The sequence below is a fragment of the Actinomyces sp. HMSC065F12 genome, from assembly GCF_001814535.1.
Taxonomy (GTDB): domain Bacteria; phylum Actinomycetota; class Actinomycetes; order Actinomycetales; family Actinomycetaceae; genus Pauljensenia; species Pauljensenia radingae_A.
This window is the reverse complement of record NZ_KV816967.1, coordinates 38005-95353: the sequence shown is the minus strand read 5'-3', so window position 1 is coordinate 95353 and position 57349 is coordinate 38005. Positions and strand designations below refer to the sequence as shown.

Annotated in this window: 56 protein-coding genes; 49 read left to right on the top strand and 7 right to left on the bottom strand. The window is 59.0% G+C overall.

Going from position 1 to position 57349, the window contains the following annotated elements:
• Positions 1 to 81: 81 nt before the first annotated feature.
• Together hflX and HMPREF2975_RS04065 are read left to right on the top strand one after the other, a co-directional pair.
• Entirely contained in the window at positions 82 to 1620 is a 1539-nt protein-coding gene (hflX, locus tag HMPREF2975_RS04070) for a GTPase HflX (RefSeq protein ID WP_083314386.1), read from the top strand.
• Positions 1613 to 3565, top strand: coding sequence for an ATP-dependent DNA helicase (locus tag HMPREF2975_RS04065; RefSeq protein ID WP_141757285.1), 1953 nt, complete (start codon positions 1613 to 1615; stop codon positions 3563 to 3565). The genes hflX and HMPREF2975_RS04065 overlap by 8 nt, the downstream gene beginning before the upstream one ends.
• 22 nt (positions 3566 to 3587) lie before the next feature.
• Here HMPREF2975_RS04065 and HMPREF2975_RS04060 read toward each other — a convergent pair whose 3' ends face one another.
• Positions 3588 to 4307: a FadR/GntR family transcriptional regulator gene (locus tag HMPREF2975_RS04060; RefSeq protein WP_070725919.1), complete on the bottom strand. Its 720-nt coding sequence runs from the start codon at positions 4305 to 4307 to the stop codon at positions 3588 to 3590.
• Positions 4308 to 4412: 105 nt separating this feature from the next.
• Between HMPREF2975_RS04060 and HMPREF2975_RS04055 the strand changes: the two genes are divergently transcribed.
• The 5 genes from HMPREF2975_RS04055 (at position 4413) to HMPREF2975_RS04035 (ending at position 9820) form a co-directional block, all read left to right on the top strand.
• Positions 4413 to 5603 (top strand): aminotransferase class V-fold PLP-dependent enzyme, encoded by a 1191-nt coding sequence (locus HMPREF2975_RS04055; RefSeq protein ID WP_227469208.1) that lies wholly within the window; start codon positions 4413 to 4415, stop codon positions 5601 to 5603.
• A gap of 28 nt (positions 5604 to 5631) precedes the next feature.
• Complete coding sequence (locus tag HMPREF2975_RS04050; RefSeq protein ID WP_070725918.1) at positions 5632 to 6957, top strand: ABC transporter substrate-binding protein; 1326 nt, start codon at positions 5632 to 5634, stop codon at positions 6955 to 6957.
• Complete coding sequence (locus HMPREF2975_RS04045; RefSeq protein ID WP_227469206.1) at positions 6945 to 7901, top strand: carbohydrate ABC transporter permease; 957 nt, start codon at positions 6945 to 6947, stop codon at positions 7899 to 7901. Before HMPREF2975_RS04050 ends, HMPREF2975_RS04045 begins: the two co-directional genes overlap by 13 nt.
• A complete protein-coding gene (locus tag HMPREF2975_RS04040) occupies positions 7901 to 8737 on the top strand; it encodes a carbohydrate ABC transporter permease (protein WP_070725916.1) in 837 nt (278 codons plus the stop codon). The genes HMPREF2975_RS04045 and HMPREF2975_RS04040 overlap by 1 nt, the downstream gene beginning before the upstream one ends.
• Before the next feature lie 99 nt (positions 8738 to 8836).
• On the top strand, positions 8837 to 9820 hold the full coding sequence (locus tag HMPREF2975_RS04035) for an L-lactate dehydrogenase (RefSeq protein WP_058236451.1): 984 nt from the start codon (positions 8837 to 8839) through the stop codon (positions 9818 to 9820).
• Between the two features lies 1 nt (position 9821).
• Here HMPREF2975_RS04035 and lexA read toward each other — a convergent pair whose 3' ends face one another.
• A complete protein-coding gene (gene lexA, locus HMPREF2975_RS04030) occupies positions 9822 to 10520 on the bottom strand; it encodes a transcriptional repressor LexA (RefSeq protein WP_070725913.1) in 699 nt (232 codons plus the stop codon).
• A gap of 200 nt (positions 10521 to 10720) precedes the next feature.
• Here lexA and HMPREF2975_RS12230 point away from each other — a divergent pair, with 200 nt between their 5' ends.
• Together HMPREF2975_RS12230 and nrdR are read left to right on the top strand one after the other, a co-directional pair.
• On the top strand, positions 10721 to 11203 hold the full coding sequence (locus tag HMPREF2975_RS12230; protein ID WP_070725911.1) for a LysM peptidoglycan-binding domain-containing protein: 483 nt from the start codon (positions 10721 to 10723) through the stop codon (positions 11201 to 11203).
• An 87-nt stretch (positions 11204 to 11290) separates the two neighbouring features.
• A complete protein-coding gene (nrdR, locus tag HMPREF2975_RS04020) occupies positions 11291 to 11914 on the top strand; it encodes a transcriptional regulator NrdR (RefSeq protein WP_083314394.1) in 624 nt (207 codons plus the stop codon).
• Positions 11915 to 11958: 44 nt separating this feature from the next.
• Here nrdR and HMPREF2975_RS04015 read toward each other — a convergent pair whose 3' ends face one another.
• The 3 genes from HMPREF2975_RS04015 to HMPREF2975_RS04005 all read right to left on the bottom strand — a co-directional run bounded on the left by HMPREF2975_RS04015 (position 11959) and on the right by HMPREF2975_RS04005 (position 17375).
• On the bottom strand, positions 11959 to 13770 hold the full coding sequence (locus HMPREF2975_RS04015) for an AMP-binding protein (protein ID WP_070725909.1): 1812 nt from the start codon (positions 13768 to 13770) through the stop codon (positions 11959 to 11961).
• A gap of 81 nt (positions 13771 to 13851) precedes the next feature.
• The gene (gene serA, locus HMPREF2975_RS04010) at positions 13852 to 15057 is read right to left on the bottom strand and encodes a phosphoglycerate dehydrogenase (RefSeq protein ID WP_070725907.1); all 1206 of its coding nucleotides are present in this window, start codon (positions 15055 to 15057) and stop codon (positions 13852 to 13854) included.
• Positions 15058 to 15089: 32 nt separating this feature from the next.
• The gene (locus HMPREF2975_RS04005; protein ID WP_070725906.1) at positions 15090 to 17375 is read right to left on the bottom strand and encodes a HelD family protein; all 2286 of its coding nucleotides are present in this window, start codon (positions 17373 to 17375) and stop codon (positions 15090 to 15092) included.
• 157 nt (positions 17376 to 17532) lie between these two features.
• Between HMPREF2975_RS04005 and HMPREF2975_RS04000 the strand changes: the two genes are divergently transcribed.
• Together HMPREF2975_RS04000 and HMPREF2975_RS03995 are read left to right on the top strand one after the other, a co-directional pair.
• Positions 17533 to 18765 carry a PAC2 family protein gene (locus tag HMPREF2975_RS04000; RefSeq protein WP_070725905.1) on the top strand — a complete coding sequence of 411 codons (1233 nt, stop codon included), beginning with the start codon at positions 17533 to 17535 and terminating at the stop codon, positions 18763 to 18765.
• On the top strand, positions 18758 to 20005 hold the full coding sequence (locus HMPREF2975_RS03995) for an MFS transporter (RefSeq protein WP_070725904.1): 1248 nt from the start codon (positions 18758 to 18760) through the stop codon (positions 20003 to 20005). Before HMPREF2975_RS04000 ends, HMPREF2975_RS03995 begins: the two co-directional genes overlap by 8 nt.
• Here HMPREF2975_RS03995 and HMPREF2975_RS03990 read toward each other — a convergent pair.
• Complete coding sequence (locus HMPREF2975_RS03990; RefSeq protein ID WP_070725902.1) at positions 19980 to 20801, bottom strand: spermidine synthase; 822 nt, start codon at positions 20799 to 20801, stop codon at positions 19980 to 19982. The two genes, HMPREF2975_RS03995 and HMPREF2975_RS03990, sit on opposite strands and share 26 nt — an antisense overlap.
• A gap of 45 nt (positions 20802 to 20846) precedes the next feature.
• On the opposite strand from HMPREF2975_RS03990, the gene dinB reads away from it, so the two are divergent.
• The 38 genes from dinB (at position 20847) to thiL (ending at position 56936) form a co-directional block, all read left to right on the top strand.
• Positions 20847 to 22118, top strand: a complete 1272-nt coding sequence (gene dinB / locus HMPREF2975_RS03985) for a DNA polymerase IV (protein ID WP_070725900.1) — start codon at positions 20847 to 20849, stop codon at positions 22116 to 22118.
• A 46-nt stretch (positions 22119 to 22164) separates the two neighbouring features.
• Positions 22165 to 22599, top strand: a complete 435-nt coding sequence (locus HMPREF2975_RS03980) for a DUF3040 domain-containing protein (protein WP_058236460.1) — start codon at positions 22165 to 22167, stop codon at positions 22597 to 22599.
• 420 nt (positions 22600 to 23019) lie between these two features.
• Positions 23020 to 23451, top strand: a complete 432-nt coding sequence (mraZ, locus tag HMPREF2975_RS03970) for a division/cell wall cluster transcriptional repressor MraZ (RefSeq protein WP_058236461.1) — start codon at positions 23020 to 23022, stop codon at positions 23449 to 23451.
• Between the two features lie 112 nt (positions 23452 to 23563).
• Positions 23564 to 24547, top strand: coding sequence for a 16S rRNA (cytosine(1402)-N(4))-methyltransferase RsmH (gene rsmH / locus HMPREF2975_RS03965; RefSeq protein ID WP_070725897.1), 984 nt, complete (start codon positions 23564 to 23566; stop codon positions 24545 to 24547).
• Entirely contained in the window at positions 24544 to 24942 is a 399-nt protein-coding gene (locus HMPREF2975_RS03960; RefSeq protein WP_070725894.1) for a cell division protein FtsL, read from the top strand. Before rsmH ends, HMPREF2975_RS03960 begins: the two co-directional genes overlap by 4 nt.
• A gap of 24 nt (positions 24943 to 24966) precedes the next feature.
• Positions 24967 to 26709 (top strand): peptidoglycan D,D-transpeptidase FtsI family protein, encoded by a 1743-nt coding sequence (locus tag HMPREF2975_RS03955; RefSeq protein ID WP_070725892.1) that lies wholly within the window; start codon positions 24967 to 24969, stop codon positions 26707 to 26709.
• Between the two features lie 34 nt (positions 26710 to 26743).
• Entirely contained in the window at positions 26744 to 28177 is a 1434-nt protein-coding gene (locus HMPREF2975_RS03950; protein WP_070725890.1) for a UDP-N-acetylmuramoyl-tripeptide--D-alanyl-D-alanine ligase, read from the top strand.
• Entirely contained in the window at positions 28174 to 29259 is a 1086-nt protein-coding gene (mraY, locus tag HMPREF2975_RS03945) for a phospho-N-acetylmuramoyl-pentapeptide-transferase (protein WP_070725888.1), read from the top strand. The genes HMPREF2975_RS03950 and mraY overlap by 4 nt, the downstream gene beginning before the upstream one ends.
• Complete coding sequence (gene murD, locus HMPREF2975_RS03940) at positions 29259 to 30692, top strand: UDP-N-acetylmuramoyl-L-alanine--D-glutamate ligase (protein WP_070725887.1); 1434 nt, start codon at positions 29259 to 29261, stop codon at positions 30690 to 30692. The genes mraY and murD overlap by 1 nt, the downstream gene beginning before the upstream one ends.
• Positions 30693 to 30704: 12 nt before the next feature.
• Positions 30705 to 32030 carry an FtsW/RodA/SpoVE family cell cycle protein gene (locus HMPREF2975_RS03935; RefSeq protein ID WP_227469203.1) on the top strand — a complete coding sequence of 442 codons (1326 nt, stop codon included), beginning with the start codon at positions 30705 to 30707 and terminating at the stop codon, positions 32028 to 32030.
• A complete protein-coding gene (gene murG / locus HMPREF2975_RS03930) occupies positions 32027 to 33142 on the top strand; it encodes an undecaprenyldiphospho-muramoylpentapeptide beta-N-acetylglucosaminyltransferase (protein WP_070725884.1) in 1116 nt (371 codons plus the stop codon). Before HMPREF2975_RS03935 ends, murG begins: the two co-directional genes overlap by 4 nt.
• The gene (gene murC / locus HMPREF2975_RS03925; RefSeq protein ID WP_070725882.1) at positions 33139 to 34536 is read left to right on the top strand and encodes a UDP-N-acetylmuramate--L-alanine ligase; all 1398 of its coding nucleotides are present in this window, start codon (positions 33139 to 33141) and stop codon (positions 34534 to 34536) included. The genes murG and murC overlap by 4 nt, the downstream gene beginning before the upstream one ends.
• Positions 34533 to 35519, top strand: a complete 987-nt coding sequence (locus HMPREF2975_RS03920; protein ID WP_193599979.1) for a cell division protein FtsQ/DivIB — start codon at positions 34533 to 34535, stop codon at positions 35517 to 35519. Before murC ends, HMPREF2975_RS03920 begins: the two co-directional genes overlap by 4 nt.
• Positions 35520 to 35639: 120 nt before the next feature.
• Positions 35640 to 36899: a cell division protein FtsZ gene (ftsZ, locus tag HMPREF2975_RS03915; protein WP_070725879.1), complete on the top strand. Its 1260-nt coding sequence runs from the start codon at positions 35640 to 35642 to the stop codon at positions 36897 to 36899.
• 3 nt (positions 36900 to 36902) lie between these two features.
• Positions 36903 to 37070, top strand: a complete 168-nt coding sequence (locus HMPREF2975_RS12760) for a hypothetical protein (RefSeq protein ID WP_227469202.1) — start codon at positions 36903 to 36905, stop codon at positions 37068 to 37070.
• Positions 37071 to 37625, top strand: a complete 555-nt coding sequence (locus tag HMPREF2975_RS03910; protein WP_227469201.1) for a purine nucleoside phosphorylase YfiH/LACC1 family protein — start codon at positions 37071 to 37073, stop codon at positions 37623 to 37625.
• Positions 37626 to 37683: 58 nt separating this feature from the next.
• Complete coding sequence (locus tag HMPREF2975_RS03905; protein ID WP_058236472.1) at positions 37684 to 38151, top strand: cell division protein SepF; 468 nt, start codon at positions 37684 to 37686, stop codon at positions 38149 to 38151.
• The gene (locus HMPREF2975_RS03900; RefSeq protein ID WP_058236473.1) at positions 38151 to 38459 is read left to right on the top strand and encodes a YggT family protein; all 309 of its coding nucleotides are present in this window, start codon (positions 38151 to 38153) and stop codon (positions 38457 to 38459) included. Before HMPREF2975_RS03905 ends, HMPREF2975_RS03900 begins: the two co-directional genes overlap by 1 nt.
• A 228-nt stretch (positions 38460 to 38687) precedes the next feature.
• Positions 38688 to 39329: a DivIVA domain-containing protein gene (locus HMPREF2975_RS03895; protein WP_058236864.1), complete on the top strand. Its 642-nt coding sequence runs from the start codon at positions 38688 to 38690 to the stop codon at positions 39327 to 39329.
• An 81-nt stretch (positions 39330 to 39410) separates the two neighbouring features.
• Positions 39411 to 39929: a signal peptidase II gene (lspA, locus tag HMPREF2975_RS03890; RefSeq protein WP_227469200.1), complete on the top strand. Its 519-nt coding sequence runs from the start codon at positions 39411 to 39413 to the stop codon at positions 39927 to 39929.
• Positions 39922 to 40848 (top strand): RluA family pseudouridine synthase, encoded by a 927-nt coding sequence (locus tag HMPREF2975_RS03885; protein ID WP_070725878.1) that lies wholly within the window; start codon positions 39922 to 39924, stop codon positions 40846 to 40848. The genes lspA and HMPREF2975_RS03885 overlap by 8 nt, the downstream gene beginning before the upstream one ends.
• Positions 40845 to 41324: a GNAT family N-acetyltransferase gene (locus HMPREF2975_RS03880; RefSeq protein WP_070725877.1), complete on the top strand. Its 480-nt coding sequence runs from the start codon at positions 40845 to 40847 to the stop codon at positions 41322 to 41324. Before HMPREF2975_RS03885 ends, HMPREF2975_RS03880 begins: the two co-directional genes overlap by 4 nt.
• A 5-nt stretch (positions 41325 to 41329) precedes the next feature.
• Complete coding sequence (gene dnaE / locus HMPREF2975_RS03875) at positions 41330 to 44878, top strand: DNA polymerase III subunit alpha (protein ID WP_070725969.1); 3549 nt, start codon at positions 41330 to 41332, stop codon at positions 44876 to 44878.
• A gap of 15 nt (positions 44879 to 44893) precedes the next feature.
• The gene (gene hisD / locus HMPREF2975_RS03870; RefSeq protein ID WP_070725875.1) at positions 44894 to 46219 is read left to right on the top strand and encodes a histidinol dehydrogenase; all 1326 of its coding nucleotides are present in this window, start codon (positions 44894 to 44896) and stop codon (positions 46217 to 46219) included.
• Positions 46212 to 47336 carry a histidinol-phosphate transaminase gene (locus HMPREF2975_RS03865; protein WP_070725874.1) on the top strand — a complete coding sequence of 375 codons (1125 nt, stop codon included), beginning with the start codon at positions 46212 to 46214 and terminating at the stop codon, positions 47334 to 47336. The genes hisD and HMPREF2975_RS03865 overlap by 8 nt, the downstream gene beginning before the upstream one ends.
• Positions 47333 to 47935, top strand: coding sequence for an imidazoleglycerol-phosphate dehydratase HisB (gene hisB, locus HMPREF2975_RS03860; protein ID WP_058236477.1), 603 nt, complete (start codon positions 47333 to 47335; stop codon positions 47933 to 47935). Before HMPREF2975_RS03865 ends, hisB begins: the two co-directional genes overlap by 4 nt.
• Positions 47935 to 48600: a hypothetical protein gene (locus tag HMPREF2975_RS03855; RefSeq protein WP_058236478.1), complete on the top strand. Its 666-nt coding sequence runs from the start codon at positions 47935 to 47937 to the stop codon at positions 48598 to 48600. Before hisB ends, HMPREF2975_RS03855 begins: the two co-directional genes overlap by 1 nt.
• A complete protein-coding gene (gene hisH, locus HMPREF2975_RS03850) occupies positions 48597 to 49253 on the top strand; it encodes an imidazole glycerol phosphate synthase subunit HisH (RefSeq protein ID WP_227469199.1) in 657 nt (218 codons plus the stop codon). The genes HMPREF2975_RS03855 and hisH overlap by 4 nt, the downstream gene beginning before the upstream one ends.
• Positions 49254 to 49284: 31 nt before the next feature.
• On the top strand, positions 49285 to 50022 hold the full coding sequence (gene priA, locus HMPREF2975_RS03845) for a bifunctional 1-(5-phosphoribosyl)-5-((5-phosphoribosylamino)methylideneamino)imidazole-4-carboxamide isomerase/phosphoribosylanthranilate isomerase PriA (protein WP_070725872.1): 738 nt from the start codon (positions 49285 to 49287) through the stop codon (positions 50020 to 50022).
• Positions 50019 to 50741: an SseB family protein gene (locus tag HMPREF2975_RS03840; RefSeq protein ID WP_070725871.1), complete on the top strand. Its 723-nt coding sequence runs from the start codon at positions 50019 to 50021 to the stop codon at positions 50739 to 50741. Before priA ends, HMPREF2975_RS03840 begins: the two co-directional genes overlap by 4 nt.
• A gap of 290 nt (positions 50742 to 51031) precedes the next feature.
• Complete coding sequence (locus HMPREF2975_RS03835) at positions 51032 to 51574, top strand: hypothetical protein (protein ID WP_070725868.1); 543 nt, start codon at positions 51032 to 51034, stop codon at positions 51572 to 51574.
• 127 nt (positions 51575 to 51701) lie between these two features.
• Positions 51702 to 52055, top strand: a complete 354-nt coding sequence (locus tag HMPREF2975_RS03830; RefSeq protein WP_070725866.1) for a hypothetical protein — start codon at positions 51702 to 51704, stop codon at positions 52053 to 52055.
• 159 nt (positions 52056 to 52214) lie between these two features.
• Positions 52215 to 53450: a hypothetical protein gene (locus HMPREF2975_RS03825; protein WP_070725865.1), complete on the top strand. Its 1236-nt coding sequence runs from the start codon at positions 52215 to 52217 to the stop codon at positions 53448 to 53450.
• Between the two features lie 271 nt (positions 53451 to 53721).
• Positions 53722 to 54438: a translation initiation factor IF-3 gene (gene infC / locus HMPREF2975_RS03820; RefSeq protein ID WP_227469198.1), complete on the top strand. Its 717-nt coding sequence runs from the start codon at positions 53722 to 53724 to the stop codon at positions 54436 to 54438.
• Between the two features lie 52 nt (positions 54439 to 54490).
• Entirely contained in the window at positions 54491 to 54691 is a 201-nt protein-coding gene (gene rpmI / locus HMPREF2975_RS03815) for a 50S ribosomal protein L35 (RefSeq protein WP_058236483.1), read from the top strand.
• Between the two features lie 32 nt (positions 54692 to 54723).
• Positions 54724 to 55107, top strand: a complete 384-nt coding sequence (gene rplT, locus HMPREF2975_RS03810) for a 50S ribosomal protein L20 (RefSeq protein WP_058236484.1) — start codon at positions 54724 to 54726, stop codon at positions 55105 to 55107.
• Positions 55108 to 55947: a TrmH family RNA methyltransferase gene (locus HMPREF2975_RS03805; protein WP_227469197.1), complete on the top strand. Its 840-nt coding sequence runs from the start codon at positions 55108 to 55110 to the stop codon at positions 55945 to 55947.
• Positions 55944 to 56936, top strand: a complete 993-nt coding sequence (gene thiL, locus HMPREF2975_RS03800; protein ID WP_070725863.1) for a thiamine-phosphate kinase — start codon at positions 55944 to 55946, stop codon at positions 56934 to 56936. The genes HMPREF2975_RS03805 and thiL overlap by 4 nt, the downstream gene beginning before the upstream one ends.
• A 156-nt stretch (positions 56937 to 57092) precedes the next feature.
• Here thiL and HMPREF2975_RS03795 read toward each other — a convergent pair.
• Positions 57093 to 57349 (bottom strand): hypothetical protein (locus HMPREF2975_RS03795; RefSeq protein WP_227469196.1); only part of this gene is annotated, 257 nt, incomplete at its 5' end.

The window sequence follows — 57349 nt, the reverse complement described above, 5'->3', positions numbered from 1 at the left end:
GTCCAGCCTAGTGGATCACTCAGCTGTCCACACCCATCGCTGTCTCATCTGCGCGGGTGGGTCTGCTCGTGGCACACTAGGATGAACCCGCAACGAAGGAGATCAGTGGCCGACTCACGTGATTCAACCTCAGCGCATGACGACGAATCGTTCAAAGCAGCAGAAGACGTCGTGGCGCGTATCCTCGCCCGCCAGGGCACAGCACTGGCATCCACGCGCTTTCAGGACACGACGCACGATGCTGGCGACCTGGAACGGGAGGCGCGCGCCGGTATGCGCCGCGTCAATGACATTGCGAGCCAGACCGAGCTTGACGAAGTCAGTGAAGTTGAATACCGCCAAGTGCGTCTCGAACGTGTGGTCCTGGTGGGCCTGCGCACAACGCAGAGTCTGGAGGAATCGGAAAATTCGTTGCGTGAACTGGCAGCACTGGCTGATACAGCCGGATCCCACGTCCTCGATGGCGTCATTCAGCGGCGCCCCACCCCAGATCCTGGCACCTACCTCGGCTCCGGTAAGGCGCGTGAACTCGCTGAAATCGTGGCGGATAGCAGGGCAGACACGGTCATTGTGGACGGTGAACTGACCGCTTCTCAGCGCCGCGGCCTGGAAGACGTCGTCAAAGTGAAAGTTGTTGATCGTACGACGTTGATCCTTGATATTTTCGCCCAACATGCCAAATCTCGTGAAGGCAAGGCACAGGTGGAGCTCGCTCAGCTCGAATATCTGTTGCCGCGACTGCGAGGTTGGGGTGAGTCCATGTCGCGTCAGGCCGGTGGCCGTGTGGCCGGCGGTGAAGGTATCGGCTCACGAGGACCCGGTGAAACGAAAATCGAACTGGATCGGCGCCGCATTCGATCACGCATGGCGCGCCTGCGCGCACAGATCCGTGACATGGAACCCGCCCGACGCACTCAACGAGCTGCACGCCGTCGCATGGGTGTGCCCTCTGTGGCGATTGTCGGGTACACGAACGCTGGGAAATCTACCCTGCTCAACCAGCTCACTGATGCCGGCGTGCTTGTGGAGGACGCGCTGTTCGCGACTCTCGACCCAACTGTCCGCCGGACGCAAACTTCTGATGGCCGGGTCTTCACACTGTCTGACACGGTGGGGTTCGTCCGTAATCTGCCGACGCAACTGGTGGAGGCCTTCCGATCCACGCTCGAAGAGGTCGGTGAAGCGGACGTGATCGTCCACGTCGTTGATGCGGCTCACCCTGATCCGGTCGGCCAGGTCGAAACCGTGCGCGGCGTGCTGGACACGATTGACGGCACGGAGACGATTCCCGAAATTCTTGTGCTCAACAAGAGTGACCTGGCCTCGCCTGAACGCCGGGCGCTGAACCGTACGTTGTTTCCCAAAGCTGTTGCGATCAGTGCTCGCACTGGGCAGGGAATCGAGGAGCTGCGCCAGCTCATCGAAGACACGTTGCCGCGTCCGCGCGTCTATGTTGACGTGGTCGTCCCGTACGACCACGGCGACCTCGTCCATGCCGCCCACGAACAGGGCGAGGTCCTCAGTGAAGACTACGAGGCAGCAGGCACGCATATCACTGCTCACGTCGACAGTGCGCTTGCAGACCGACTTCATCATGTGAATGCCGCGCCCCATGGGTGAGGCTGACGAGCAGGAGACTGCCCTTGAACATCGTATTCTGACCCGAGTGCTCACCGCGATGGGAGGCAGTCGGCGCGACGGCCAGGTTCGCATGATTGACGAGGGCGCCGCCGCGCTGAAATCAGGTCACCATGTGATGATTCAGGCGGGAACCGGCACGGGCAAGTCGATTGGTTACCTGATTCCGGTGCTGGCTCGGGCAGCTGAATCAGGCGCACGAACCCTGATCACAACGGCCACGCTGGCACTGCAACGCCAGATTCTGACGAAGGACGCTCCTTTGGTCATTGACGCCGTGGCGGATGAAACGGGTGTGCGTCCGCATGTCGCACTGCTCAAAGGATGGTCGAATTACGTCTGCAAGTTTCGAGCTGACGGTGGGCGCTCCCAGCTGGATACTCTTTTCGACGCTGCCGACGCGCATCAGGGACCAATCAGTGACCTCGGCAAAGAAGTGACGCGGGTGCGAGAATGGGCGCGCACCACGGATTCAGGTGATCGTGATGATCTGATCCCCGGCGTCTCCGACCGGGCGTGGAGACAGGTGAGTGTCTCGAAGCGTGAATGCATGGGGCGCGACTGCCCATTTGTGGAGGAATGCTTTGCTGGCCTCGCGCGCGATGAAGCGCTTGAAGCTGACGTGGTGGTCTCAAACCATTCCCTCTTCGGTATTGACACGATGAGTGCGCTCAACCTGTTTGGAGAGTTGGATCATGTGGTGGTTGATGAATGCCACGAACTTGCTTCCCGCGTTCGCTCTCAAGCCTGTTGTGAAATATCCAAGGCACTGTGTACGCGCGTGGCGCGAGTAGTGCGCACGCTGGTCAAATCCGTTGATATTCAACCGTTCGAGCAGGCAGCGAGCGCATTGATGGATGCCCTCGACGCGCAGCCTGACGGGCTGATGGTGTGCAGGCCAGATGCGGTAGTTGAGGCGATCAGCGTATGTGATTCAACGGTGCGGACCGTGGCCAGTGAAGTTGAGCAGTCCTCGGTGGAGCAGAGTCAGAAACTCATGGCGCAGGCGGCGTGTGATGAGTTCATCGAGGCGATCGACGCATGGAATGTCGATCCAGCTCAGACGATTACGTACATCGAGAGGGACACGGATAGCAGCGCTGTGTCGTTGAAGATTGCGCCTCTGGATGTCGCCGGACCGCTCGGCGCGGTCGGGCTGGGGGAGCGTGCGGCGATCTTGACGTCTGCCACGCTGGCACTGGGCGGGTCTTTTGATTCGGCGGCTCGGGAATGCGGGCTGATGGTCTCCCACGTGCCCTGGCATGGCATTGACGTTGGTTCGCCCTTCGACGTGGCTCGTCAGGGCATCATCTACGTGGCGCGGCATCTGCCAGTTCCGGGTCGCGAGGGCCCGAGCGGGGAAGCGCTTGATGAGCTTGTCGCCCTGACTCAAGCGGCAGGTGGAGGTGTACTCGCCCTGTTTTCAGCATGGCGTGGTCTGAAGGCCGGTGCGCGAGCACTTCGCGAGGGGACATCTCTGGACGTGTACGTGCAGGGAGAGGAAACCACGTCGGCGTTGGTGTCGCGTTTTCGAAACGAACGCGATTCGTGTCTGGTTGGCACACTGTCACTGTGGCAGGGGGTCGACGTTGTGGGCCCGTCCTGTCGGCTTGTTGTCATCGACCGGATTCCGTTTCCTCATCCTGATAACGCGGTGTTCCAGGCGCTGCAAAACGATGCAGCGAAACGGGGAGTGAGCGGTTTCGGCGCGGTGGCACTGCCTCACGCAGCACTGTTGATGGCCCAGGGCGCAGGCCGACTGTTGCGTTCCTCGCAGGATCAGGGAGTTGTGGCAGTGCTGGATCCGCGACTGGTCACAAAGTCGTATGGCAGCTTTATCCGCGCCACCATGCCGCAGATGTGGCCGACGACAGATTCGAATACGGTGATCGAGGCTTTACAGCGATTGTTCGAAAGACTCGGTTAAAGAGTGGGGCGCTGAAAAGCGCCTACTTAGTCTGATTCTTCCCGGCCTCATCTGTAAAAACCGTCGGGTCGGGCTTTATCTTCGATAGCCAACCGTATGTTGTGAAAACGTGCTGCATGGACAGAACACGTGCTGTCTCCGGTTTACGTTCCTGTATAGCTCTCGCAATAAGTATATGCGCATCGTCGCTAACATCTTTCAAAGAAGAAGAATGTTCCTGCTCGTATATTCGGTAATCTAACCCTCGCCGGCGGATGGTCCTCAACAGCTCAGTAATAATAGGATCCCCACACCCCTCGTTGATCGCAGTGTGGAATTGCATGTCAAGGACCTGAGCTTCATCAGAAGGCGGAGTTGCTCTTAATTTGTGTGCCAGTTCCATGAGAGAACTCGCTTGCATCTCAGTGAAGGAAGCTGCAGATTGTGCTGCAGCATATCCTTCGAGAATTGCTCTGAGATTCAAGAACTCGAGAAATTTATCCAGTGGGAGTAGTGGAACTATAGTTGCGAGACCTTGCATTATTTGCGCGGCCGACATGGTCGAAACATTAACCGTACTGCCGTGTTTGGAGGTCAGTACGCCAATGGCGGTGAGCATCCTCTGTGCTTCGCGTAGGGAACTGCGCGAAACTGAGAACCGAGCGCATAGCTCTGCTTCGTTTGGAAGTTGATCGCCTGGCAGTACCTCGCCGGAAGCAATCATATGGCAGATTCCGAGTCGTGCTTGCTCCACCGCAGTCATAGCCTTGACCCCACTATTGTCTGATGAAAGTTTTAAAAGAGTGTCTTTATCTTACATTTGAAAGGTCTGCTAGGGTGCTATTGTCAGACAAGGAGGTGGAATGCGATGGTGCACTCGAAGCGCTCAGATTCTTTGGCTGGGGACGTTGCGTGGGCCTTAAGTTCAGAGATTCGCCAGCTTAACCACGGCTCGTTTGGTGGCGTACCAGAGTATGTTGCAAAGATCCAGAACAATCTTCGTTCGCAGATGCTGGCCGACCCCGTAACGTGGTTCGCCGGTCTCCCCAGTCGCGTGGCAAACGCGCGCGTGAAGATTTCCCGTATTTTAGGTGTAGATGAGGAAGACTTAGTCTTCGTTGCAAATGCGTCAGCAGGAGCTTCCGCAGTTTTCGACTCGTTTCTTGGAAAAGAACCAGTTAATGTCCTTGTGACTAATCATGGCTACGGTGCCGTGAGTATGGGGGCAAGACGGCTCGCAGAACTGACCGGCGGGTCATTTAATGTCGTTAGCATTCCTATTTCGTTCAAACAAGCAGAGATTCAAGAAAGTGTCCTGACAGCTTGCGATCAATATAGTCCAACCATCTTGGTTATTGATCAGATCACCTCTGCGACTGCGGAATATTTCCCCGCAGAGGAAATATGTGTAGAGGCACGAAAACGTGGCATTTTCACATTGGTAGATGGTGCCCATGCTCCCGGAATTCTAGCTAATCCAGTTTGCCGTGAGGCGGACTACTGGATAGGAAACTTCCACAAGTTTGCGTGCGCACCTCCAGGCTGTGCTGTTTTGGTTGCGCGAGCGGGTAAAGAACGCCTTTATCCCGTGATTGATTCGTGGGGCACAGATCTTTCTTTCCCGCAGCGCTTTGATCACACAGGAACAATGGACGTAACTTCGTGGTTAGTTGCTCCGATTGCTTGGGACTATATTTCGAGAGAAATCGGGTGGAGCGAGATTTATCGATATTCCAAGAACATAGCGGATTATGGCGAAAGTAGACTGCGCGAAGTTCTTGATCCTGAGGGTCGCTTTGAGGGAGTGGGAAGTCCGGTGTCGTGTATGAGGATTCTTCCGCTCCCGGAACCTTTAGGCAGAACGAGGATTGAGGCTGACTCTCTGAGGATTCCCTTCATTGAGAAGGTTCAAATTGCACTCTCGTTCACGAGTTTCGATGGCGTTGGTTATCTGAGATTTTCGACACATGCGTATACTTGTAAAGATGACTTTGACCATTTAGTCAGTGCAGGAATACCTGTGTTGCAGCAATGGGCACAAGCGGTTCATGACAATTAGTTACATTTCGAGTTCCAAAGGAGGAGCTATGGGTATGAAATTTGCCAGAATTGGCGCCACTGTTGCTTTAGGAAGCATGGTGCTTAGCGGGTGTGGAGGAGCAGGTGGTGATTCATCTGGCACCTCTGGAGCATCTGGAGATAGTGGAAACACAGTTAACCTCAAGATGGTCGAATCTTTAACGAATCCAGCGAGAACGGCCTTGATTAAGGAATTGCTTGCTGACTTCGAAAAAGAGAATCCAAATATCAAAGTCGAATTGATTTCTCCTCCGACCGAGCAAGCTGATCAGAAAATTCAACAAATGCTGCAGGCTGGTACTGGTGTCGACGTCCTTGAAGTTAGGGACTTGACCGTTGGCCCCTTCTCCAATAATGGTTGGCTGCTGGACATGGCTGACCATATTAAGCAGTGGGATGGATACGAGAAGTTAACTGAGCAGGCTAAGAAATTCACGATCGATTCAGAGGGCCACTCATATTTGGTGCCGTATGGGTTCTACGGTCTGAGCTTGTTCTATAGGACAGATCTTGTAGAAGAGGCGGGATTCGATGGGCCGCCAGAGACTTGGGAAGAGCTCGTCGAACAAGCTGAAGCTATCCAAGACCCAACGCAAAATAGGTACGGTTATGCTTTCCGCGGTGGGTCAAATTCAGCAGGTCAGCTCATGTCTATTTTGGAGGCTTACAACGCGGATCATCTCGACGTTGAAAATGCTTACAAGGTGGATTCTGGTAAGACGATCTTCTCTACGCCGGAGTCTCAGGAGGCACTTGATAAATACATAGAGCTGTTCCACAAAGGCTCTCCTGACTCCTCTGTCTCTTGGGGCTTTTCTGAAATGGTGCAGGGATTCACTAACGGTTCCACCGCTTTCTTGTTACAGGATCCAGAGGTAATTGCGACGGTTCGTGAATCATCATTAACTGAAGATCAATGGGCTGTAGCGCCGAATCCTGTGGGCCCGACCGGCAAGGCTGCTTGGCCTATGGCTACTGCCGGATGGGGTGTGACGTCCTTCTCAGAGCATAGTGAAGAGGCTATGAAGCTGGTGACCTGGCTTGCTGGCGAAGAGCCATCCGTGAAGTTTGCGCAGGAAAATTCGCTTGTCCCTATTCAGACCTCCGCAGCTGAGGATGAATTCTTTAAGACGGGACCATGGGCTGCTTATGTCGAGATGACGAGTGCACCTGAGAAATGGATTTCTGTGACAGAACCTCGCGGCTCATCGTGGTGGACTGAATGGATGCAGCGTTCTGAAGCGGATTTGCAACAGGTCCTCATCGGTGAGATGACCACCGCAGATCTTCTAAAAGGCTGGGATACCTATTGGAGCAGTAAGTGGGCAGGGTAAAGCCGATCCAACAGCGGCAAAAGCGACAGGCTGGCAGTGCGGGAAAGCGCATCAATTCGAACAAGCAACAAATCTCAACTCGCAAAGTTTGGACCATAGCTGCCTTTTTACTGCCAGCCTGCGCTTTCGTCGCGCTCTTCACCTACTATCCACTCCTTCGTGGCGGTCAGATGGCGTTCCATCAGTGGGAGCTGTGGGACTTGACGCAAACGCCGTTTGTGGGACTGGATAACTTTAGGGCTCTCGTTAAGAATCCGCTCTTCTCAAAGACCATGCTCAACTCGCTGGTTTGGGTTGTCGCGTCGCTAGTACCGCAACTCGTAATCGGTTTCTTAATTGCGTTAGGCTTGAAGGAAAAATTCAGATTTCGTGGGCTATATCAGGCCCTCATCTTCTACCCGTGGGCAGTATCCGGCTTCCTTATTGGAATTCTTTTCCGCTGGATGTTTAACTCCGAATTCGGTGTCATCAATGATCTCCTCACGAAGGCCCACATCATTGACTCACCTGTGCCGTGGCTAGCGAATCCTCGATATGCAATGATCGCGGTTATTATCGCGAATATTTGGTACGGCGTTACTTTTTTCGCAATAATGATTCTGGCAGCATTGCAATCTGTTCCTAACGAACTCCTAGAGGCTGCAGCTCTTGACGGCGCGGGGAAATGGCGATCGCTTTTTCAGGTGGTAATTCCCACTATTCGATCAACCCTGTTTCTCACGATCCTATTGCGAGTCATCTGGATATTTAACTTCCCGGACATCATCTACGCCATGACTGGAGGCGGCCCTGCGAATCAGACACACATAGCCACCACGTGGATGATTCAATTTACGCAGCAGGGCAGCTACGGAATGGCGTCTGCTCTAGGTTTCATTATCGTTGCGATACTGACCGTCTTCACGGGAATCTATCTCGCGTTGTTGGGAAGGGGGGAGAAGTAGTGCTGACTCGAGAAACTTTCGCAGGAAAGGCAGTTAAAATCGTTGGCTTGGCTTTATGGCTGATCATCTCGCTATTTCCTCTTTACTGGATTCTCCTGACCTCGCTTAAGCCCGCGTCTCAAATCGGCGAGTATCCGGTACGATACTGGCCTCGAGAATTCTCAGTTGAGAACTACCTCAACCTGTTTAAGAACGTGCAATTTGGTCAGTATATGCTGAACTCCTTAATTGTTGCTTCTATGGCTGCATCCGTGGCGACGATCATTGCGATGCTGAGCGGATACGTCTTGAGCAGGTTTGAGTTTTCAGGAAAAGGCGCAATCCTTCTTGTCTTCCTCGTGACGCAAATGATTCCTGCCTTCATAGCCCTCGGGCCTTTGTATCAAATGCTGTCTGGATGGGGCTTGGTCGATACAAGATTCGGTCTAGTTCTCGTCTATATTGCGATGACTATTCCTTTTTCGTCGGTAATGCTGCGTGGCTTTTTTGACAATATTCCAGATTCTTTGGAAGAAGCGGCAATGGTTGATGGATTGACCAGAGCCGGGGCTCTATGGCGGGTGATTGTTCCTGTTATGCTCCCAGGCATCATAGCGACTTTTATTTTCAACTTCGTAAATACCTGGAACGAGCTCTTCCTGTCAGTTACCCTCATCAATACGGATTCAAAACGCACCATTCCTACTGCATTGAATGGCTTCATCTCGAATGTCAGTATCGAATGGGGGCCGATGTCAGCAGCTGCTGTGTTAACAATTCTTCCGACCATGATCCTTTTCGCTTTCGCTAGCAAGTGGATCATCGCGGGACTGACCCAGGGAGCAACGAAGGGGTGACCTCGGAGGGCTAATGAAGAGAGGTATCCGCTTCCCAAAAATCATCTGATTTGGGATGATGGTGCCGGATCGGAATGAAGGAGGCATCAGGTGCACCACATGACTGCTCAAACCTTGTACCCCTCAGGGACGGAAGGACACCCGTCGAAAATCGCGGTGATCGGGGCTGGAGCGGTTGGCACCGCAGTCGCCTATGCGTGCGCCATGAGGGGCGACGCCCGCACCATCGTCCTCCAGGACATCAACAAGAAGAAGGTCGAGGCTGAAGCGCTCGATATCGCTCACGGCATCCAGTTCACCCCATGCGGTGCCGTTGAAGGATCCGACGATGTGGAAATCGTGCGAGGATCCGACCTGGTGATTGTCACCGCCGGCGCGAAGCAGAAACCGGGACAAACCCGCCTTGAGCTGGCCGGCTCCACCGTCAACCTCATGAAAACCATTGTGCCGAACCTGCAGAACGTCGCACCGCACGCCCGCTTCATGTTCATCACGAACCCCGTTGACATCGTGACCTATGCGGCGCTGAAAATCATGGGTGTTCCACGCAACCAGGTCTTCGGCTCGGGCACCGTGCTGGACACATCGCGCCTGCGCTACTTGGTTTCGCGCGAAACCGGAGTGGCCACACAGAACATCCACGCCTACGTGACAGGCGAACATGGTGATTCAGAGGTGGCACTGTGGTCATCCGCTGAAATTGGAAACGTGCCGATCCGGCACTGGGGGCCCACCCTGAGCGGCAGGCTCTTCGACAGTGATCTGCGCAAGGAAATTGCGGAAGAAGTCACTCAATCGGCCTACAAGATCATCGAAGGTAAAGGCGCCACGAATTACGCGATTGGCCTGTCGGCAGCTAACATTGCCCGCGCGGTGCTGCGAGACGAAAACCGAGTTCTGACGATCTCCTCGCTGCTTGAAGACTGGGAAGGCATCTCAGATGTCTGCATGGCTGCACCCACCATCGTTGGGCGAATGGGTGCAGGACGGGTGCTGAACCCGCCGCTGACGCTGGCTGAGCGCGACGGTCTGACCGAATCAGCCCGACGCTTGCGTGCTGTTGCGCAAGAGCTCGGGTTCTGACCTACAGGCAGCGGATCACGGTGACGACGAGGCCGAGGATCGTTGCCTCGTCACCAGGGATCGGACTGTAGGACTCGTTTTTCGGCAGCAGCCACACATGACCGTCGGCGTGAGACAGAATCTTGACAGTTGCTTCACCATCGATCATCGCGGCAACCGTCTGCCCGTCAACAGCGGTGGGCTGAGAGCGTACCACGACATAGTCACCATCAAGGATCCCCGCATCAATCATTGACTCGCCGTTGACACGCAGCATGAACACGTTGCCTTGCCCCGTCAGTGAGGTGGGAAGCTCGAACGTGTCCTCAACATGCTGTTCTGCCGTGATAGGCGCGCCGGCAGCGATCTGCCCGACGAGGGGGACAGGAACTGTGTCCTGGTCAGCATGGCTGACCGGGATCTCGATTTCATGGACAGTGGCAGGTGCCTGATCCTGAGCATCGTGGGGATCGCGGGAATCTCCAAGACCCTGCTCCGTGAGTTCAATGCACCGCGCCTGGCCAGGAAGACGACGGATAAAACCAGCCTCCTCCAGTGCGTCAATATGATGCTTCACTGTCGAGGGGGAGGCCAGCCCCACGTTCTGTGCAATCTCACGCACCGAGGGAGGGTAACCGCGTTCGCGGATACTCTCACGAATCGTGTCGAGAATCTCACGCCTGCGACGGCTTAACGTCGCCTCATCCGTCTTCTTCGCCATCGATCCTCCCGTTTATGCAGGTCAATCAGTATTTGGAACGCAAATGCACATGGTCGTTGTTTCACTGTGTTTACAGGGTACCGAAGACTTAGGCAAATGTGAAACATTTGTTCGAGCAAGTCTTGTTGCCCTCATGAAATGATGATATCGTACAAGTGTTCGACGAACATTTGTACGACGATTGAAAGTGAGGGATTCTCATGAGCGCTGCGATTCTTGGAGCAGCTCGAACCGAACACTCCACAACGCGTCATGCTGCGAATCTGCATGTGGTGGACACCGGCGAACTCGCGACAGTTCGTGACATCTCCACTGCACCGTCTCTTCAACGCAAGCGTGCTCGCCTGCTGGAAGAAGACCCCGCCATTCGTCGTCATCCTGTTTTCGCGCGACATCGCGAGGCAGCCACGCCGCGGCTCACTCTTCGCTCTGTGGTGTGCACACTGAGCACATTGGCTGCCGCCACGACACTGAGCGTGGGTGCCGGTCTGTATTTCCAGCCAGACGACTACTCGGGGCCGACCGTGGCGCATTCGGTGACGAATGGAGAGTCAGTGTGGAGCCTTGCTCAAGCCGTGGATACTTCCCGCCCGCTCGAGCAGGTTGTTGTCGACATTGAGCGCCTCAATGACATTGACGGTCCCCTTCAGGTGGGGCAGCGTCTGCAAATCCCAGCAGAGTAGGATTGCGAGCCTGTTGTCACTGTGTCTCGTGTTGCAAATGAGGTGTGAAAACTCGTAGCGTTGAGCTAACACTAGATGGAGGCTCGCGTGCACTGCCCCTTTTGCCATAATCCTGACTCACGTGTCGTAGACACCAGGATCGCTGATGACGGAGCGTCAATTCGACGCCGCCGCGAATGCACTGTGTGCAAGAAGCGCTTCACCACGATTGAAACCTCCTCATTCCAGGTCGTCAAAAACTCAGGAGCAGTTGAGCCTTTCTCCCGAAACAAGGTTATCGCCGGCGTGCGTAAAGCATGCCAGGGAAGGCCAGTTACAGATCACGACCTCGCATTGCTCGCTCAACAAGTAGAAGAGCATCTGCGATCCAGTGGCGTCTCGAACGTCTCGTCAGAAGAAGTGGGCAAAGCAATTCTGCCGTTCCTGTCTCAACTCGATGAGATCGCATTCCTGCGGTTCGCATCTGTCTACCGCTCGTATAACTCGCTCGAAGACTTCGAAGATGCGATTGCGCAACTGCGCCTGCAGCGCCAGGAAAATGACGATGCTGACAAGACGGCCGATGACAAGGAAGCAACGGTGTCTACCCTCGGCAACACCCGCGACAGTGCGGCTGGGGTACCGCAGCACACTGGAGTGCACAAGCAGCACGCCCGAAAGCCTCGCAAGAAGCAGATCAGAGAAGAAGAGCCCACACTGCTCGACTCCTAATCGCCAGCGTGGGCTCCTACAACCGACTCCTACAACCGAGCGGCCTACTTGTCGCTGCGGCTCGAATCCTGATCGCGGTGCGAATCTCCCTGCCGTTTATCACGCAGACGCTCCACTGCAGCAGACACGGCAGACTGAGCCTGGTCGACAACCTCCTGGGCCTGCTGCGCAAGGTCAGCGGCACGCGACTGCATCGACAAAATATCCTCACGCACCCTGCGGCGCATCACCTTGCCGATCTGAGAGCGCGGCAACTCATTGAGGACAACGAGCTGGCGTGGCAGCGCATAGTGCGACAGTGACTTTTCAGCCCAGGTGCGAATGTCATCCAACGTGACAGAGGCGCCCGCCTCCAGCACAATCGCTGCAGCAACCGACTCGCCTGACTTCTTGTCAGGCAATCCCACCACGGCAACATCGCGAACACCTGGCATTGAGCGCACCGCATCTTCAACCTGGCTCGGGAACACCTTGAAGCCCGACGAATTGATCATCTCCTTGCGGCGGTCGGCCATCGTGATGAAACCGTCATCAAGGACCACCAGATCGCCCGTGCGCAGCCACCCGTCAATCAGTGTCTGTTCGGTTTCATCCTCACGGTTCCAATACCCGGCAAACACCTGGGGACCTTTGACGATCAATTCACCGACCTGACCGTCGGGAACATCCTCGTCAATGTTGTCAGGATTGACAATTCGCACCTCGGTGGACGGGAAGGGCAGACCCAGCGTGCCGGGGCGGCGCGCGGGGGAAAGCGGCGAACCCAAGATAATCGGGCTTGCTTCCGTCATGCCGTAGCCCTCCACGATCAGGCCCCTGCTGGTTTCTTCCCAGCGGGCCGCAAGCTCACCATCCAGCGGCATCGCGCCCGAGATCGCAAATCGGACTGACGTGAGATCGGAATCAAGTTCTTCTGCCGCATCCAGGATGCGCTCATACATCGGCGGAACGCCGACGAAGAAGGTACACGGCAAACGCTTTTGTGCAGTCAGCAACATCGCGGTGTCGAACTTTGGGAAAAGCGCCAACGTTGCGCCCAGGCGGATACCTGCCATAAACGAAACACCGAAGCCAAAGGCGTGGAAGAGGGGGAGCACGCAGTACACAACCTCAGAGCCCTCGTGCAGATCTGGAACCCAGGCAATATCCTGCGCCACATTCGCCATGATGTTGCGGTGCGTAATCGTCGCAGCTTTCGGAGTGCCTGTCGTGCCGCCTGTATGCAGCAACAGCGCAGCATCGTCGGGGCGAGCAGGACTGTCACCGGACATCGGCTCGGCATGCTCAACCAACTTGTCCCACGAGGGTACATAGGCGGGAACTGGAGCGGAGATCTCCTGACGTTTTTCCCGCGCAGCCTTAACCGGCAAGCTCAGCAGGAAACGCGTCACCTTCGGCATGGCGTGCGTCAAATCCATTGCGAAAACCCTGCCGGTTCCGCGCAGAAAAGCCAGCTTGTCCACCACTTTTTCCCACGCGATAGCGACGCGCGCACCATGACGGTCAAAAGATTCGTGAATTTCGCGCTCAGGTGCCAGCGGATTGTGCTCCACCACAACAGCACCCACGTACAGCGCTGCGTACACCGCCACAATGTGCTGTGGGCAGTTCGGCATCAGAATTGCCACGCGATCGCCTGGCCGCACACCGGCTCTCTTCAGCACCGTCGCACCCTGCCGAGCCTGCTTCACCAACTCCTGATAAGTAGTCGGGCGTGAGAAGAAATCTAGCGCCACGCGGTTCGGATAACGCGAAGCGACATCCTCAAGAACGTCGGTTATGCGGTGGTCCTTGATGTCAACAGAGTAAGGAATGCCAGGGGCGTACCCAGCCTGAAGCTGGTGCATCAGTGTCATTGTTCCTCCTGGATCGTGCCACTAGAATTTACCTACCCTACGGTAGCGTAGGTTGGAAGGCCAGGAGAAACGCGTATCACACTACAAACTGGTCACGGTCAGACGAATCGTATCGTCCATCGACTCAATGGCATGAAGAGCCTCACGCGGCAATTCCGAAGAAATGTCGGTCAGGGCGTAGCCCACAAACCCCTGCGTCGACAGAATCTGGCCGTCAATGTTGGCCCCGGACTCAGCAAATGTCTGGTTGATCAAAGCCAAAACGCCGGGCGTATTGCGGTGAATGAGTGCAATCCGGTAACGCGACTGTGCCGAAGCCGCAAGCTGCAGATTCGGCAGATTCACACTCATATCCGTCGATCCTGTCGTCAGATAATCGCACAGCTTTGTTGACACAAAGTGTCCGATGTCCAGCTGAGCCTCTTCGGTGGAGCCACCCACGTGCGGCGTCAAAATCACGTTATCCATCCCCACCAGCGGCGAGGAGAACGGCTGGCCATTCTTCTTCGGCTCCTGCGGGAACACGTCGATAGCGGCGCCCGCCAGATGACGAGACAACAAGTGTGAGCGCAGCGCGTCAATATCCACCACGAACCCGCGCGACAGGTTGATGAAAACCGCCCCGCTCTTCATCATGTCGAATTCTTTTTCGCCAAACAGATTCCGGTTCTGCGGTGCGCCGTCAACATGGATCGACACAATATCCGCCTCACGCAACACCGATTCCATCGTCGGCATCTGCGTGGCGTTGCCCAGGGCGAGTCGCTCCGCAATGTCGTAAAAAATAACGTTCAGCCCCATCGCCTCGGCCAGCACTGACAACTGCGTGCCGATGTTGCCGTAGCCGATAATGCCGAGGGTGCGTCCGCGCACCTCGTGCGATCCGTCCGAACTCTTCTCCCACACGCCGCGGTGCAGACGCGAGTTCTTGACCGTGACACGACGCGTCAAGTCAATGATCAAACCGATCGCCAGTTCCACAACCGAACGGGTGTTGGAATACGGAGCGTTGAACACGGCGATACCGTGCTTGGTGGCCGTGGAAAGATCAATCTGGTTCGTCCCAATACAGAAAGCACCAATTGCTTGAAGCTGAGGGTTCGCTTCAATGGCACGCTGTGTGACACGGGTCTTGGACCGCACACCCACCATGTCAAAACCGTGAAGCGCCTCAATCAACTCATTTTCGTCCAGGGCACCGCTGACGCGTTCAACCTCGACATTGTGATCTGCGAAGATTTGATCAGCGTCAGCGTGAGGATTTTCAAGCAAGAGAACACGAGTCATAAGCTCATATTCTCACAAAGGTGACCTGAAAGTCAGTTCTGTTCAAGTCCGGACAGAACCTGTCCGCTGGAGACGATATGCAGACGCTGAGTGGATCGCGTCAGCGCCACAAAAAGATCACCCGGCCCGTCGCCCAGAATCTCAGAAGGCTCCACCACGATAACTGAGTCAAACTCCAGCCCCTTCGCAGCCGTCGCACTCAGCACTGCGACCCGCTCACTGAGAGTGGTGTGCCCATCTGTGTCAGCGTTCCACTGGTCGGCGCGCTCCGATCCCATGATGATGGCCAGGCGCCCTCGTCCAATCCCAACCGTGTGGTCAAGTACGGACAATTCTCGCCGAATCGCCTCACGCGTCGGCTCCCACATGTCGTCTGTTTCAGGTGACGAGGGTGGCTGGTGCTCCTGCGCGAGATGCGTGAGCTCATAGGCATCGGTCACATCACGCACAGCCTGAAGCTCACCGGACATGGGTTCGCCTACCGCCGCCATAACGCGCTGAGCACGGTCAATGAGCTGGCGAGGCGTGCGATACGAGATCGTCAGCACATACTCCTCGCTCAAGGCGCGCGCAGCTGGCCCAAGAGCCTCGTGCCACGTGGACGGGCGATCATGTCCGCGACGCTGATCCAGATCACCGACGACAGTAAACGAGCGGGACGGGCAGCGGCGCAACAGAGCGCGCCACGCCATAGGGGAGAGCTCCTGAGCCTCATCCACGACGATATGCCCATATGTCCACGACCGGTCGCGTCGCGCACGCTCAGCCAGTGACGAATGAGATTCCCCTTCACGTGTCGCATCAGCCAGCATCTGAGCCGTAACGATACCGTCGCCCAGGTTTTGGCGCTCAATGGCTTCGCGCGCATATGCCAGACGCTCGGCGCGCTCATTATTCTCACGTTCACGCAGGGCCGAGGATGTCCCCAGCAGCTCCGCACACTCATCAAGCAGAGGAATATCACTGACTGTCAGCGGGGAACCTTTCGGGCGCCGAAGCCCAGCAATCTCATCGAAAGTGAGGCGATTGGGAACCGAAGCGTTGAGCTGTTCCAGATAGCCCGGGCGAGCAAAAATCCTCTCCAGCAACGTGAGTGGAGAAGTCGGCATCCACGCCAGGTTGATGGCGCGACGAGCATCCACCGAATCACGGATCTCCTGACGCCACATCTCCACGTCGTTGCCGTCCACGTCATGCACCCCTTCGCGCGAACGGCGATCACGTTCATCGGCAGCCAGTCGGCGCGCCAGAACATCCATGAGCTCCAGCGCAAAACCGTCACGCGCCTCATTATGGGGCTTGCCCGTGCGGCGGGCGTGAGCATGTGCAGCGCGGATATCCTCTACGGTCAGCGTGACGGTGCGTGACCACACGCGCAGCTCCTGATCAGCGTCAGGTACGCGCTGCAGCCCCTTGACTGCGCGGCGAATAATCGACTGCCACACCGCCTTGCCTTTGATGCGTGCCACGCGCTCGCTGTCGTGGGCCTGTGCATGGAATCCGGGCAGCAGGTCACCCATCGTCACGGACACGACGCCTGTTTCACCTAGAGACGGCAATACCTGCTCGATGTAGCGCAGGAAAACGTGGGAGGGGCCGATCAGGAGGACACCGGAATGCTGGAGCCTGTCACGCTGTGTGTACAGCAGGTAGGCGGCGCGATGCAGCGCAACAGCGGTCTTCCCGGTTCCCGGACCACCCTGAACGATGACCAGGCCGGAATCTTCTGAGCGGATCACGCTGTCCTGCTCGGCCTGAATGGTCGACACAATGTCGGTCATGTGGCCCTGACGGGCTTCGCTCAGTGCGGACATGAGTGCGCCTTCGCCCTGGAGCGTCATATTCCGTTTGTTTGCGGCCTCCTGATCCAGTGCTTCATCTTCGATTGCGGTGACGCGGCGGGCTCGGGTGGTCAGGTGGCGCCGCCGGATTACACCTTGTGGATCAATGGCCGTCGCCTGGTAAAAGGGTCGCGAAGCGGGGGCGCGCCAGTCAATCAGCATGGGTTCGCCCTCGGCAGTTGAGATGCCGATGCGACCCACATAGTGAGTGAGGTCATCTTCCATGTCGATCCGGCCGAACACCAGGCGGTCCTCCACCTGATCGAGGCGCTCACGCAGGTCAGAAAAGTGTGCTGAGAGCACGTCACGTTCTGTGAATCCCTGAGCGTTGCCGACACCATGCTGGCGGTGGGCGCGTTCCTGCGCCAGACGGTACTCATCCTTCAACTGGTCAAGTCGGTGGTACGTCGCATCAACGACAGCCTGCTCATGAGCAATCTCGGGGTCCTGTGAGCCTGCGTCGACGGGTTCGAACATGCATCCTCCTGGCTAACTGACGGCATACTATTGTGCCCTATCTGGAGGACTTCGGCATATACAGCGAGATAGAAATTTCACCTTGTAGCTCAAAGCTCGCCTGAGGGCACGGATTTGGGTACCGTGGTAGTAGCGACACAGCTGAAAGGAGGCAGCGATGGCTGACAATACGCTTGATCAGTTCCTGGACGACCAGGAAGCGTACGACGACGGCCCCGCCAAAGGCGCGCGTGCCCCCATTTTGCTGACACACTTTGACGGTGCGATGGATGCGGGAACCGCCGGCCACCTCGCAATCGAGCAACTGTTGCACACGCTGGACACCCAACGCGTGGCCACGTTTGAGTCGGACATGTTCATCGACTACCGCTCACACCGCCCTGTGATGAATATTGACGACTGGGTGACAACCTCTCTTGAAGTGCCTGAAATTGCACTTGACCTGGTCTACGACGATGCGGGAGTGCCGCTGCTGGTTCTCCACGGGCCTGAACCCGACGCGAAGTGGGAAACGTTCGTCCGAGCCGTGTCCCACCTTGCCGAGCAGGCAGGCGTGGAGATCTCGTTCTCGCTGCACGGCATCCCTTCCGGTGTGCCGCATACCCGGCCCACACCTGTTCATATGCACGCCACAGACGGCTCCTTGTTGCCTGAGCAGCCACAGATGTCGGGAACGATGCGCTTTCCGGCACCCATGACGTCATTCCTGCAGTCCCACCTGGCCAGTCAGGGCATTGACGGTGTCACCATGCTGGCGGCAGTGCCGTATTACATGTCTGACACGCAGTACCCGCGTGCCGCTTCAGCGCTGTTGACCTCGCTGTCGGACTACGCTGACCTGTCTCTTCCGGTTGGCGACCTGGAGCGCGGTGCCAGCGAGGAGATTGACCAGGTAACTCAGCTCATTGAGGCCAACGAGGAAGTCTCGCGTACCATCGCCGCCCTCGAAAAGCACTATGACGCGCTGGCGACCGCGTCGAACAGCACGGAAACCTTCCGGCTGCCTGACTCGGAAAGCTCCGCAATGTCGGCGGAGGACATTACCGAGACCATCGAGGAGTTCCTGCGTACCCGCTCACAGCGTTCAGCCGAGGCTGACGCGACCAGCGCGAACACCGACGAGGCAACGCAGGGTGACGAGGAGGATCAGGTCACCATTGATGATGTCCTCGACCGCCTCGAAGAAGGTTCCTTCCACGCGCGTCCTGCTCGTGGCGCCGAAAGCGAATCATCGGCGCGCCCATCACAGGGCCAGCGCGAAACTGTCGAGGATGTTCTGCGACGCCTGCGTGACCGCGGCAATGACAGTGAGGCAACCGAACGTAACCAGACCCTGCGCCACCGTGCCGATCCGACATGGGGACCCCCTCAGCAGCCATCCGATGACTAGGCGGGCACTTCTCGTCTGGACGAGCGCCATGTTCGCCTACGTGCTGGCCGTTGCTGCACGTACATCCCTGGGCGTTGCCGGTATTGAAGCGATGGATCGTTTCGCCATGCCCGCATCCGTGTTGGCTGCGTTCTCCTCCGTGCAGCTGTTCGTCTACGCTGCGATGCAGATCCCATCGGGACTTGCGCTGGATCGGTGGGGGCCGCGACGCGTTCTCATGGTCGGCGCAGCCCTCGTGTCCATCGCCCACATTGCCATGGCGTGCGCGACGAACCTGCCGCTGGCATTTGCTGCCCGCATTCTGCTGGGAGTGGGTGACGCGACGGCCTTTATTTCTGTGCTGCGCCTGGTACCGAGCTGGTTCACCCCATTTCGCGTACCGCTGATGACTCAGCTCACCGCAATTGTCGGACTGCTCGGCCAGGTGGTGTCAGCCGTTCCCTTCCTGTGGGCGCTGCGCGCCTTCGGCTGGACTCCAGCCTTTTGCATCCTGGCGGGTCTTGGATTTTCGGCAACCCTCCTCATCGGATTGGCTGTTGCGGACAAACCCGGAGCGAAACGTGAGCGTTCAGATCAGCAGGGGGAGCACGCACTGACTACCATTAAGTTCGTCATGCGTGACCCGTCGACATGGCTCGGGTTCTTTGCCCACTGGACAGGCGGAATGCCCGGCATGACGTTCACACTCTTGTGGGGCGTTCCGTTCATGACTCTCGGCATGGGACTGAGCCCCGCTGTCGCCTCAGCGGTGCTCGTAGCATTCACCTGCGTCAATATTGCGATCGGTCCAGTTGTCGGTCAGCTGACCGCGTTACGACCCGGTGGCAGAGTTCTGGGCGTGTTGGCCGCGGCCGCTGCCTCCACCTTCGCATGGGTCATCGTGCTGGCTCGCGTGCAGCCTGTCGGTGCCTGGGCAGCATTCTTGCTGGGAATCGTGCTTCCCGTCAGCGGCGTCGCTTCAACAATTGCATTCGACTTTGTGCGCCGCTCTTCACCCGAACACCGCCTGGGTACGGCAACCGGAACGGTCAATATGGGCGGCTTCGTTGCCACGATCGTGACAGTGCAGGTCATCGGCGTCGTCCTTGACCTGTTGAACCCGACACGCGAATACGGGTGGAGCGAGTTCCGCGTGGCGATGTCCATCCAGGCCATCACACTGCTCATCGGGGTGATCGGTGTGATCGTGAATGCGCGGCGTGCTCACGTACGCATCATTCGCCCTGTGGATCTTCCATAGGCCGAGCCCCCGCAATCCACTGGTTTAACGACTTACCTGCCATGATGCGCGCTGGAAGTGCGAGCTTGCGCAGCAGCCGGTCCAACTGGGCAACATCCAGCGGCGCAAAGTGAGGCGACTGGTCGCGGACCGTCTTCCGTCCGGCCACCATGACATTGCCCCACCTGCCTGAACGCGCCACCTTCGGGTCCGCAACGGCGACAACTTCGCCGAACGCCTCGCTGATTGCAGCAACGTCAGGGCGCCCGTTTGCCTTCCCACCGTGCGGCACGTTGGCCACGTACAGTCCACCCGGTACGAGGGCATCCCATGCTGATCGAGCCGCCTGAAGCGTCATCAACTGGCGGGGCACGCTCTGATCGGAAAAAGCGTCACGTACGATGACGTCCCACCGCTCAGGGCGTGTCGAATCGAGGACCTGGCGCCCTTCGCCCACACGTATCTTGAGTTGAGGCGAGCGCGGCAGATCAAACAGGTCACGCACGGTGTGCGCCAGATCTTCATCGATTTCAACGACGCAATGGCGCGACTGTGGACGCTTGATGCTCCATGCCCATGCCAGAGCGCAGCCGGCTCCGCCGATATGGAGGACACGCACCGGCTCAGGTGATGGTGCAAGCGCTTCGAGGGCGGCATCCATATGCTGCATGTATTCAAATTCGAGCACCTCAGGATGGTCGACATCGACACTGGAGGACTCCGCACCGTTGACGAACACTGTCGCATGGGAACCATCCCACGTCACCCGTGCCGAGCCAGTGGAGATCGCAAATTCGTGAGCGTCGCGTGAAGACATACCCGTTACTGTAACGCCCCTAAGATAGTGATGAGGGGAGGAGCCATGTCGAACGCGCCGCGCGACAAGCGCGCCAAACGCAACTGGGGCGATGACGATTCAGCCACCCCGATCATCCACGTGGATATGGACTCCTTCTTTGCTTCGGTTGAACTGCTGGAAAATCCGCAGCTGCGTGGCAGACCGCTGATCGTCGGCGGATCAGGAATGCGGGGCGTGGTCACATCCGCAACCTACGAAGCACGTGAATTCGGAGTGCGTGCCGGTATGCCGATGGCGCGGGCGCGCGCACTGTGCCCCAGTGCGCAGGTGGTCTCCGGACGCCGGGAAATATACAGCGCATACTCGACGCGCGTGATGGCGATCCTCGCTCAGATCACGCCACTGGTTGAGCAGGTCAGTATTGACGAGGCCTTCCTGGACGTCGCCGGCGCCAGGCGCCGGCTCGGGTCACCCACCACGATCGGACATCTCATCCGCAGGCGAATCCGGGAGGAGGTCGGCCTGCCGGCCTCAGTCGGGATCGCCTCCACGAAATCCGTTGCAAAGATCGCGTCATCACACGCCAAGCCGGACGGACTGCTGCTGATACCTGAGGATCAGACGGTGGCATTTCTGCACAGTTTGCCAGTGGGCGTGTTGTGGGGCGTGGGAGGTCGAACGCTGGATGTGCTGCAGCAGGAAGGCGTTGAACGTGTCGCCCAGTTGGCGCAGATGCCGATGACACGGTTGACGAAGCTGTTGGGAGTGGCCAGTGCGCACCACTTGCACGACCTGGCGTGGGGCATCGACCGCAGGCGCGTGCATGTGGAACGCGAAGAAAAATCGGTCGGAACCGAAACAACCTTTGAGACGAACGTGACCAGTCGGCGTGACCTTGAGCAGTTCATCGTGCGAGCCGCCCACAAGTGCGCTCGTCGACTGCGAGCAGGCGGACAGGTGGCGTGGACGGTTACGATGAAGATGCGCGATGCCTCATTCCGCACGATCACACGATCCGCCACACTGGTGGCGCCTACCGATGAAGGCCGCGTCATTGCCCGCGCTGCCCACGACCTGTTTGCAGCCGAAGTGATGCCGAGCGGGGGAGTCAGACTCATGGGCGTGCGAGCCGAAAATCTGCAGCTGCGCCGGGACGGCGTGGCGATCCTGATGGACAATGACGGGCGCTCGCGGGCTGTGGAGGAAGCGATGGATCACGCCAGTGAGCGTTTCGGTGACGGAGCATTGCGACCAGCTTCTTTGCTGGGCACTAGCGTCAAAAAAGACGATGTGTCGCCTGCAGATCGTGGCCCGAATGGTCTTAGGGAACCTTAGACCGTTACACTGGATCCGTAACGTCCACAGCCGAAGGAGGTGCGCGATGGCCCTGTCCGACTATGAAAAAGAAATACTCGAACAAATGGAGAGCCAGCTGCGTGAGGACGATCCGGAACTCGCCTCGACCATGTCGGCTCGCACCTCGCGATCCTCACGTGCACGTTCCTCGTACGACACTTCCGCTGATTCCCCTCGGCGCTCCAAACTCTCCCCGCGCAACATGATCCTCGGCGCTTTCTTCGCTGTCATCGGCATGTGTGTGGTGCTCGGTGGTGTGACGCTCGGTTACGGCATATGGTCGATCCTTCTGGGAGTGCTCGGATTCTGCATCATGGTCGCCGGTATTCTCTTCGCGTTGCATACGCGCCCGGTGGATCCCGCCTCGTCGAAGAAGTCTGGCACGAAGCCGTCCAGTGGACGTTGGACGGATTTCGTTGCGAATCAAAATCGCCGCTGGGACGAACGCGGCCGCGACTAGTCACTGCACACTCGCCGTTCCTTCGTTCTCCATTCTTGCCGCCGCTCATTCTTTTGTGCCCTCATCGACGAGGGTGACTGACGTGAGTTGGCGCTGGCTGCCCACTGATATCACCGCGCCGCGAATGTCGTGGACGTCCACCACTGTGCACCACTGCGTGTGCTGACCCCTCATCGATGAGGGAATACCCCTGCGAAATCTGCAGCCTCGACCCTGATATGCCTCGATGTGGCACATATTCATGCCCGTCACCACCCGGCGTTGAGAATTTTCCCTCCACCTTCCTCCACCCTGATTTTTACGCGATTTTCCAACGTTTATTTTCAAAATAAACCGAAACATGGGCGCAAAATGTTCCCATAGTGGTTGAAAGTGGGTTAAAGTGGAGCTGCGTGTCACGGAGGGGAAGGGAGGTGTGGCATGTTCCTGGGAACGTACGAGCCGAAGCTCGACGACAAAGGGCGTGTCATTCTGCCTGCTCGTTTCCGTGACGACATGGAAGGTGGAATCGTCCTCACCCGTGGTCAGGAACACTGCATCTACGCATTCCCTGCCCATGAGTTTGAGTCCATGGCACAAGAACTGATGCGCGCGCCCTTGTCATCGAAACAGGCGCGCGACTGGGTTCGCGTCATGCTCTCAGGTGCCTACAAGGAAATTCCAGACAAACAAGGACGCGTTGTCGTTCCAGCTGACCTGCGAGCATACGCCGGACTTGACCGGGAACTCACAGTCATCGGAGCTGGCGCACGTGCTGAAATCTGGGACACCACAGCGTGGCGCGAGTACCTCACCGTCCAAGAAGATGTTTTCGCCAATACAGCGGACGAAATCATCCCCGGAATGTTCTGACCCCACCGTGCCCTCCGCCCGACGCTCTGACATCACTTCCCCGATGGCAGATCGGCGGGGGAGAAGCAGGTGGGAAGAACGCACACAGGCAGATCACGGACAAGGAGGCAACGTGAGCGCAGAAACTACACGCGATGCAGCTCAGCTGCACACACCCGTCCTTGTCGACCAGTGCATGGATCTGCTCGCCCCTGCCCTCACTCGGCCCGACTCTCTTCTGATCGACGCCACCTTGGGAATGGGCGGTCACACGCACGCAGCCTTGACACGCTTTCCCCATATCCGTGTGGTCGGAATTGACCGCGACCCGCAGGCCATTGCGCTGGCAAGCGAACGTCTGCGCGAATTTGGACAGCGCTTCGAAGCCGTGAAAACAACATACGATCAAATCGGCCAGGTCATTGACGACCACTCGGCAGACGGACTGGCGGATGCCGTCCTGATGGATCTGGGCGTCTCCTCACTGCAGCTCGATGAGACAGAGCGAGGCTTTTCCTACGCGCATGACGCACCCCTCGACATGCGCATGGACCCGACCCGTGGACGCAGCGCAGCCGAACTCATTGCAGATGCGAGCGTGCAGGAACTGACGGACATCCTGCGCACCTTCGGGCAGGAACGCTTTGCGCACCGCATCGCCACGTTGATTGTCAACGAGCGCGCCGAGCAGCCCATCACGAGAACCGGACAGCTGGCGGATCTGGTCAAACGCGCCATCCCTGCGCCGGCACGCCGCACGGGCGGAAACCCCTCCAAACGCACGTTCCAGGCGCTGCGAATTGCCGTCAACAACGAGCTGGACATTTTGCGGGCCGCCATTCCGCAGGCACTGAGCCATCTGCGCGTGGGCGGACGAATGGTTGTCGAAGCCTACCAGTCCCTCGAAGACCGCATCGTCAAAGAGATCTTCGCTCAGGGCGCCCGTGACAATGCGCCGCCCGGACTGCCGGTGGTGCCTGAGTCCATGAAGGCGACACTGACACTGGTCACACGTGGCGCTCTTCAAGCTGACAGCGCTGAACAGGAATCCAACCCTCGATCACGATCCGTGCGCGTGCGCGCCGTCGAAATCCGTTCCCCATGGAGGCCACAATGACAAACGAAGCAGTGGTGCGTACACGTCCAGCATCCCGTACCCGCGAGACGCTGCGGCCCACCCTGCACCTGATCGAGGGAAAGATTCCGCAGCGCTCAGTCATCCCGCTCGCACTCCTGGCGATCGCGATTCTGCTGGCGGCAATTGTCGTGCCGCTGGTCGTCAACACGCAGATGGCTGAAACTGCGTTTGAGATCAGGGAGATGCAGCTGGAGGTCAACGCGCTAGATGCTGAAGCGTGGACCCTGCAGACGCAACTGCACAACGCATCATCACCTCAGGCCCTCGAAAAGTCTGCACGCGATCTTGGTATGGTTCCGGCAGGACCCACCGGGTTCGTCACGTTGTCGAACGGCACCGTCGAGGGCGGCCAGGCCGCTTTTCGTAGTGAATAACGCGCAGCTAGAAAGGCTCACTAGATGAACACTCGTGCGGGGCGGCAGGAGTCGGCTCGGCGCGCCCACTGGATCTTGTTCATCACCCTTTTCGCACTGTGCGCATGTGTGCTGCGCCTCTTCCTGCTGCAAATCGTCCAGGGGCCAGCTCTGGCTGCCGAAGGCCTCGAAGTGCGAACATCGGCCTCTGATATCACCGCTCAACGTGGCTCCATTACTGATGACACCGGAATCGTTCTAGCTGAATCCGTGCAGACTTACCACATTGCCGTCAACCAGATCAATATCCGCACCTACGAACATGACGGTCAGATCGGGCCGGCAGCAGCAGCCTCGCAGCTTGCTCCACTGCTCAAGATGGACCCGGTCGAACTGGGCGGACTGATGGTCGGTGATTCGACGTATGCCTACGTCAAGAAGAACGTGGATGCGGTGACCTATCGCAAGATTCGTGCCATGGACATCTACGGCATTGAGTGGGAATCAGCTTTTGAGCGCACCTACCCCAATGGCTCGACCGCAGGCCCCGTCATTGGCACCATCAATGCCGAGGGGGTCGGCGCCTCCGGTCTTGAAGCCACGATGGATCAGATTCTGCAGGGCAGCGCCGGACGTGAAGCCTTCGAAATTGCTCCGAACGGCGCCATTATGCCGGGCGGAAAGCACACAGTGGTTGAACCGGTCTCAGGCGGATCGGTGCGCACAACACTTCGCGCCGACCTTCAGCATGGTGTCCAGGAAGCCCTCGATGCGCGCGTGAAAGCACACAGCGCCGACTGGGGTGCCGTCGTCATCACCGACGTGAAGACCGGACGAATCCTCGCCCTGGCTGATTCCAATTCCACCGCGCCCAACAGTGCCACACTTCAGCCGGTTTCCGCCGTCCAATATGCATTTGAACCCGGATCGGTCGGCAAGGTCGTCACCGTGGCCACAGCCCTGAATAAGGGCACAATCACCCCGACCAGTGAATTTACCGTGCCCTACTCTCTGGACGACCTGCCGGGAGCTGACGGCCCGATTAGTGACTTGCACGAGCATCCCACAGAACGAATGACGGCAACAGGAATCCTGGCAGAATCATCCAACACAGGCACGATCCTGATTGGCCAGACCGTTGACGATGCCGACCGGTATGACATGATGCTGAAACTGGGTCTCGGTGCCCCTAGCGGCATTGAACTGGCCGGCGAATCATCCGGCGTGGTTCGCACACCCGACCAGTGGATCGGACGAGACAAATGGGTGTCCATGTTCGGACAGTCCTACTCCATGACAGCCGTCCAGGAAGCCACGATGATGGCCACAATCGGCAACGGCGGCGTGCGCATGCCGCCACGCATCATCGACTCGTGGCAATTGGCCGACGGTACTGTCCATACCCCCGACCCAGTCCAACCAGTCCAGGCGATGAGCGCACAGAGTGCATCCGACCTGCTGAAGATGATGGAATCGACCGTGGCGACGGACGTCGGCACGGGACAGACAGCCAAGATCGATGGATACCGGCTGGCCCTCAAAACGGGTACTGCTGACATCTTCGTGGACGGCGTGCCCGCAACCGTATCCACTGTGGCAGGTGTCCTCCCCGCCGAAGCGCCTCAGATCGCAGTGTCAGTTGTGCTCTACAATCCGAAAGTCGGAGTGATCTCATCCGATTCGGCGGCGCCCCTCTTCGCGGAGGTCGCCTCACAGGCGGTGCGAAATCTCGCAATTGCCGCATCACAGGAACAGGCAGAGCTATTCCCGCTCAGACCGGGCTCATGATAGAGGACAGGGACAACCTGCTGAAAGAAGGACGATGAACAGGCAAGCAGAATGGGTAGCCCGAGCAGTGGGCGGGCAGATGATCGGCCCTGACGTGACGATCACGGGATCAGTGGTCACCGATTCGCGTGAAGCAACCGCAGGATCGCTCTACGTCGCCCGTCGCGGCGAGAACGCCGACGGGCACGACTTCATCGCCAGTGCACGAGACAACGGAGCGGTGGCCGCCCTGGTCGAACGTGAAATACCACAGGCCGGACTGACCCAGATCGTCACCCCCGAATCGACCGAGGCGCTCGGCGTCCTCGCCCATGCACATCTGGAGGACCTGCGACAGGCAGGCCCCCTCGATGTCATTGCTGTGACAGGGTCCGCCGGAAAAACCACCACCAAGGATCTGCTTGCTGCGCTCATGGCGACCGACGGGCCGACCGTTGCGCCCAAACTGTCCTTCAATAACGAGGTTGGCCTGCCACTGACCGTCCTCAAGGCCGACGAACACACACGTCACCTGGTGCTGGAAATGGGTGCATCGGGGCCCGGACATCTGCGCATGCTCACCGGCATTGCCGCTCCGGATGTGGCGATTGAACTGATGGTGGGCACAGCGCATCTGGGAGGCTTTGGATCGCGCGAAGCCACCGCCTCCGCAAAAGCCGAACTGATTAAGGGCATGAAACCTGACGGGACAGCTGTACTGAACGCTGATGATGACTACGTGGCGGCGATGGCTCAGCGTGCGCCAGGACGCATCATCGGATTCACCACGCGCACTCAGTACCCGCAGTTCACCGACACGTGGATCCGCGCGGAAAACATTACGATCGACGCTGACGAACGCGCCGCATTCGACCTAATCACACCCGAAGGACGTGCTCACGTGCACCTGACATTGGTGGGTGCGCATCATGTGCACAACGCGCTGGCAGCCGCAGCCGGAGCATACGCGTGCGGCGTCGACACGCAGACCATTGCGCAAGTCCTGACCGCTTCGGGGCCATCATCACCACATAGGATGGACATCGAGACAGTCACGCTGGACGAGGGACGCACCATCATCCTGATCGATGACGCCTACAACGCCAACCCGGATTCCATGCGCGCAGCACTGACCGCTCTGAAGCATCTGGGTGCTCAACGCAATGCGCGAACCGTGGCAGTGCTGGGCGCCATGCTGGAGCTGGGGGAGCAGTCCGAGGCCCTGCACCGAGACGTTGCCCAAATGGCACTTGATGCAGGCGTGTCCCATATCTTCACATGGTCAGCTGATGCGCAGCCACTTGCCTCCCACGCGCAGGCGAAAACAGATTCAGGCACCGAAGTGACATACAGTGAAGACTGGAATGAGACACTGGGCGAACTCACCAGCGCCGTTCGTGACGGCGACATTGTGTTAGTCAAAGGCTCATACGGATCTCATGCGTGGCAGATTGCCGCAACACTGATGGAAAGCGGGTGCAGTCGATGATCGGGGTTATTGCGTCATTCGCGGTCGGCCTGGTGCTCTCACTGGGCCTGACACCCCTGTTTATCCGATTCCTTGTCCGTCACCAATACGGACAGTTTATCCGCCAGGACGGCCCCACCCAACACCTGACCAAACGTGGCACACCGACAATGGGTGGCGTTGTCTTCATCGGCGCCACCATCATCGCGTGGCTTGCCGGCAACGCCGTAAACCGCACGCTGCCCGCCTATTCATCACTCCTGCTCGCATTCCTCTTTGTCGGCTTGGGAATCGTCGGCCTGCTCGACGACGGCATCAAAATACGCAAACAACGATCCCTTGGCCTGCACGCAGGTGCGAAGATCATCATGCAGGTGGCGATCGGCTCCATCTTCGCCATTTTGGCACTGATGCGACCCAACGAACACGGCATCACACCTGGATCGACGGCGATATCCGTGGCACGTCCCACCGGTATCGATCTGGCGTTCGTGGGCATCATCGTGGGCGGCATCTTGTTCGTCCTGTGGGTCAACTTTCTGGTTGCCGCATGGTCCAACGCCGTGAACCTGACAGACGGCCTGGATGGTCTGGCGACCGGCGCATCAATCTTCGTCTTCGGTGCGTACGCGCTGATCTCAGTTTTTCAGGTGACACAGTCGTGCTGGGGAACGACGATCAACACGGCAGCCTGCTACACGACCCGTGACCCCTTGTCACTGGCAATTTTCTGCGCCGGCCTGGTGGGAGCACTGGCCGGCTTCCTCTGGTTCAACGCCTCACCCGCACAGATCTTCATGGGGGACACCGGATCTCTCGCCCTGGGCGGCGCAGTCGCCGGCATGTCGATTTTCACGAACACGGAGTTCCTGGCCGTTATCATCGGCGGGCTCTTCGTCATCATCACGATGTCTGACGTCATCCAGATCAGTGTGTTCAAAATGACGCGCAAACGTGTCTTCCGCATGGCGCCGCTTCACCATCACTTCGAACTCAAGGGCTGGAAAGAAATCACCATCGTGATCCGTTTCTGGCTGATCGCCGCACTCCTGGCAGTGATCGGCGTCGGCCTGTTCTACGCGGAGTGGGTGTCATGGCTGTAATGGAACAACTGCCCCAACCCGGTCGTGCAGCAATCATCGGATGGGGAATGTCCGGTCGGGCCGCGGGCCGCGCCCTGAGTTCACGAGGCTGGGACGTCACGGGCTTCGACCAGCACGACGTTGCCGAAAACAACGACCGTGTCGAGGTTATCGCTGACGCCGATGAACTGGCCACACGCGTCGTGCAGACCGCGCCCGACCTGATCGTCATGTCTCCGGGAATCGCACCCCACGAGCCAGTATGGCAATCGGCATTGTCCGCGGATATCCCAATCGTCGGCGAGATGGAACTGGCGTGGCTCCTGCAGGAATCCGGCCTGCATGCAGGCCGCCCCTGGCTGATGGTCACCGGTACGAACGGCAAGACCACAACGGTGTCGATGCTGGCGGCCATGCTGCGCGCAGGCGGAGAGAATGCCCTCGAAGTAGGCAATATCGGCGTCCCCATCACGCAGCTCATTGACGATGATGCTGACGTGTTTGCAGTGGAGGCATCCTCATTCCAACTGTATTCGACCCGCACCGTATCGCCGGAAGCGTCCGTTGTCCTCAACGTCGATGCCGACCATCTGAACTGGCACGGCAGTGTCGAGGCCTACGCGCAGGCAAAGGCACGCATCTACGAAAACACACGCATCGCATGCATTTATCCGTCAGCTGACCGTCGCATCGAAAAAATGGTGGAGAACGCGGACGTCATTGAAGGGGCGCGCGCCATCGGATTTACACTGGGCACCCCTGCTGTCTCACAGGTCGGCATTGTCGAGGACACCCTCGTCGATCGGGCCTTTCTGGATGAACGACGCACGCACGCATTGCATCTGGCTGAATTCGATGACCTCGTTCATGTCTCCGGTGCACAGCCCTCGCCCGCACTCCTGATGGATGCGCTGGCGGCCGCCGCTCTTGCACGCGCACACGGAGTGACGCCCGAAGCTGTTGCAGAGGGTCTGCGCACTTTCACGCAACCCGCCCACCGGCGAGCCATTATCTCGCACGCAGCGGACATGACGTGGATTGATGATTCAAAAGCCACCAATGCGCATGCCGCCGCTGCTTCCCTGGCTGGTGTCACGCCGGGAACTGCCATCTGGATTGCTGGGGGAGACGCAAAGGGGCAGAACTTCGACGACCTTGTCACCCGCGTCGCCCCGTTGTTGCGCGGCGTGGTGCTCATTGGCGTCGACCGGGCGCCTTTGAGGAACTCACTGGCGGCGCACGCTCCGTCGGTGCCTGTCGTGGAAGTCGATGGTCATGATGACTGGATGTTCTCGGTGGTGAACGAGGCGGTTGGCCTGTCGCGACCGGGCGACACCGTGTTGCTGGCTCCGGCAACCGCATCGTGGGATCAGTTCGACAACTACGGCCAGCGAGGCGATGTTTTTGCCCAGGCGGTGCAGCGCCTGGAAGACATGTGGAACACCAACAAGTAGGGGAGGCAGATTGTGGCGGACCAGGTGACCCGCAGTCCGCGCGAACGGCTGGCGCGCCTGTGGCATCGCATACCGGCGATCCGCTTCGGGCGGGAAGGCCAGTCATCTGCCGCGCGTGAATCCTCGCCTGTCACGTCCTACTACCTCGTCATCATCCCCGCAGTGCTGCTGGCACTGATCGGACTGCTCATGGGGTTTTCTGCCTCCGCCGTCACCAACATTGCCCAGGGTGAAAACCCCTATATCGCTTTCCTGAAGCCGCTGGCGCTGACGACAATCGGGCTCATCATGATGTTCGTGGCACAGATGGTGCCCGAGAAGGTCTACTACGCCGGAGCCCTTGTGCTGTTCGCACTCGCCTGCCTCCTCCAGGCCCTGGTCATGGTGCCGCTGTTTGGCCGTGCCGAGGGCGGCAACACGAACTGGATCCATATTCCCGGTCTGCCGTTCCTGATCCAGCCATCCGAACTGCTTAAACTGGCGCTCATCATCGCTTTGGCCCAGCTCGTCGCCCGCAGGGATTCGCGCCGTGATGACTTCAAGCAAATGGCGATCCGCTGTGGTGGTGCGACCGCCGTTGCGCTTGGCCTGGTCATGCTCGGACACGACATGGGGACAGCCCTCGTCGTCGCCACGTGTGCCTTTGGCGCGCTGTGGGTGGCAGGACTGCCCAGGAAGTGGTTCGGCTATGCGATCCTGGCAGCAATCCCGATTCTGGCATTCCTCGTCGTGCAGAACCCCACGCGACTGAGGCGCATCATCGCCATTATTCCCGGCATGGGGCCGGAGCGCTCCACCTCAGCTCCCGAACAGATCGACCACGCGCTGTGGGCATTCGGCTCTGGAGGGCTGATGGGGCTGGGACCGGGCGCATCGCGTGAAAAGTGGGAATACCTCCAGGCCGCGCACACCGACTTCATCCTTGCCATCGTGGGCGAGGAGTTCGGCCTGCTGGGCACATGCTCGGTCCTGGTTCTCATGATGCTGATGGTGTGGGGAATGGTGCGCGTCAGCAGGGAAACCACATCGCTTTTTGCCGCTGTTATGTGCGGCGGCATCGCATCGTGGATCGCTGTTCAGACCGTCATCAACGTCATGTCGGTAACCGGCATCGGCCCGGTGATCGGCGTGCCGTTGCCGCTGGTGTCCTCTGGCGGTTCGGCGTTCGTATTTACCGCTAGCGCTGTTGGGGTGGTAGCGTCATGTGCGCGCGCGAATGCTCGCATGCGAATGTTCGGCTCTCCCGACGAGGCTTCCGCAGGACGCGATCCACGCCGACGCATTCACAAGCGTCCCGCGCGCACACGACCAGTACGACAGGCACAGAAGGCGCGATGACACACACAATAGTTCTGGCAGGCGGCGGCACAGCCGGTCACGTCAATCCGTTGCTGGCAACGGCCACGTGCCTGCGTGAGCGCGGATGGGATGTGCGAATCCTCGGCACGCGCGAAGGCCTGGAAGCAGATCTGGTCCCGGCAGCAGGATTTGAGTTTCACGAAATTGAACGTGTGCCCCTGCCACGCCGACCCACCCCGGCATTGCTGACAGTTCCGCAGCGACTGCGCCACGCAATCGCGCAGTCCCGCAACGTGATCACAGGAGCTGACGGGTTGTTGGGTTTTGGTGGATACGTCTCCACCCCCGCCTACTTTGCCGCACGTTCAGAGCACATCCCGATCGCCATTCATGAACAAAATGCGCGCCCCGGCCTGGCGAACCGACTGGGAGCCAGATGGGCCGCCCTCGTCGCACTCACGTTCGCTTCCACGCCGCTTGCAGCACGACAGGGACGCACCGAGGTCGTCGGATTGCCCCTCCGCCCGCAGATCGCGCGCCTGGCGCATCTGCGAACCACCGACGAGGGTGCCCGCACCGCCCGCGTCGAAGGCGCGCAGCGCTTCGGACTTGACCCGGATCTGACCACGCTGGTCATCACGGGCGGCTCCCTGGGGGCGCTTCACATCAACACAGTCATGGCATCCATCGCCTCCGAGCTGCCTGAGGGCTGTCAGGTTCTGCACCTGACCGGTAAAGGCAAGGACGATGCCGTGCGTGCCAGTATTGACGAGGCGGGAGTGGCTCACCGATGGCACGTGGTGGACTACACAACTGACATGCATGATGCGCTGGCCGTGGCCGACCTGGTGGTCTGCCGCTCAGGTGCCGGCACCGTCGCGGAGCTGAGCGCCCTCGGACTGCCTGCCGTCTATGTCCCCCTCCCGATCGGCAACGGTGAGCAGCGTCTGAATGCGCATGACCACGTCGCAGCAGGCGGTGCAGAGCTGATCAACGACGCGCACTTCACCGTTGAACGCGCACGCACCGACGTCATGGGCATACTGACTGACCAGGAGCGCCTCAGCCGGATGCGCAGCGCGTCAGCTCATGGATCCTCTGCCAACGCCGCTGAGCGCCTGACAGACCTCGTGGAGGAGATGTGCAGATGAACGCGCAAACCGGTATCAGCACAGTTCATCTCATTGGCGTCGGCGGAGCCGGTATGAGCGTGGTGGCAGAGCTGCTTCATGCTCGTGGTTGTACCGTCAGCGGGTCGGATCAGAATCCGTCATCTGTCATTGACAGGCTTCAGGCAGCGGGAATTGACGCCTATGTCGGCCATGACGCCGATCGGGTCCCGGCCGACGCCACAGTTGTAGTCTCGACGGCAGTGCGTCCAACGAATCCGGAACTGGTCCGTGCCACCGAGCGTGGCCAGAGTGTTATTCACCGCTCCCAGGCACTTGCCTATGCCGCCAGGGGCATGCGTTTTGTCGCTGTTGCCGGCGCGCACGGCAAGACTACGACATCTGCCATGTTGACTATTGCGTTAGCTGAAGCAGGGGAGGATCCCTCGTGCGCGGTCGGCGGTATCGTGCCCCAATTTGGCACTGGTGCGCACCTGGGCGGCGGAGACATTTTTGTGGCCGAGGCAGATGAATCCGATGGCTCATTCCTGAACTACCATCCGACAGTCGCCCTCGTCACCAATGTTGAGCCGGACCACCTGGATCACTACGGCTCAACGGAGGCGTTCGAGCAGGCATTTGTGGACTTTGCGCACCGCATCGTTGCCGGTGGAACACTGGTGTGCTGCGCGGAAGATCGAGGTGCGCGGGCGTTGGCGCAGGCAGCTCGTCGCGATGGCATCACCACGCTGACCTATGGCCGCCCTGAACACTGTGAGGCGGTGCCGGATGTGACGATAACTGATGTTGCGACAACTGATCATGGCTCGAGCGCCCACCTGTGCGGACCTGACACGCTGGAGGCGACGATTCGCCTCGCCGTGGTGGGTGATCATAACGTGCTCAACGCGGCGGGTGCATGGGCGGCAGGATGCGCGCTGGGGGTCGATGCCGGCCGTCTTGCCAACGGTCTGTCGCATTTTTCAAGTACAGGTCGCCGATTCGAACTTCGCGGCCAGGTGGGCTCCAGACGCGTTATTGATGACTACGCGCACCACCCGACCGAGGTGGAAGCAGCTCTCAGGCAGGCCCGGATCGTAGCTGACGGCGGCGAGGTAACCGTCGTCTTCCAGCCGCATCTGTTTAGTCGCACACGTGCTTTTGCCCAGCGTTTCGCTGACGCTCTGGCGCACGCGGATCATGTGGTCGTCACCGATATTTACCCGGCGCGTGAAGATCCGATCGAGGGAGTCGACTCTGGATTGATCGTGGCGCACCTGCCTGGAGCCCAATGGATCCCGGACATGCATGAAGCTGCCCGCCTGGCAGCGCGTCAGACAGGAGAACATGGCATAGTGATGACCATGGGTGCCGGCTCAATCACGCAATGCGCGGATGACGTTCTCGATGAATGGCGCAACGGGGACGTGCAGTGAGGCAACCACCCCGGCCTCGCCCTCCCCACGAGCCTGCCGAACAGCCTGAACGCTCCACCGTGCATGATCGCCATGCAATCGGTGGGCGATCCGCATCAACGCAGCATTCCGAATCGAGCAGGCGGCCCGCCTCGACTCAGCGATCTGCGTCGGCCACGCGATCCGCGTCGGTGGAACGTATCCGCGGGCCACGCCAGATGCGCACGCCGCTGTCCTCGTCCAGTGCGGTCGACGCATTCGGCGAGCGGCGCGCGAGGGGCCAGAAAAACTCGAAGGTCACCCGTCTTGATGAACGACGCAAAGCACGTAGACGGCTGTCTCTTCGCACTCTGATGTCGATTATTGTCACTGTCCTCCTTGCTGCAGCGGCGATCTGGGCCATCTTCTTTTCGCCACTTTTCGCCCTCACGACCTCGCGCATCACCGTCGAGGGCGCGAATGACGTCGTACCGGCCGAGCAGGTGATTGCCAGCGTCGACGAATTCAGCGGAACCCCGATTACGCGACTGTCGATGTCATCAGTTGTGCAGGCTGTGAATTCGCTGACGCTGGTACGCGACAGCCAGGTGCAGCGTTCGTGGCCCGATGGGCTGACCATTACGATCACCGTTCGCAGGCCAGTGATGGCGGAAATGGTCGGTGAAAATGCCCGCGTCATTGACGAGGACGGCGTGGAGATACCCGGGGATCCGCCCGAGGGTCTGCCTGTTGTCGCGCTTCCATCTGAGGACCCTCTCAGAGCGCAGGCAATTGAGCAGGTCCAGACGGTGTGGGCGGCGCTCAGTTCTGAGCTGCGTCAGATGACAGGAAAGATCAGTGCCGACGGACAGCAGCTGACCATTACCTTGGCGGATAACCGTGTGGTGCGGTGGGGGACCCAGGATGATTCGGATCTGAAGTCACGCGTCCTGAAGGTTCTGATCGACCAACGACCTGCGCAGGTCTATGACGTAAGTTCTCCGACCCGGCCGGTCACGTCCTAGCGACACGCCCACATCTTTCCTTGCAGTTTGAGGTGTTGTTTCCTACCGTCTTTCCGGCAGAATACAGGAGAAACACCAACCTTCAACTTGAGGTTGAGGGTTGAGTGGGAGGGGCACAAAATGGCAGGACCTCAAAACCACCTCGCAGTGATCAAGGTGGTCGGAGTCGGCGGCGGCGGCGTCAATGCTGTTAACCGAATGATCGAAGCAGAACTCAAAGGCGTCGAATTCATTGCGGTGAACACAGACGCCCAGGCTCTGCTGATGTCAGATGCTGAAACCAAACTTGATATCGGTCGCGACCTGACCCACGGCCTGGGAGCGGGAGCTGACCCGTCAGTGGGCCGTCAGGCAGCTGAAGACCACATCGATGACATCAAGGCCGCCCTTGAAGGCGCCGACATGGTGTTCGTCACCGCCGGTGAAGGAGGCGGCACGGGAACGGGCGCAGCCCCCATCGTTGCCAAAGCCGCCCGCGACTCCGGCGCTCTGACAGTCGGCGTCGTCACCCGCCCCTTTTCCTTTGAAGGCATGCGTCGCGCCGCCCAGGGTGAACAGGGCGTGGAGGCACTGCGCAAAGAAGTCGACACGCTGATCGTCATCCCGAATGATCGCCTGCTGTCCATCTCGGATCCCAATATCTCGATCCTTGAAGCATTCCAGGCAGCCGACCAGGTCCTGCTCTCGGGAGTGCAGGGAATCACTGAACTCATCACCACCCCGGGTCTGATCAACGTCGACTTCAACGACGTGAAGTCCGTGATGCAGGATGCCGGATCCGCGCTGATGGGTATCGGTGCTGCTACAGGTGATGACCGCGCGCTGCGCGCCGTGGAAACCGCGATTTCCTCCCCGCTGCTTGAAGCCAGCATTGACGGCGCTCACGGCGTCCTCATGTTCTTCCAGGGTGGCTCGGATGTTGGCCTGCAGGAGATCTACCAGTCCGCACTGCTGGTGCGCGAAGCCGCTCACCCTGAAGCCAACATCATCTTCGGCAACGTCGTTGACGATTCGCTGGGCGACGAGATCCGCGTCACCATCATTGCGGCCGGATTTGACGACCAGCCCGTGACGTCAGGTAACACCGATGCGACAGCGAAGAAGCCGGAACAGCCGGCACCTGTCGCCGCGCCGGCCCTGAAGTCTGCGGAAGAACCCTTGCGTGAACGCTCAGCGGGAACCATTTCCCAGACGCCGGTTCGCCCCGCACATCGTGCAGAACCTCGCGTGCCTACCCGCACGCAGGCGCCGTCCGCCACACCGTCGGATGCGCCCAGTGCTCAGCCTGCTCCGCGAGATGCTGATTCGCTGGAAGTGCCGCGCATCTTCGACGAGGATGACTCCGCTGACGACCTGGACATTCCTGATTTTCTGCGCTGAAACATGATCACACCGATCGAGTGGGCAGGCGCCCTGATCACGCACACTGAAGCGGGGTCGGGCACCTGCCCACTTCGCAATAACGTGGGATACCACGTTGGCGATGATGCTCAGGCAGTGGCGAAGCGCCGCGATCACCTGAGCAAGCTGACCGGAAGCCCGCTGACCTAGATGGACCAGACACACTCCACGCGTGTCCGCGTCGTCGATGCGATCAGCGACCACATTGACGCAGACGCCCTCGTCGTCAATCTGGCCGAGGGGCCACGCACGGGACTGGCCGTGATGGTTGCCGACTGCGTGCCTGTGTGCCTGAGTGCAGCTCATGGGACGATCCTGGCGGCGATCCACGCCGGACGCACGGGGCTGCTCGGTGGAATACTCAGCGCGACAGTTCGCCGGATTCGCCGCATGAGCGCGGAGCCGATCAGCGCCTTTGTCGGCGCCTGCATATGCGGCCAATGCTACGAGGTGGACCGCGCGCTGTGGGACGACGTAGCAGCCGTTCGACCACATATGTGTACCCACACCAGTTGGGGCACCCCCAGCCTTGATCTTCGCGAGGGGGTATGCAGCGAACTGCGCGAAGCAGGCGTCGACACAATTGAACACGACCTGCGGTGCACCCGGGAAACGCCGGCCCTCCACTCCTACAGGCGCGACCCCACCTGCGGACGCCAGGCATTGATCATTTCGCCATCGTTGCGACATGCCGAGGCAACTTGAGGCCTGTGCGTTATCTTCTCGATTAGCGTGAGATCAGCGGCCTGACAGAGGAGAAACGATGGCGGAATCATTTTCTACGCGCGCGAAGAAATTCATGGGATGGGACACATCCGACGACGAGTTCGATGAACCCGAAATGGAACAGGAAGAGCCCGGACAGTGGGCAGACGTCACTGAACTGTCCGACTATGAACCCACACCTGCAGTGCGCCGCACTGAAACAGTGCAGCAAACTGAGCCGAATGATCTGGCCCGAATTCAGACCATTCACGCCACCTCCTATGCGGATGCGCGCAGCATCGGCGACGCCTTCCGCAGCGATATCCCTGTCATCGTCAACATGACCGACCTGCCTGACAATGAAGCGCGCCGCGTGATCGATTTCTCCGCCGGGCTGGTGTACGGCCTGCGCGGACACTTTGAACGCGTGACTCAACGCGTCTACCTGCTGTCGCCGCGATCTGTCAAGGTGTCATCCGGAATGGCCCCCTCCCACGGTGCGGAGCTGTTCAGCCAGGCAGAGTAATGCCCGTGTACATACTCGGCGCCGCTGTACACTTCTGTGCCAGCTTGTACCTGCTGGTGCTGTTTGGACGGATGATCTTTGACTGGATCCGTATTCTTGCCCGCGACTGGCATCCGCGAGCAACGGCCGTCATTGTGATCGGTAATGTGCTCTACGCGTTGACTGACCCACCTCTGCGTTTCCTGCGTCGCTACATTCCGCCGCTCAGACTGGGTAACGGGATCGCACTCGATGTCGGTTTCATGGTGCTGTTCATCGGTATTCTGCTTCTTCAGCGCGTTGCACGATTGATGATGGTATTTGGCTAGTTAGGCGTTCAAACGGTAGATTAATTGAAACGCATATTGGAATGTGATGTCGCTGTGACTGAAGTTGCCTCAGTGATTCATGTGTCCGATAGAATAAGTATCACTTACAATCAGTGTCATCAGGTTGAATGCTGGTGACACCACGATCGTCGGGCGGTTACCAATCGGCGTTCGACAGGGCAGATACCGAGAGGTGAGGAAATGGACGAGCCCACAGGTCAGGAACAGATTCAGCTGCTGACAACGGACGAAGTTCTGAACAAGAACTTCCAGGCAGTGAAGTTCCGTGAAGGCTACGACCCCGTCGAGGTTGACAATTTTCTCGACCGAGTCGTTGCGACGATCTACTACCTGAACATGGAGAAGCAGAATCTCCAGGAAAAGCTTGAAGCAGCCGAACGCCGCATCACCGAACTCCAGGAAGGTTCGGCCGACGCATCTGGCTTCTCCACTCCTGCCGAAACTGCTCAGCCTGTTGTCGAGGAAGAACCGCAGGTCGCGCAGCCCGAACCAGAACCAGAACCAGAACCCGTTCAGCCTGTGCAGCCGGTTCAGCCTGCCACGCCCAGCGAACCCGAATCCGCAACCTCGATGCTTGCTTTGGCGCAGCGCGTCCACGACGAGTACGTGCGCGACGGCCGCGAAGAATCAGAACGCATCATTGCTGAAGCTCGCACCAAGGGCGATGAGATCGTTGCCGATGCAGAGAGCAAGCATGAAACGATCCTTGCTCAGCTCGACCAGGAGCGCGGACTGCTGGAAAACAAGATCAACGAGTTGCGTGGATTCGAGACGGAATACCGTCAGTCCATCCGCACTCACCTCGAGAAACTTCTGACCGAAGTGAACGAGGACAGCTCGGAAAACTGACGTTTCTCAAGCCAATGACTGTGTGGCGGCGGCGTACCAGACGCTGCCGCCACATTTATGCCCCACCTGTTAGGAGAACATGTGTCAACGAGTCCAGCTGCAACGAATGTGTCACGGCGCCCACTGGTCAGCGCCATAGTCGTAGCACTCGTCGCACTGATCAGTGACCAGGTCACGAAGTTCTGGGCTTTGTCCTCGTTGTCCGAGGGGCAGCGCCGTCCACTTATTGGTGACTTCCTGAGTCTCCAGCTGGTCAGGAACTCCGGAGCCGCCTTCTCGATGGGGGCAGGCTCAACGTGGATTTTCACGATCATCTCAGTGGTCGTGCTCGGCGTCATCATCTGGGTCCTGCCGAAAATCACCTCCACGAGTGTGGCAGCCGTGGTGGGTCTTCTTGCCGGGGGAGCGGCGGGTAACCTGGTGGATCGCCTCGTGCAGCCTCCCTCGTTCGGGCGCGGACACGTCGTTGACTTCATCAACTACAACGACTACTTCGTTGGCAACGTTGCCGATATCTGGATCGTTGTGGCAGCAGTGTCGATGGTGATCATCTTCCTGCGAACAGAACACTCCCATTCCGGTGCGCGCACCGATGAGTGACGAGTTCGAGCACCGCTACCTGCCAGTGCCGGACGCGCTGGTCGATACCCGCGTGGACGTGGCACTCTCACGCATGCTCGGCATGTCACGCTCTCAGGCCGGTGACCTTGCCAGCGCAGGACACGTGCGCATCAACGGTGCCGTCAGTCGGAAGTCGGACCGGCTCAGCCTCCAGGACCTCATCGAAGTCGACATACCGCAGCACCGTGTGCAGCCCGCACCCGTGACCGGCATGGACATCCTCTACGATGATGACGACATCGTCGTGGTCAACAAACCTGTCGGCGTTGCGGCACACACGGGCCCGGGATGGACCGGTCCCACAGTGATCGGCAACCTGGAAGCCGCAGGCTTCCGCATCGCACTGTCAGGCCCGCCCGAACGCCAGGGAATCGTGCACCGCCTGGATGTGGGTACATCTGGCGCCATGATGGTCGCCAAATCCGAACTGGCATATTCGGTGATGAAACGGGCCTTCAAGGAACGCACCGTCACGAAGATTTACCATGCCGTGGTCGCCGGACACCTGGATCCGCCATCGGGCACCATCGACGCGCCCATTGGCCGCCATCCGTCGCGCGAATGGCGCATGGCCGTTATCGAAGGTGGCAAGCGTGCCGTGACACATTACGACACCCTTGAACTCATGGCTGGTGCAGCCCTGCTGTCAATCCACCTGGAAACCGGCCGCACACACCAGATCCGCGTCCACATGGCAGCGGTCAACCATCCGTGTGTCGGCGACGTGTTCTACGGCGCTGACCCCACGCAGGCTGAACGCCTCGGCTTGGAACGTCAATGGTTGCACGCCGTCCAGCTCGGCTTCGCACACCCACGCACCGGCAAACACGTCACCGTGGACGCACCGTACATGGACGACCTTGATGCTGCCCTCACCCTCCTGAGAAAACCACGATGACCACTCTTCACGTCCGACGCGCCACCGACTCCGACCGCTTCGCCATTATCTCGATCAGATGGGATGTGTTCGTTGTTGAACAGCACGTTCCTATGGTCCTTGAAATTGATGCACGCGACTTCAACCCCGCCGTCACCCAATTCATTGCCGAGGACGAGGCTGGCCACCCTGTTGGAACCGTGCGCCTCATCCCGGATGGTGATGATTGCTATCACCTGGGGCGCCTTGCTGTCAGACAGGAGGTACGCGGCAGTGGATGCGGAGCCGCCCTCGTCAATGCTCTGCACGAAGAAGTCACACGACGAACCCCTGCCGGCAGGCACGCCCGGGTCGACCTCGACGCGCAACTGCAGGCACAGGGATTCTACGAACGCCTCGGATATGAGTCACACGGCGACGATACATTCTGGGATGCAGGAATTGAGCATCGTCACCTCGCTCAGCTCATCGAGGGCACTGCAGAACCATTAAGATGACACGTATGGCCACCCGTGACAGTTTCGTTCATCTTCACAACCACTCCGAATACTCCATGCTGGACGGCGCAGCGAAAATCGCGCCGATGGTTCAGGAAGCTGCCCGCCTCGAACAACCGGCAATCGGACTGACCGATCACGGATACCTGTTCGGCGCCTTCGAATTCTATTCAGCGTGCAAAGATGCCGGAATTAAACCGATCATTGGCCTTGAAGCATACGTCACTCCCGGCACGTCCAGATTTGACACGAAGCGTGTCCACTGGGGAGAACCGTGGCAGCGCAGTGACGACGTTTCGGCCAATGGCGCATACAATCACCTGACACTGCTGGCCTACACGACCGAAGGCATGCTGAATCTGTTTCGCCTTGGTTCACGCGCCTCCACGGAAGGACAGTTTGGTAAGTGGCCGCGTGCCGACAAGGAACTGCTGCAGGAATACCACGAAGGGTTGATCGTTTTCTCAGGGTGCCCGTCGGGAGCCGTCCAAACCCATATGCGGTTGGGTCAGTGGGATGAAGCAGTGCGTGAAGCAGGGGAGCTGCGCGACATTTTCGGGCCGGAGAACTTCTATGTCGAAGTCATGGATCACGGCATCGAATTTGAACGACGCACACGCAATGACCTGCTCAAATTGGCCAAGCTCATGAATGCTCCACTGGTAGCGACCAACGATGCGCACTACGTGAAAAAAGAAGACCGAGATGTGCAGGACGCGTTATTGTGCATCAACTCGGGTGCCAAGCTGGCTGACCAGGACCGCTTCAAATTCGACGGCGACGGCTACTATATCCGCTCCAGCGAAGACATGCGTCGCACCTGGGCTGAACTGCCCGAAGCATGCGACACCACCCTGGATATTGCTGAACGCTGCGACGTGCACTTCACCACCACCAAAGAGGGCGCCAACTACATGCCCGATTTCCCCGTGCCCGAGGGCGAAGACAAAACATCGTGGTTCATCAAGGAAGTTGAACGAGGGCTGGCCGACCGTTTCCCGGACGGCGTTCCTGATGACGTGCGTAAACAGGCTGAATACGAAGAAGACGTCATTATCTCGATGGGGTTCCCTGGCTACTTCCTGACGGTGGCGGACTACATCAACTGGGCCAAGCATCAGGGCATCCGCGTGGGGCCTGGCCGAGGTTCCGGTGCTGGCTCCATGGTGGCCTACGCGATGCGTATCACCGAGCTGAACCCAATGGAACACGGCCTGATTTTCGAACGCTTCCTCAACCCCGAGCGCGTCTCCATGCCTGACTTCGATGTGGACTTCGACGAACGTCGCCGCGACGAAGTGATCGAATACGTGAAACGTAAATACGGCGAAGACCGGATCAGTCAGGTCGTCACCTTCGGACGAATCATGACGAAACAGGCACTGAAGGATTCAGCACGACTGCTCGGCTACGACTTCAAGACAGGCGAGCAGCTCACCAAGGCACTGCCCCCGGCAGTGATGGGCAAGAACATTTCAGTGCACGGCATTTTCGACAAGGAAGACAAGCGCTACGGCGAGGCAGCGGAGTTCCGTAAATACTACGAGGAAAACCCGCAGACTCACGACATCGTCAACCTGGCGATGGGACTGGAAGGACTGACACGACAATGGGGTGTCCACGCATGCGCGGTGATCATGTCCTCGCATACGCTGACCGACATTATTCCGATCATGAAGCGCCTCGCTGACGGCGCGATCATTACGCAGTTCGACTATCCCACGTGTGAAGCGCTGGGGTTGCTGAAGATGGACTTCCTGGGGCTGCGAAACCTCACGGTCCTGTCAGACGCCCTCGAAAATATCAGGCTGAACAACAAGGATGTCCCGGACCTTGATCAGTTGCCGCTCAACGACCCGGCAACCTACGACCTGTTGGCACGCGGCGACACGCTCGGCGTGTTCCAGCTGGATGGTTCCGGGATGCGAGAACTTCTCAAACTGATGCGCCCCGACAACTTTGAAGATATTTCAGCTGTGGGCGCGTTGTACCGGCCCGGCCCGATGGGCGCAGACTCGCACACGAACTACGCTCTGCGTAAGAACGGGCGTCAGGAAATCACTCCCATTCACCCTGAACTTGCTGAGCCGCTCAAAGACATTCTGGGCACTACGTACGGTCTGATCGTCTACCAGGAACAGGTCATGCAGATCGCGCAGAAACTGGCCGGATACTCACTGGGTCAGGCAGATATGCTCCGACGAGCGATGGGTAAGAAGAAGAAAAAGATTCTGGACCAGGAGTTCGGACCGTTCTCGCAGGGGATGCGCGAACATGGCTATTCCGATGACGCGGTGAAAACACTGTGGGACATTCTGGTTCCGTTCTCGAACTACGCGTTCAACAAGGCGCACTCGGCGGCGTACGGATTGGTGTCGTACTGGACTGCCTACCTCAAGGCGAATTTTCCCACTGAATACATGGCCGCATTGCTGACCTCGACCAAAGACAACAAGGATCGGCGAGCCTTGTACCTGGCTGAATGTCGTCACATGGATATCACCGTTTTGCCCCCCGACGTCAACGCTTCGATGGGCACGTTCGCGCCAGATGGGTCGAACATCCGTTTTGGCCTGTCTGCGATCCAGAACGTCGGCGCGAACGTGGTGGACGGTATCGTGCAGGCGCGCTCGGAAAAAGGCGCGTATATCTCCTTCCAGGACCTCCTGGACAAGGTACCTGCCACCGTGTGCAATAAGCGCACCATCCAGTCACTCATTAAGGCCGGCGCCTTCGACTCTCTGGGGAAGAACCGGCGCTCCCTGCTGTCCCGCTGCGACGAGGCCGTCGACGCGGTCACCGACCTGAAACGCAATGAGGCCATCGGCCAGTTCGACCTGTTTGCCGCCATGGGTGGAGCAGCAGCACCTGAACAGTCCTCCCTCACGGTCGAAATCCCTGACCTGCCCGAATTCGACAAGCGGCACAAACTGGCCGATGAACGCGAAATGCTTGGCCTGTATGTCTCCGACCATCCACTGCGCGGTGTGGAAGCGGCGCTGCGCCGATACCAGGACATCGACATCGCCGCGATCGTCTCCTCCGAAGAAGCCATGGCGGACCGCAAGGTGCGCGTCGCAGGACTGGTGTCGTCGGTTCAGATGAAGGTCACCAAGCAGGGCAACCAGTGGGCGATCGCAACGGTGGAAGACCTCAGCGCTTCCATCGAAGTGCTTTTCTTCCCTCGCTCGTTCGAAACAATTCAGTCCTACCTGGCTACCGACACGATCGTCCAGGTCGAGGGGCGCGTCACCCAGCGCGATGAGAACGTCGAACTGATCGGCCAGGCCATGACGTTGCTGGATCTGCGTGACGATCAGGACTCCCCGCTGGACCTGCAGATGACTCCTGGCCGATGCACTCGCTCAATGCTGACCGAACTCAAAGACGTGCTGGAAGCTTTCCCAGGCGAATCACCTGTGCGCATCCACTTGCGCCAAGGCGGGCGCGTCACAATCGTCGAAGTTGACCCGAAGTACCGCGTCGAAAAATCCAGCGCATTTTTCAGCCAGGTCAAGGCCGTGGTCGGAGCAGACGGAGTGATGACCTCCTGAGTTAGGCTAAGAGTTATGAAACGCATGGATCTTCGCGGCACCAGTGCCACCACAGATGCAATCCGCCGTCAACTGCCACGAGCTGCATTCGACATCACCGCAGCCGTCGAGGCTGTCACGCCGATTATCGACAGCGTCATCCACGAGGGTGCGAGCGCCATCAAGGACTGTGCCGAGCGTTTCGACCATGTGCGTCCTGATCGCCTGAAGGTACCGGCCGACCAGATCCGTGCCGCCCTCGACGGACTTGACCCTGCGGTGCGCGGCGCGCTGGAAGTGTCGATCGAGCATAACCGCGCCGGCCACACTGTCCAGCTGCCCACCACGCAACACGCCACCATCATTCCCGGCGGCACGATTACCCAGCGGTGGGTACCGGTGCAGCGCGCCGGTGTCTACGTCCCAGGTGGCCTGGCTGTCTACCCCTCCTCAGTTGTGATGAACGTGGTGTGCGCGCAGGTCGCCGGCGTCAGCTCAATCGCCCTGGCTTCACCGCCGCAACGCGAGTTCGGCGGACTGCCGCACCCGACAATCCTTGCAGCGTGCGCACTGTTGGGCGTGGACGACGTGTGGGCAATGGGTGGTGCGCAGGCAATCGCCGGCCTTGCCTACGGATTTGACGACGAGGGTGACGTGTGTGAACCGGTTGATGTCGTAGCAGGACCGGGCAACATTTATGTGGCCGCAGCTAAGCGGGTGGTGTCTGCTCACGTGGGGATCGATGCGGAAGCGGGAACCACTGAAATAGCGATCCTTGCCGATGGTGATGCTCACCCCGCTTTCGTTGCCGCTGACTTGATCAGCCAGGCGGAGCATGATCCTGCTGCCGCATCTGTTCTGATCACGGACAGTGAGCCGCTTGCGGATGCAGTGGAAGCTGAGATTCAGCGGCTGGCACCGCTGACCGCGCACACCGAACGCATTATGACGGCGCTGAGCGGACCGCAGTCGGGCATCGTCCTCGTCGATGATCTGGATGCTGGGCTGCGCGTTGTGGATGCGTATGCTCCCGAACACCTCGAAGTACAGACAGAGAATGCTGCCGAAGTAGCGCTGCGCGTGCGCAACGCAGGTGCCATTTTTGTCGGCCCGTACACGCCGGTACCGCTGGGCGACTACGTTGCAGGCTCCAACCACGTCCTGCCCACAGGAGGCACCGCCCGCTACGCTGCCGGACTGAACGTGGGACAGTATCTGCGCAGCCAGCAGGTCGTTGAGTATTCACACGATGCGCTCGAAGCGCTCACCGATGACCTCAACACGCTGGCATGTGCCGAAGACCTGCCGGCACACGGAGCAGCCGCGCTGATCCGGCGCGAGGAAGGCGGACGCAATGACTGATTTACGTTTGCCGCTGCGCCCTGAACTTGCGGGGCTGAGCCCGTATGGCGCGCCCCAATTGGATGTGCCCGTACGCCTGAACGTCAATGAGAATCCGTGGGCGCCTTCTGACGAGCTGGTTGACGATATCGCGCGCTCAGTGGCTCGCGCCGCCAGCGGGCTGAACCGCTACCCGGATCGCGATTTTCTGGAACTGCGTGGGGAACTGGCACGATATCTGGCTGACGAAAGCGGTGTAAGTGTTCCGCCCGAACATGTATGGGCAGCCAACGGTTCCAACGAAGTCATGACCCAGATTCTGCAGGCATTCGCCGGCACGTCACGGACCGTCGTTTCATGTGCCCCGACATACTCGATGTATCACGAGTACGCGCGCGACACGTGCTCACGGTGGGTCACGTGTGATCGGCACGAGGATTTTTCCATCGACCTGGATGCCCTGCGCGACCTGCTCGAAACTGAGCACCCGGCAGTCGTTCTGCTGGCCAGTCCGAACAATCCCACCGGAACAGCACTGTCACTTGACGACATCCGCTCCCTGGCTGACGACACGCGATTCAGCGGGCCTGTCGGGCCGGACGGACAGCCCACAGCGAGCCTGCTGGTCATCGATGAAGCGTACGCGGAATTCAGGCGTGCGGGGACATCCTCGGCACTCGAACTCGTTGAGCAGAATCCGCACGTGGTCGTCTCCCGCACTATGTCGAAAGCATTTGGAATGGCGGGGTTGCGTCTGGGATACATGGTGGCCTGCCAGGACGTCATTGACGCGATCATGCTGGTGCGCTTGCCCTACCATCTGTCAGCCATCACGCAGGCAGCGGCACTGGCGGCGCTGCGTCACCGTGAATGCCTCATGCAGCAGGTGGCCGACCTGCGTGACAGTCGGGACGCCCTCGCGCACTGGCTGGAATCACGAGGGCTGCAGGTGGCTCAATCTGACGCGAACTTCATTTTCTTTGGACGTTTCGATAACCGGCAGGACATCTTTGACAAGCTCCTGGAGCGGGGCGTGTTGATCCGCGTCGTCGGCCCTGACGGCTGGCTGCGGGTCAGCGTAGGGACACCTGAGGAAAACCAGCAATTCATGACGGCACTGGAGGAGGTTCTCTCATGAACGCGCGAACTGCGACAATTGACCGCGAAACATCAGAGTCAACAATTCATCTGGAAGTGAATCTTGACGGCAGCGGCGTGACCAACATTTCGACTGGTGTGCCGTTCTACGACCATATGCTCACCGCATTTGGGCGTCACTCCCTGATTGACCTGACTGTTCAGGCGCGCGGGGATGTGGACGTGGACGTGCACCACACTGTCGAAGACACCGCGATCTGCCTGGGCCAGGCCATCAAGTTGGCGCTTGGTGACAAGGCAGGAATCCGCCGTTTCGCAGATGCTACGGTGCCCCTGGATGAAGCCCTCGCTCATGCTGTTGTGGACATTTCAGGGCGGCCGTACCTCGTGCACGAGGGCGAGCCGGCCGGCCAGGAATACCACCTCATTGGCGGGCACTTCACCGGCTCCATGACACGACACGTGTTTGAGTCGCTGGCCTATAACGCCGGAATCTGTCTGCATGTGCGTCTGCTTGCCGGTCGCGACCCGCACCACATTGTGGAAGCGCAGTTCAAGGCACTTGCCCGCGCGATGCGCGGCGCTGTTGAACCGGATCCACGGGTGAGTGGCATTCCGTCTACCAAAGGAGCACTGTAATGGTCCAGGATGTTCCTCAGCGTCCTGACGATGAGGACATTGACGCTAAGTTCGCGGGAATCGTTGCGGACTTCGAGCGCTCAAGCGCACCTGCCGAACGGCATGACCTGGACACTCCGGTTGATGAATCCTTGCACCTGGAAGGTGGATCCCTGTCGGTCGCATTGGTGCTCACACCGATTCCGTCAGCCGAGGCGCTGCACAAACTCCTGCAGCTGGCCGGGCTTTCCGTCCACGTCGTCCCGATTAAGCCGTGGACCGCGATTTGGCTGAAAGTTGATTCCAATCAGCCGATGACCGAGGAAGACGAGCTGGCCTCACTGATGGGCAAGTGCCGCTCCATGCCACCCGAAGTGGATCAGGTGGCACGACTGACCTCACGCCTGTCCAAGCTGGGCTCCGTGGCAATCATGTCGTGGCTGGTTGAAGGTGACGAGGAAGATGTGGAGCCGGGTGTATCCGGACAGATCAGTGCACGCCGATACGTGTCGGGCGAGCCGGAAGACGATATTCCAGCTGGCGTGCTGATCGGATCAATGCCGGTGGCCCTTGAAGACCTGCTGCTGGGCAGAACCACCCCGGATGACTACAACGGGTCGGTCGCACCTGATGGCACATGCCTGAAGCGGCCACGCGGCCCATTAGGGTGGTTCAGAAAACCATGAGCATGATGCAGCGACGCTCTCGAATCGTCGTCTTGAAATTCGGGTCAGGCAACGTGCGCTCAGCGTGCAGTGCGCTGGAACGAGCCGGTGCCGACGTCTCACTGAGCGCCGATCCGCAGGAAGTCAGCGAAGCTGACGGCCTGGTGGTGCCAGGTGTGGGAGCATTCATCACGGTGATGGACCAGCTGCGCGCAGTGCAAGGCCTGAGGATGATTGAACGCCGGATCGCAGGTGCAAGGCCCGTGCTGGGAATCTGCGTCGGGCTGCAGATCATGTTCGACCGCTCCACTGAAAAGGGCACGACCGAGGGCCTGGGGCAGTGGGACGGAACCGTGGACCGTCTGGACGCGCCCATCATTCCGCACATGGGGTGGACACAGGTTGAAGCCGCATCCGATACGACACTGTTCGACGGACTGGATGAGGAGTACTTCTACTTCGTGCATTCCTACGCCGTGATGGATGATCCGGCTCGGACATCTCGCCCTCGCACGGCAGCTGCTCCGCAGACGAGCTGGGCAACCTACGGTCAGCGCTTTGTCGCAGCCGTGGAAGACGGAGCGCTGAGCGCCACACAGTTCCACCCCGAAAAATCTGGTGCCGCCGGCTTGAAGCTGCTGCAGAATTGGTTGGCGACCACCGTGTCTGACTAAAACCGCTCTATCTGACTAGAAAAGGTGACTGATGGATACTCCGTTGATTCTTCTGCCTGCCGTTGACGTGGTTGAGGGGCAGGCAGTGCGCTTGCGCCAGGGTGAGGCAGGAACGGAAACACAGTACGGCGCACCCCTGGAAGCTGCACAGGCGTTCACCCACGCAGGCGCCGCGTGGCTGCACCTGGTTGACCTGGATGCCGCTTTTGGACGCGGATCCAATATCGACCTGCTGGCTGATGTCGTACGCCAGATCCCGCTGCACGTTGAACTGTCGGGCGGCATCCGTGATGACGCCTCACTTCAGCGCGCCCTGGCCACCGGTGCACGCCGCATCAATATCGGCACGGCAGCGCTGGAAGACCCCGAATGGACCGAATCGATTATCCAGCGTTACGGCGATCAGGTTGCCGTGGGCTTGGATGTGCGCGGTGAGACTCTGGCAGCACGAGGCTGGACGAAACCAGGTGGAAATGTCTGGAAGGTCCTGGAGCGTCTGAACGAGGCTGGCTGTGCCCGATACGTGGTCACCGATGTGGCGCGTGACGGCATGATGCAGGGGCCGAATATTGATCTGCTCCGCGCCGTATGTGAACGTACCGATGCGCCGGTTGTCGCCTCGGGCGGCGTGTCCAGCATTGACGATATTCGAGCCCTGCGTGAACTGACGTCGATCGGCCTGGAAGGCGCAATCATTGGTAAAGCCCTGTACGCCGGGGCGTTCACGTTGGAAGAGGCGCTGGAAGCGGCCGGCCCTCAGCAGTCATGATGGAACTGAGCGATGAGCAACGCGACAAGATTGCGCAGCGCCTGACACTGCACACCGACTCATCGGATTGTGGCCAGACGTTGCCGTTGACGCGTCACGCACTCGGACTGCCAGCCGGTACCCGCAGCGAGCAGGGCGAGCGCCTCGAACAGCTTGTTCACGCACTGAGCAGTGAGCGCGTCATTATTCCAGTTGTCCTCAATGGCGGAAACTCTGACAACCACGTGGAGTTCACCAGGGCGGAAATACCTGAAGGCCCGGCATTGGCCGTGTTCACGTCAACGGATGAGCTTGCAGCGTTTGACCCACAGGCACGCCCATTGCCTGTCTCAACGCGCCTTGCCGCGTTGAGCGCCCTCGTCGAAACCCGAGGGCTGATAGTGGCCGATCCGCGCGGTGCGAATATCGTGATCCCGCGCCCCGCGTGCAATTCGCTGTCAGTGGGGGACAGGTGGCTGCCCGCGTGGAAAGATCGCGAACTTGCCGCCGGTCTGCTGCGCATCATCATGGACGAGGGTGTCCGATGCGTGGTCGATGTGCGTATCCATCATGGAGGCGGCAGTCGCGTCATCGTCGAGCTGTGCGCGGCCGCCGGTGGTGATGAGCGAGCGGTCCGACGCGAATTGTCCCGCGCAATCAACTGCATTTATGGCAGTGATCGTCTCAAAGCTGCGGCTGACCAGATCATGATCGCGCCAACGTGGGTTCATGCGGTATAGCTGTTAATCCTGAACGTGGTCTCTTACGATGATCATAACTTGTCACGACGCAGGTAAGGAGACCAGCCGATGACGCAACCTGCTCCGCAACCCACTCCATCCCGGCCGACCAATGTGCAGTCCACGCTACCCAGGAAAAACCGGTCTGATTATTGGCATCGTATGTGCAGTGGCCGCTGTGGTGGCCGTGGCTGCCATCGTGATGGTGATGATGGCCCGCCCGTCACAATCCGACAGCCCTGAGGTGTCTGTTCGGCGTCACTTACCTGCTGGGCGGACAGGAATATGAAGTGGAAATCGAGGTGAGCCGGCCCGTTGGTGAAGATACCTGGCAGATCACCAGACCGCTGGCTACGACTGTCGTATTTCCTTCCGGATTCGCCGATCAGGATCTGACTGTGGCACCTGACGACAGTGATCAATACTCTCCGGAGTCGGTTGTTGAATGGGAGCCGGAACTGACAGACACATTCACTGCGGCATTTGTTGACTGCGCGAACCCTTTCCTGCATGAATGCCGGGAAAACCGCGACGATCCTGATGAACAGTGCGGATTCATTTACGCTTTCTACACAGATGAGCAATCAGAATCAGCCACCCTCAATGGAGAACTGACCACTGCCGGCCCCGCTGGCAACCAGCTTGTGTCGATGGTGCACTCCACGGGGATTCCGGACATGCGAACAGATGTGACGAGGGCGACGCTCCATTTCAGGGATGACGGGCTCAATATACCGGACAAGGAGCAGAAACTCGCCGTCCAGGGCACGGTCGAATTGTCGAAGAGATCAGATCCTGTTTTCCATATGAAGATCGTGACTCCTGAGGATTGAAGCGGGATAATGTTGTCAAAATGCTGCGTTAAGCGATAGTTTGGAATAATAGAGTTTGTAGCATCAATCAAGATCGCGGGCCGATAGAGAAAAGGATGCTCACACAGCTCAGAGCTTCAACTCTGCAGTGTTCGAGTCCAAAGTAACGGACACGTTCCGCCAGAGCATTGTTGACGAAGCACAGAAGTTCGTCGACCAGTGCGCAGCCGATGTGAAGGCTGATCAATGCGGGTATATGTCTGTCGCCGCACAACATTTTGGGGCGAAGTTGGCAGAGCTGAAAGAAGGAATTTCCGTACAGGACTACGCCTTTAACCCGTATCAAGCGAAGCTCGACGTCGCATTCGACCCGCTGGTTATGCTCTTCCATAGCGATGGGGCTGATTCCCCTCACGAGGATGAGCTCGAGATGGTCGGAGCCGTTACTTTTGATGACAGTGGAGCCCCTGCATGCTCGTTCGACTTCCCCTTCCAGTTCTGAAAGCGGGCGCGATCGGCCACTTCACGGTGAAAGTAGACTAGGATTGAAGCGCTTTCATGCGTTAAATCTATTTACCGGGGGTATGGCACTATGTCCGAAAATGCGAATGGTAACGACCTGAGCTCACACTCGGAGACTCAGGGGAGTGCTGACTCGTACATGCCTCCTCCGCCACCACCCACCGATTCGCCAGAACCGCAGCAGGGGCAGGCACAGCAATACGCGCAAGCGACGCAGCAACCGCAGCAATATGCCCAGCAGCAGTACTATCAGCAGCCCAACCCGCAACAGTACTCGCCGCAACCACAGCCGCAGTTTGCTGCGATGGCTTCTGGCGCCGGGTCTTCCTACGCAGCGACCACGACTAAGTCCTCGTCCGGCAAGACTGTCCGCATCGTGTTGGTGGTCATCGGCGTACTGATGGCACTCGCGTTGATCGGGACAATCGCTTTCTACATCCTCAACAGCACGCGGACCTCTGAAAAAGCTGCTGAAGAATACCTGGGATATCTTGCAGCGGGTGACGCGAATGCTGCATCGCAGATGGTGGACCCCGGCAAACCCAATAATCAACGAGCGTTTCTGACAAACGAAGCAATGGCCGGCGCGACCGCGCGAATCGAAAATTTCTCGGTGACGCGAACTGATTCCGGCAGTGATGACTATTCACTCAGCTCCGACAAGCCGCGTGGAGTAATGCTGGATGTCGAATACTACCTTGATGGGCAAGTCGTCGATACGACACTTCAGGTCACCCCTGCCCAGCCCACCTTCCTCGTTCTCAAGAACTGGAAGATTGACGACACACTGGCCACAGAGATCACCCTCCAGCCAGGCACTTTTGACTCGGTCACCATCGGCTCTCAAAGCGTTCCGATCACGAACGATGATCAGAACTCCCAGGAGTATCAGACGTTCTACCTGTACCCCGGAATCTACCCAGCGCAGGCATCCTACGGATCCAATGAGTATGTGAACTATCCCGACAAGAGCCTGATCGTGGGGGGCCCGGAGTCATCCTCGACGCTCTGGTGGGACGCACCCGAACCGACCGAAAAACTGCAGACACTGATGCTTGATCGGGCCAAGGAATTCGTGGAAAGCTGTGCCTCCATCGACGGTGGAAATCTGAATGAAGCATGCCCCAGCGGCGTGCAGAGCACCAAACTCGCTGTTCTGGAAGTGACCAAACTGCCCACCACCCTTGAAGACTTCACCGCATTTGAGTTCGTCACGGATAAGGCCACGATCAAGACCCAGACAAATCCGACCGAATTCAACAAGAACCCCTCACCGGACAACGTTGAATTCCGTGTGTCAGGCCAGGTGACATTCCCCGAGGGAAGCACTGAACCTGAAATCACTGAACTGAGGTCGTCAGGATCATGGTGGTAAACCGCGAGTGATTCGCATACCGCCGCATCTCAGTGACGAAGGCCCTGTGTGTGACCAGATGTTGCACGCGGGGCCTTCCACATCTGGCAGTGTGAGGCACCCCATGACGATCCTGCCTAATCTCGCTGGATTTGCCTTCGACGGCAGTGATACAGTAGCTGTCGATTGTCCGGGTACCGTACCCGGGACGTAAGCGGAGATACTCCCACCTTGATTCCCGCCTCAGGGGATCGGGTTCCTGGCTTGAGCCGATGCTGCGTGCAGCATCGCTGTGGCCACGTGGTGTCAGTCTCCGTTGCGTTGCGCACGGAGATTTTTTCGTGATGCACCACCATGGAAGGAGCCACCCATCAGCGAGCCTCGGATCAATGAGCGCATCAAAGTAAACGAAGTACGTCTTGTCGGCCCATCGGGAGAACAAGTCGGAGTCGTGCGCGTCGAAGACGCATTGCGTCTGGCAGACGAAGCAGGCCTCGACCTCGTTGAAGTGGCACCCAACGCGAAACCTCCAGTAGCCAAATTGATGGACTACGGCAAGTACAAGTACGAAGCCGCACAGAAAGCGCGCGACGCGCGACGCAACCAGGCAAACACCCAGCTCAAAGAGATCCGTTTCCGCCTGAAGATTGATGACCACGACTTCAACGTGAAGAAGAACCACGTGGAGCGTTTCCTGAACCAGGGAGACAAAGTCAAGGTCATGATCATGTTCCGCGGACGCGAGCAGTCTCGCCCCGAAGCGGGAGTTCGTTTGCTGGAGCGTCTGGCAGAAGAGGTCGGTGACATGGCGACGGTCGAATCCGTCCCACGTCAGGATGGCCGCAACATGACGATGGTGCTCGCCCCAACGCGACGCAAGTCAGAAGCAATGAGCGAACAACGCCGCCGCCGCAAGGCTGAGCGCGAAGCCCGCCGTGACAAGCAGGCAGAACGTTCCAGCAAGGAGCAAGCTCGCAGCGCCAGGAACGCTGAAAGCGCGGAACAGTAGCTACTTTCTTGGCACCAGTGCCAAGAGGTGTTGAAGGTTAGGAAACGACACTATGTCAAAAGGAAAGAACAAGACGCACTCAGGAACCAAGAAGCGCTTCCGCGTGACCGGTTCCGGCAAAATCATGCGTGAACGTGCTGGTAAGCGTCACCTGCTCGAGCACAAGTCTTCACGCCGTACTCGCCGCCTCTCCCGTGACCAGGTGCTGGCACCTGCAGATGCGAAGCGAGTTCGTACCCTGCTGGGTAAGTGATAGCGAAGACTTGTAGGTAAGGAGATAACAACATGGCACGTGTGAAAAGGTCTGTCAACGCCCGCAAGAAGCGTCGCACCACACTTGATCGCGCATCCGGATACCGTGGGCAGCGCTCACGCCTGTACCGTAAGGCAAAAGAGCAGGTCACTCACTCTTTCGTATACAGCTACCGTGACCGTAAGCGCCGCAAGGGTGACTTCCGTCGCCTGTGGATCCAGCGCATCAACGCTGCCGCACGCGCAAACGGCATGACGTACAACCGCCTCATTCAGGGTCTGAACCTTGCCGGCATCGAAATCGATCGCCGCATGCTGGCCGACCTGGCAGTCAACGACGCAAACGCCTTCGCAGCAATTGTGAAGACTGCCCGTGAAGCGCTGCCCGAAGACGTCAACGCTCCCAAGGCATCCTGATTGACTCACAATTTTCATCCTGAGCGCCCGCCTGTGATGGACAACCCGCGTGCCGACCGCGTGCGAACAGTCCGTTCACTCGGCGGGCGCTCAGCACAATCACGCACCGGACTCCTCCTGGTTGAAGGCCCAGGAGCAGTCCTCGAACTGGTGACATGGCGCCCCGAGTGCGTCACCGACGTCTACGTCACCGAACGAGTCGAGGAATCCCAGCCAGAAATCGTGGAGCAGGCCCGCCAGGCCACACGGTGGGTTCACCGCGTCACCGACGAGGTTGCTCACGCGATGTCCCCTGACTGTCAGGGCATCATCGCGGTCGCTCGACACGACGCGATTGTTACGCAGATGCCGAGCGTTGACGGACTGGCAGTGATCCTTGCGCGCATCCAAGACCCCGGCAACGTCGGTACGCTGATACGCACGGCCGATGCGATGGGTGCGCAGTGCGTCCTGACCACGGTGGGCACCGCTGACGTTCGCAGCCCGAAAGTGATCCGCTCAACAGCGGGATCAGTGTTCCACCTGCCGATCATGTCAGGCCTGACTTTCGATGCGGCGATCGAGCGCGCTCGCACCTGGGGTGCACTCGTCCTTGGGACGTCCGGAGGGCACGGATCTGTCAGCCTTCTCGACATTGACGAGGGCGACTCGCCGCTCCTTTCCCGCACACACGCATGGGTTTTCGGCAATGAAGCGCGAGGCCTGTCACCCGATGAAATGCGTCAGTGCGACCATCTGGTGTGCATCCCGATGGCAGGGAAAGCTGAATCTTTGAATGTGGCCTCGGCGGCAGCAATGTGTCTGTATGCGTCAGCACGCTCACGTACACTGACAGCATGAAGGTCCGAGACTGTGATGAAGGCGACCTGATCGCCCGTTTTGTCAATGTTCTTCCCCAAGGTGAGCGCACCATCGTCGGTTCAGGTGATGACTGCGCGCTGATCTCCTGCCCTGAACCCTCATTCCTGGTGACCACCGATACATTGGTCGGAGAGAGTCACTTTCTGAAAGCCTGGTCCACCGGCGCTGAAATAGGTGCGCGGGCTGCGGCCCAGAATCTGGCAGACATCGCTGCGATGGGTGGGCGCACGAGCGCGCTTGTTGTCTCCCTTGTTCTGCGCGGTGACTACGACGTTGACTGGCTTGTGGACATGGTGCAGGCCTTCGGTCAGCGTGCCCGTGAAGCGGGCGCAGGCGTGGTCGGCGGCGACCTGACCGGGGGAGAGGAACTGATCATTTCAGTCACCGCACACGGGTGGGTCGATGGGCCTCCCGTCCTGCGTTCAGGTGCACGACCCGGTGACATCGTAGCGATAGCCGGAACATTGGGGCGTTCCGGCGCAGGCCTGGAATTGCTGTCACGCCGCATCGTTGACCCCTCAGTTCATGACGATATCCTGCTGGGAGATTTCGCTGAAGCGGTGAGGATCTACCGTGCGCCCGAGCCTCCGCTGGAAGCCGGTCCGATTGCCGCTCGCCACAATGCCCACGCCATGATGGATGTGTCCGACGGGCTGGTGCGTGACGGAGGCAGGATGGCACGCGCGTCGGAGGTGATGCTCGAAATTGATTCGTCTCTGCTGGCCGATGACGTCGAGGCGCTGGATGCTGCTGCACAGGCATGCGGACATCACGCTATGGAGTGGGTCCTTTTCGGCGGTGAGGATCATCCGATGTTGGCTACGTTCCCGCCTCAGGTTGTGTTGCCCTCACCGTTCAGGGCAATTGGCGTGATCGGAGCAGTGAGCCCGGGAGATCAACCTGGGATTCGTCTTGATGGGCAGCGACTGAGTGGTGGCTTCGACCATTTCCGTCAAGACAATAGTTAAACCGATACACTAGGACTACGTGTAACCTGTCAATACGCTAGTGAGGGGACTTCATGAGCAACGAAAACGTTCATGATAGCAACCAGGACGCTCCAGTCCAGGGATCACAACCAAGTGAGCCTGTGACCGAGCCGGAAGCCGCCGAAGAACAGCCACTCAGTCAGCCGGAGCAACCTGCGCAGCAGCCGCAGTTTCAGCAACCAGTTGCTGACCAGTCGCAGGTGCAGCAGGGCCAGCAATATGCTCAACAGCCCATGCAACAGCCGCAGTACCAGCAACCGGTTCCGCCGCAGCAACCGCAGTACCAGCAGCCTTATGCTCAGCCCGCTCCTCAGCAACAGAGCCAGCCATACGCTCAGCAGCCATACGTTCAGCCTCAGGGCCAGCCCTATGCTCCACAGCCCATGCAACAG

Coding starts and splice junctions, on each gene's coding strand:
- hflX (WP_083314386.1), top strand. CDS start 82: ATGAACCCGCAACGAAGGAGATCAGTGGCCGACTCACGTGATTCAACC.
- HMPREF2975_RS04065 (WP_141757285.1), top strand. CDS start 1,613: ATGGGTGAGGCTGACGAGCAGGAGACTGCCCTTGAACATCGTATTCTG.
- HMPREF2975_RS04060 (WP_070725919.1), bottom strand. CDS start 4,307: ATGACTGCGGTGGAGCAAGCACGACTCGGAATCTGCCATATGATTGCT.
- HMPREF2975_RS04055 (WP_227469208.1), top strand. CDS start 4,413: ATGGTGCACTCGAAGCGCTCAGATTCTTTGGCTGGGGACGTTGCGTGG.
- HMPREF2975_RS04050 (WP_070725918.1), top strand. CDS start 5,632: ATGGGTATGAAATTTGCCAGAATTGGCGCCACTGTTGCTTTAGGAAGC.
- HMPREF2975_RS04035 (WP_058236451.1), top strand. CDS start 8,837: ATGACTGCTCAAACCTTGTACCCCTCAGGGACGGAAGGACACCCGTCG.
- lexA (WP_070725913.1), bottom strand. CDS start 10,520: ATGGCGAAGAAGACGGATGAGGCGACGTTAAGCCGTCGCAGGCGTGAG.
- HMPREF2975_RS12230 (WP_070725911.1), top strand. CDS start 10,721: ATGAGCGCTGCGATTCTTGGAGCAGCTCGAACCGAACACTCCACAACG.
- HMPREF2975_RS04015 (WP_070725909.1), bottom strand. CDS start 13,770: ATGACACTGATGCACCAGCTTCAGGCTGGGTACGCCCCTGGCATTCCT.
- serA (WP_070725907.1), bottom strand. CDS start 15,057: ATGACTCGTGTTCTCTTGCTTGAAAATCCTCACGCTGACGCTGATCAA.
- HMPREF2975_RS04005 (WP_070725906.1), bottom strand. CDS start 17,375: ATGTTCGAACCCGTCGACGCAGGCTCACAGGACCCCGAGATTGCTCAT.
- HMPREF2975_RS04000 (WP_070725905.1), top strand. CDS start 17,533: ATGGCTGACAATACGCTTGATCAGTTCCTGGACGACCAGGAAGCGTAC.
- HMPREF2975_RS03995 (WP_070725904.1), top strand. CDS start 18,758: ATGACTAGGCGGGCACTTCTCGTCTGGACGAGCGCCATGTTCGCCTAC.
- HMPREF2975_RS03990 (WP_070725902.1), bottom strand. CDS start 20,801: ATGTCTTCACGCGACGCTCACGAATTTGCGATCTCCACTGGCTCGGCA.
- dinB (WP_070725900.1), top strand. CDS start 20,847: ATGTCGAACGCGCCGCGCGACAAGCGCGCCAAACGCAACTGGGGCGAT.
- HMPREF2975_RS03980 (WP_058236460.1), top strand. CDS start 22,165: ATGGCCCTGTCCGACTATGAAAAAGAAATACTCGAACAAATGGAGAGC.
- mraZ (WP_058236461.1), top strand. CDS start 23,020: ATGTTCCTGGGAACGTACGAGCCGAAGCTCGACGACAAAGGGCGTGTC.
- HMPREF2975_RS03960 (WP_070725894.1), top strand. CDS start 24,544: ATGACAAACGAAGCAGTGGTGCGTACACGTCCAGCATCCCGTACCCGC.
- HMPREF2975_RS03955 (WP_070725892.1), top strand. CDS start 24,967: ATGAACACTCGTGCGGGGCGGCAGGAGTCGGCTCGGCGCGCCCACTGG.
- HMPREF2975_RS03950 (WP_070725890.1), top strand. CDS start 26,744: ATGAACAGGCAAGCAGAATGGGTAGCCCGAGCAGTGGGCGGGCAGATG.
- mraY (WP_070725888.1), top strand. CDS start 28,174: ATGATCGGGGTTATTGCGTCATTCGCGGTCGGCCTGGTGCTCTCACTG.
- murD (WP_070725887.1), top strand. CDS start 29,259: ATGGAACAACTGCCCCAACCCGGTCGTGCAGCAATCATCGGATGGGGA.
- murG (WP_070725884.1), top strand. CDS start 32,027: ATGACACACACAATAGTTCTGGCAGGCGGCGGCACAGCCGGTCACGTC.
- murC (WP_070725882.1), top strand. CDS start 33,139: ATGAACGCGCAAACCGGTATCAGCACAGTTCATCTCATTGGCGTCGGC.
- ftsZ (WP_070725879.1), top strand. CDS start 35,640: ATGGCAGGACCTCAAAACCACCTCGCAGTGATCAAGGTGGTCGGAGTC.
- HMPREF2975_RS12760 (WP_227469202.1), top strand. CDS start 36,903: ATGATCACACCGATCGAGTGGGCAGGCGCCCTGATCACGCACACTGAA.
- HMPREF2975_RS03910 (WP_227469201.1), top strand. CDS start 37,071: ATGGACCAGACACACTCCACGCGTGTCCGCGTCGTCGATGCGATCAGC.
- HMPREF2975_RS03905 (WP_058236472.1), top strand. CDS start 37,684: ATGGCGGAATCATTTTCTACGCGCGCGAAGAAATTCATGGGATGGGAC.
- HMPREF2975_RS03900 (WP_058236473.1), top strand. CDS start 38,151: ATGCCCGTGTACATACTCGGCGCCGCTGTACACTTCTGTGCCAGCTTG.
- HMPREF2975_RS03885 (WP_070725878.1), top strand. CDS start 39,922: ATGAGTGACGAGTTCGAGCACCGCTACCTGCCAGTGCCGGACGCGCTG.
- HMPREF2975_RS03880 (WP_070725877.1), top strand. CDS start 40,845: ATGACCACTCTTCACGTCCGACGCGCCACCGACTCCGACCGCTTCGCC.
- dnaE (WP_070725969.1), top strand. CDS start 41,330: ATGGCCACCCGTGACAGTTTCGTTCATCTTCACAACCACTCCGAATAC.
- hisD (WP_070725875.1), top strand. CDS start 44,894: ATGAAACGCATGGATCTTCGCGGCACCAGTGCCACCACAGATGCAATC.
- HMPREF2975_RS03865 (WP_070725874.1), top strand. CDS start 46,212: ATGACTGATTTACGTTTGCCGCTGCGCCCTGAACTTGCGGGGCTGAGC.
- hisB (WP_058236477.1), top strand. CDS start 47,333: ATGAACGCGCGAACTGCGACAATTGACCGCGAAACATCAGAGTCAACA.
- HMPREF2975_RS03855 (WP_058236478.1), top strand. CDS start 47,935: ATGGTCCAGGATGTTCCTCAGCGTCCTGACGATGAGGACATTGACGCT.
- hisH (WP_227469199.1), top strand. CDS start 48,597: ATGAGCATGATGCAGCGACGCTCTCGAATCGTCGTCTTGAAATTCGGG.
- priA (WP_070725872.1), top strand. CDS start 49,285: ATGGATACTCCGTTGATTCTTCTGCCTGCCGTTGACGTGGTTGAGGGG.
- HMPREF2975_RS03840 (WP_070725871.1), top strand. CDS start 50,019: ATGATGGAACTGAGCGATGAGCAACGCGACAAGATTGCGCAGCGCCTG.
- HMPREF2975_RS03825 (WP_070725865.1), top strand. CDS start 52,215: ATGCCTCCTCCGCCACCACCCACCGATTCGCCAGAACCGCAGCAGGGG.
- rpmI (WP_058236483.1), top strand. CDS start 54,491: ATGTCAAAAGGAAAGAACAAGACGCACTCAGGAACCAAGAAGCGCTTC.
- rplT (WP_058236484.1), top strand. CDS start 54,724: ATGGCACGTGTGAAAAGGTCTGTCAACGCCCGCAAGAAGCGTCGCACC.
- thiL (WP_070725863.1), top strand. CDS start 55,944: ATGAAGGTCCGAGACTGTGATGAAGGCGACCTGATCGCCCGTTTTGTC.